This window comes from Rahnella woolbedingensis (genome assembly GCF_003602095.1).
Lineage (GTDB): Bacteria > Pseudomonadota > Gammaproteobacteria > Enterobacterales > Enterobacteriaceae > Rahnella > Rahnella woolbedingensis.
The window spans coordinates 1-48,950 of sequence record NZ_RAHH01000034.1 but is presented as its reverse complement, the minus strand read 5'-3'; the positions used below and the strand labels follow the sequence as shown (position 1 = coordinate 48,950).

The 48,950-nt window shown below is 49.9% G+C and carries 49 protein-coding genes and 2 pseudogenes; 25 read left to right on the top strand and 26 right to left on the bottom strand.

Annotation, left to right across the window (positions count from 1 at the left end; translation table 11 throughout):
* The coding region (locus tag D6C13_RS22090) for a terminase large subunit domain-containing protein (protein WP_482822412.1) at window positions 1–732 on the top strand (732 nt) is incomplete at its 5' end.
* 2 nt (window positions 733–734) lie between these two features.
* Complete coding sequence (locus tag D6C13_RS22085; RefSeq protein ID WP_120134831.1) at window positions 735–1,766, top strand: phage portal protein; 1,032 nt, start codon at window positions 735–737, stop codon at window positions 1,764–1,766.
* Between the two features lie 368 nt (window positions 1,767–2,134).
* Here the strand turns inward: D6C13_RS22085 and D6C13_RS22080 are convergent, their stop codons facing one another.
* A complete protein-coding gene (locus tag D6C13_RS22080) occupies window positions 2,135–2,323 on the bottom strand; it encodes a hypothetical protein (protein WP_120134830.1) in 189 nt (62 codons plus the stop codon).
* A 215-nt stretch (window positions 2,324–2,538) separates the two neighbouring features.
* On the opposite strand from D6C13_RS22080, the gene D6C13_RS22075 reads away from it, so the two are divergent.
* Window positions 2,539–3,021: an Hcp family type VI secretion system effector gene (locus D6C13_RS22075; protein ID WP_120134829.1), complete on the top strand. Its 483-nt coding sequence runs from the start codon at window positions 2,539–2,541 to the stop codon at window positions 3,019–3,021.
* A 24-nt stretch (window positions 3,022–3,045) separates the two neighbouring features.
* On the opposite strand, the gene D6C13_RS22070 is transcribed toward D6C13_RS22075, so the two are convergent.
* From D6C13_RS22070 to D6C13_RS22030, 9 genes are all read right to left on the bottom strand, one after another.
* Complete coding sequence (locus D6C13_RS22070) at window positions 3,046–3,360, bottom strand: DUF1493 family protein (RefSeq protein ID WP_120134828.1); 315 nt, start codon at window positions 3,358–3,360, stop codon at window positions 3,046–3,048.
* Window positions 3,360–3,809, bottom strand: coding sequence for an STM2901 family protein (locus tag D6C13_RS22065; RefSeq protein WP_120134827.1), 450 nt, complete (start codon window positions 3,807–3,809; stop codon window positions 3,360–3,362). The genes D6C13_RS22070 and D6C13_RS22065 overlap by 1 nt, the downstream gene beginning before the upstream one ends.
* Window positions 3,810–3,937: 128 nt before the next feature.
* On the bottom strand, window positions 3,938–6,181 hold the full coding sequence (locus D6C13_RS22060) for a replication endonuclease (protein ID WP_120134826.1): 2,244 nt from the start codon (window positions 6,179–6,181) through the stop codon (window positions 3,938–3,940).
* A gap of 79 nt (window positions 6,182–6,260) precedes the next feature.
* Complete coding sequence (locus D6C13_RS26235; protein ID WP_425272744.1) at window positions 6,261–6,389, bottom strand: TraR/DksA C4-type zinc finger protein; 129 nt, start codon at window positions 6,387–6,389, stop codon at window positions 6,261–6,263.
* 95 nt (window positions 6,390–6,484) lie between these two features.
* Entirely contained in the window at window positions 6,485–6,739 is a 255-nt protein-coding gene (locus tag D6C13_RS22050; RefSeq protein ID WP_120134824.1) for a DUF2732 family protein, read from the bottom strand.
* A gap of 65 nt (window positions 6,740–6,804) precedes the next feature.
* Entirely contained in the window at window positions 6,805–7,107 is a 303-nt protein-coding gene (locus D6C13_RS22045) for a hypothetical protein (protein WP_120134823.1), read from the bottom strand.
* A 7-nt stretch (window positions 7,108–7,114) separates the two neighbouring features.
* Window positions 7,115–7,285 carry a phage filamentation protein Fil family protein gene (locus D6C13_RS22040; protein WP_120134822.1) on the bottom strand — a complete coding sequence of 57 codons (171 nt, stop codon included), beginning with the start codon at window positions 7,283–7,285 and terminating at the stop codon, window positions 7,115–7,117.
* 2 nt (window positions 7,286–7,287) lie between these two features.
* Window positions 7,288–7,794 (bottom strand): phage regulatory CII family protein, encoded by a 507-nt coding sequence (locus D6C13_RS22035; protein WP_120134821.1) that lies wholly within the window; start codon window positions 7,792–7,794, stop codon window positions 7,288–7,290.
* A gap of 30 nt (window positions 7,795–7,824) precedes the next feature.
* A complete protein-coding gene (locus D6C13_RS22030) occupies window positions 7,825–8,088 on the bottom strand; it encodes a hypothetical protein (RefSeq protein WP_425272743.1) in 264 nt (87 codons plus the stop codon).
* A gap of 131 nt (window positions 8,089–8,219) precedes the next feature.
* Here D6C13_RS22030 and D6C13_RS22025 point away from each other — a divergent pair, with 131 nt between their 5' ends.
* Window positions 8,220–8,807, top strand: a complete 588-nt coding sequence (locus tag D6C13_RS22025; RefSeq protein ID WP_120134819.1) for a phage repressor protein CI — start codon at window positions 8,220–8,222, stop codon at window positions 8,805–8,807.
* Window positions 8,807–9,799 carry a phage integrase gene (locus D6C13_RS22020; protein WP_120134818.1) on the top strand — a complete coding sequence of 331 codons (993 nt, stop codon included), beginning with the start codon at window positions 8,807–8,809 and terminating at the stop codon, window positions 9,797–9,799. Before D6C13_RS22025 ends, D6C13_RS22020 begins: the two co-directional genes overlap by 1 nt.
* Before the next feature lie 379 nt (window positions 9,800–10,178).
* Here the strand turns inward: D6C13_RS22020 and D6C13_RS22015 are convergent, their stop codons facing one another.
* From D6C13_RS22015 to pdxR, 4 genes are all read right to left on the bottom strand, one after another.
* Window positions 10,179–11,165 (bottom strand): replication initiation protein, encoded by a 987-nt coding sequence (locus D6C13_RS22015; protein ID WP_120134817.1) that lies wholly within the window; start codon window positions 11,163–11,165, stop codon window positions 10,179–10,181.
* A gap of 1,373 nt (window positions 11,166–12,538) precedes the next feature.
* Window positions 12,539–12,748 (bottom strand): plasmid partition protein ParG, encoded by a 210-nt coding sequence (locus tag D6C13_RS22010; protein ID WP_112289538.1) that lies wholly within the window; start codon window positions 12,746–12,748, stop codon window positions 12,539–12,541.
* Window positions 12,745–13,371: a ParA family partition ATPase gene (parA, locus tag D6C13_RS22005; protein ID WP_014341720.1), complete on the bottom strand. Its 627-nt coding sequence runs from the start codon at window positions 13,369–13,371 to the stop codon at window positions 12,745–12,747. The genes D6C13_RS22010 and parA overlap by 4 nt, the downstream gene beginning before the upstream one ends.
* Window positions 13,372–14,744: 1,373 nt before the next feature.
* A complete protein-coding gene (pdxR, locus tag D6C13_RS22000) occupies window positions 14,745–16,253 on the bottom strand; it encodes a MocR-like pyridoxine biosynthesis transcription factor PdxR (RefSeq protein WP_120134816.1) in 1,509 nt (502 codons plus the stop codon).
* A 147-nt stretch (window positions 16,254–16,400) separates the two neighbouring features.
* On the opposite strand from pdxR, the gene D6C13_RS21995 reads away from it, so the two are divergent.
* Window positions 16,401–17,669, top strand: a complete 1,269-nt coding sequence (locus tag D6C13_RS21995; RefSeq protein ID WP_120134815.1) for a 4-aminobutyrate--2-oxoglutarate transaminase — start codon at window positions 16,401–16,403, stop codon at window positions 17,667–17,669.
* A gap of 7 nt (window positions 17,670–17,676) precedes the next feature.
* A complete protein-coding gene (locus D6C13_RS21990) occupies window positions 17,677–19,131 on the top strand; it encodes an NAD-dependent succinate-semialdehyde dehydrogenase (protein WP_120134814.1) in 1,455 nt (484 codons plus the stop codon).
* Window positions 19,132–19,159: 28 nt separating this feature from the next.
* On the opposite strand, the gene D6C13_RS21985 is transcribed toward D6C13_RS21990, so the two are convergent.
* The 4 genes from D6C13_RS21985 to D6C13_RS21970 all read right to left on the bottom strand — a co-directional run bounded on the left by D6C13_RS21985 (window position 19,160) and on the right by D6C13_RS21970 (window position 22,446).
* Entirely contained in the window at window positions 19,160–20,188 is a 1,029-nt protein-coding gene (locus D6C13_RS21985) for a type II toxin-antitoxin system HipA family toxin (protein ID WP_120134813.1), read from the bottom strand.
* The gene (locus tag D6C13_RS21980) at window positions 20,188–20,496 is read right to left on the bottom strand and encodes a HipA N-terminal domain-containing protein (RefSeq protein ID WP_120134812.1); all 309 of its coding nucleotides are present in this window, start codon (window positions 20,494–20,496) and stop codon (window positions 20,188–20,190) included. Before D6C13_RS21980 ends, D6C13_RS21985 begins: the two co-directional genes overlap by 1 nt.
* Window positions 20,481–20,774, bottom strand: a complete 294-nt coding sequence (locus D6C13_RS25945; RefSeq protein ID WP_244212740.1) for a helix-turn-helix domain-containing protein — start codon at window positions 20,772–20,774, stop codon at window positions 20,481–20,483. Before D6C13_RS25945 ends, D6C13_RS21980 begins: the two co-directional genes overlap by 16 nt.
* A 226-nt stretch (window positions 20,775–21,000) precedes the next feature.
* A complete protein-coding gene (locus D6C13_RS21970) occupies window positions 21,001–22,446 on the bottom strand; it encodes a sugar porter family MFS transporter (protein WP_120134811.1) in 1,446 nt (481 codons plus the stop codon).
* Between the two features lie 348 nt (window positions 22,447–22,794).
* Between D6C13_RS21970 and D6C13_RS21965 the strand changes: the two genes are divergently transcribed.
* The 5 genes from D6C13_RS21965 (at window position 22,795) to fabV (ending at window position 28,907) form a co-directional block, all read left to right on the top strand.
* Complete coding sequence (locus tag D6C13_RS21965; RefSeq protein ID WP_120134810.1) at window positions 22,795–25,176, top strand: DMSO/selenate family reductase complex A subunit; 2,382 nt, start codon at window positions 22,795–22,797, stop codon at window positions 25,174–25,176.
* Window positions 25,173–25,793 carry a DMSO/selenate family reductase complex B subunit gene (locus tag D6C13_RS21960; RefSeq protein WP_120134809.1) on the top strand — a complete coding sequence of 207 codons (621 nt, stop codon included), beginning with the start codon at window positions 25,173–25,175 and terminating at the stop codon, window positions 25,791–25,793. The genes D6C13_RS21965 and D6C13_RS21960 overlap by 4 nt, the downstream gene beginning before the upstream one ends.
* Window positions 25,794–25,795: 2 nt before the next feature.
* Window positions 25,796–26,641 carry a dimethyl sulfoxide reductase anchor subunit family protein gene (locus tag D6C13_RS21955; protein WP_120134808.1) on the top strand — a complete coding sequence of 282 codons (846 nt, stop codon included), beginning with the start codon at window positions 25,796–25,798 and terminating at the stop codon, window positions 26,639–26,641.
* Window positions 26,641–27,516, top strand: a complete 876-nt coding sequence (locus tag D6C13_RS21950) for a 4Fe-4S binding protein (protein ID WP_120134807.1) — start codon at window positions 26,641–26,643, stop codon at window positions 27,514–27,516. The genes D6C13_RS21955 and D6C13_RS21950 overlap by 1 nt, the downstream gene beginning before the upstream one ends.
* Before the next feature lie 194 nt (window positions 27,517–27,710).
* Window positions 27,711–28,907: an enoyl-ACP reductase FabV gene (gene fabV / locus D6C13_RS21945; protein ID WP_120134806.1), complete on the top strand. Its 1,197-nt coding sequence runs from the start codon at window positions 27,711–27,713 to the stop codon at window positions 28,905–28,907.
* A 229-nt stretch (window positions 28,908–29,136) separates the two neighbouring features.
* Here fabV and D6C13_RS21940 read toward each other — a convergent pair whose 3' ends face one another.
* Window positions 29,137–29,442, bottom strand: coding sequence for a YdgH/BhsA/McbA family protein (locus tag D6C13_RS21940; protein ID WP_120134805.1), 306 nt, complete (start codon window positions 29,440–29,442; stop codon window positions 29,137–29,139).
* A gap of 302 nt (window positions 29,443–29,744) precedes the next feature.
* On the opposite strand from D6C13_RS21940, the gene D6C13_RS21935 reads away from it, so the two are divergent.
* The 6 genes from D6C13_RS21935 to D6C13_RS21910 all read left to right on the top strand — a co-directional run bounded on the left by D6C13_RS21935 (window position 29,745) and on the right by D6C13_RS21910 (window position 35,550).
* Window positions 29,745–30,416: a helix-turn-helix domain-containing protein gene (locus tag D6C13_RS21935; RefSeq protein WP_120134804.1), complete on the top strand. Its 672-nt coding sequence runs from the start codon at window positions 29,745–29,747 to the stop codon at window positions 30,414–30,416.
* A 451-nt stretch (window positions 30,417–30,867) separates the two neighbouring features.
* The gene (locus D6C13_RS21930; RefSeq protein WP_120134803.1) at window positions 30,868–33,111 is read left to right on the top strand and encodes an inverse autotransporter beta domain-containing protein; all 2,244 of its coding nucleotides are present in this window, start codon (window positions 30,868–30,870) and stop codon (window positions 33,109–33,111) included.
* Between the two features lie 57 nt (window positions 33,112–33,168).
* Window positions 33,169–34,062, top strand: coding sequence for a SinI family autotransporter-associated protein (locus D6C13_RS21925; RefSeq protein WP_147408192.1), 894 nt, complete (start codon window positions 33,169–33,171; stop codon window positions 34,060–34,062).
* Window positions 34,063–34,133: 71 nt separating this feature from the next.
* Window positions 34,134–34,532, top strand: a complete 399-nt coding sequence (locus D6C13_RS21920) for a hypothetical protein (RefSeq protein ID WP_147408191.1) — start codon at window positions 34,134–34,136, stop codon at window positions 34,530–34,532.
* 39 nt (window positions 34,533–34,571) lie between these two features.
* A complete protein-coding gene (locus D6C13_RS21915; protein WP_167458062.1) occupies window positions 34,572–35,240 on the top strand; it encodes an Ig-like domain-containing protein in 669 nt (222 codons plus the stop codon).
* Between the two features lie 58 nt (window positions 35,241–35,298).
* Window positions 35,299–35,550 carry a hypothetical protein gene (locus D6C13_RS21910; RefSeq protein WP_120134798.1) on the top strand — a complete coding sequence of 84 codons (252 nt, stop codon included), beginning with the start codon at window positions 35,299–35,301 and terminating at the stop codon, window positions 35,548–35,550.
* 24 nt (window positions 35,551–35,574) lie between these two features.
* Here the strand turns inward: D6C13_RS21910 and D6C13_RS26230 are convergent.
* Window positions 35,575–35,643 (bottom strand): annotated as a pseudogene (locus tag D6C13_RS26230) (hypothetical protein); the annotation flags it as partial.
* The gene (locus D6C13_RS21905) at window positions 35,636–37,027 is read right to left on the bottom strand and encodes an aldehyde dehydrogenase family protein (RefSeq protein ID WP_120134797.1); all 1,392 of its coding nucleotides are present in this window, start codon (window positions 37,025–37,027) and stop codon (window positions 35,636–35,638) included. The pseudogene D6C13_RS26230 and the gene D6C13_RS21905, both read right to left, overlap by 8 nt.
* Before the next feature lie 100 nt (window positions 37,028–37,127).
* On the opposite strand from D6C13_RS21905, the gene ptrR reads away from it, so the two are divergent.
* From ptrR to D6C13_RS21890, 3 genes are all read left to right on the top strand, one after another.
* The gene (gene ptrR, locus D6C13_RS21900; protein ID WP_120134795.1) at window positions 37,128–38,012 is read left to right on the top strand and encodes a putrescine utilization regulator PtrR; all 885 of its coding nucleotides are present in this window, start codon (window positions 37,128–37,130) and stop codon (window positions 38,010–38,012) included.
* Window positions 38,013–38,548: 536 nt separating this feature from the next.
* Window positions 38,549–38,956, top strand: a complete 408-nt coding sequence (locus D6C13_RS21895) for an H-NS family histone-like protein (RefSeq protein ID WP_120134793.1) — start codon at window positions 38,549–38,551, stop codon at window positions 38,954–38,956.
* Window positions 38,957–39,165: 209 nt separating this feature from the next.
* Window positions 39,166–39,699 (top strand): cytochrome b, encoded by a 534-nt coding sequence (locus D6C13_RS21890; RefSeq protein ID WP_120134791.1) that lies wholly within the window; start codon window positions 39,166–39,168, stop codon window positions 39,697–39,699.
* A gap of 43 nt (window positions 39,700–39,742) precedes the next feature.
* Here the strand turns inward: D6C13_RS21890 and panE are convergent, their stop codons facing one another.
* Window positions 39,743–40,666 (bottom strand): 2-dehydropantoate 2-reductase, encoded by a 924-nt coding sequence (panE, locus tag D6C13_RS21885; protein ID WP_120134790.1) that lies wholly within the window; start codon window positions 40,664–40,666, stop codon window positions 39,743–39,745.
* A 175-nt stretch (window positions 40,667–40,841) separates the two neighbouring features.
* On the opposite strand from panE, the gene D6C13_RS21880 reads away from it, so the two are divergent.
* Window positions 40,842–41,147 (top strand): Fic family protein, encoded by a 306-nt coding sequence (locus D6C13_RS21880; RefSeq protein ID WP_279630076.1) that lies wholly within the window; start codon window positions 40,842–40,844, stop codon window positions 41,145–41,147.
* 29 nt (window positions 41,148–41,176) lie between these two features.
* Here the strand turns inward: D6C13_RS21880 and D6C13_RS21875 are convergent, their stop codons facing one another.
* From D6C13_RS21875 to rhaS (D6C13_RS21860), 4 genes are all read right to left on the bottom strand, one after another.
* Window positions 41,177–42,199 carry an ABC transporter permease gene (locus D6C13_RS21875; protein ID WP_425272742.1) on the bottom strand — a complete coding sequence of 341 codons (1,023 nt, stop codon included), beginning with the start codon at window positions 42,197–42,199 and terminating at the stop codon, window positions 41,177–41,179.
* A complete protein-coding gene (locus tag D6C13_RS21870; protein WP_120134788.1) occupies window positions 42,196–43,209 on the bottom strand; it encodes an ABC transporter permease in 1,014 nt (337 codons plus the stop codon). Before D6C13_RS21870 ends, D6C13_RS21875 begins: the two co-directional genes overlap by 4 nt.
* The gene (locus tag D6C13_RS21865; RefSeq protein WP_120134786.1) at window positions 43,206–44,720 is read right to left on the bottom strand and encodes a sugar ABC transporter ATP-binding protein; all 1,515 of its coding nucleotides are present in this window, start codon (window positions 44,718–44,720) and stop codon (window positions 43,206–43,208) included. Before D6C13_RS21865 ends, D6C13_RS21870 begins: the two co-directional genes overlap by 4 nt.
* 67 nt (window positions 44,721–44,787) lie before the next feature.
* Complete coding sequence (gene rhaS / locus D6C13_RS21860) at window positions 44,788–45,780, bottom strand: rhamnose ABC transporter substrate-binding protein (RefSeq protein ID WP_120134785.1); 993 nt, start codon at window positions 45,778–45,780, stop codon at window positions 44,788–44,790.
* Window positions 45,781–46,192: 412 nt separating this feature from the next.
* Here rhaS (D6C13_RS21860) and rhaS (D6C13_RS21855) point away from each other — a divergent pair, with 412 nt between their 5' ends.
* The 3 genes and pseudogenes from rhaS (D6C13_RS21855) to D6C13_RS21845 all read left to right on the top strand — a co-directional run.
* The gene (gene rhaS / locus D6C13_RS21855; RefSeq protein ID WP_120134783.1) at window positions 46,193–47,011 is read left to right on the top strand and encodes an HTH-type transcriptional activator RhaS; all 819 of its coding nucleotides are present in this window, start codon (window positions 46,193–46,195) and stop codon (window positions 47,009–47,011) included.
* A gap of 191 nt (window positions 47,012–47,202) precedes the next feature.
* On the top strand, window positions 47,203–48,642 hold the full coding sequence (aldA, locus tag D6C13_RS21850; protein WP_120134781.1) for an aldehyde dehydrogenase: 1,440 nt from the start codon (window positions 47,203–47,205) through the stop codon (window positions 48,640–48,642).
* An 86-nt stretch (window positions 48,643–48,728) separates the two neighbouring features.
* Window positions 48,729–48,845 (top strand): annotated as a pseudogene (locus tag D6C13_RS21845) (IS5/IS1182 family transposase); the annotation flags it as partial.
* Window positions 48,846–48,950: the final 105 nt, after the last annotated feature.

Sequence of the window (48,950 nt, the reverse complement as noted above, 5' to 3'; positions counted from 1 at the left end):
AACCTGTTCAACATCGACACGCTGAAGCAGGAAAACAGCGCCGAGGATTTCCGCAACCTGTTCATGTGTGAGTTTGTTGACGATCAGGCGTCGGTGTTCCCGTTTGCCGAGCTGCAACGCTGCATGGTGGAAAGCGGAGAGGAATGGGAAGATTTCAGCCCGTTTGCCGTGCGTCCGTTTGGCTATCGCGCCGTCTGGATTGGTTACGACCCGTCGCACACCGGCGACAGCGCAGGCTGTGCCGTGGTGGCTCCGCCGCTGGTGGACGGCGGCAAGTTCCGCGTATTGGAACGTCACCAGTGGAAAGGCATGGACTTCGCCGCCCAGGCGAAAAGCATTGAGGAGTTAACGAAACGGTACTGCGTGGAATACATCGGCGTGGACGCCACCGGCATCGGCCAGGGCGTGTTTCAGCTTGTCCGGCAGTTCTTCCCCGCCGCGATGGAAATCCGCTACAGCCCCGAAACGAAAACGAAAATGGTGTTGAAAGCAAAAGACACCATCACTTCCGGACGTCTGGAGTACGACACCAACCACAAAGACATCACGTCGTCATTCATGGCAATCCGCAAAACCATGACCGCCAGCGGCAGCCGTTCCACCTACGAGGCAAGCCGCAGCGAGGAAGCCAGCCACGCGGATGTCGCCTGGGCAATCATGCATGCACTGCTTAACGAACCGCTGACCGCCGCGAACGGCGGCCAAAGCCCTAACATCCTGGAGTTTTATTAATTATGAGTAAGCGCAAATTCCGCAAGGCGGCATCAACTACCGTCACCGCAACGGCGCAGCAGACCAGCGGCGCTGAAGCGTTCAGCTTTGGCGATCCGACGCCGGTGTTAGACCGCCGCGAAATCCTGGACTACATCGAATGCACGGGAAACGGTCAGTGGTACGAGCCGCCGGTCAGCTTTGACGGACTGGCTCGCACGCTGCGCGCTGCGGTGCATCACAGCTCCTCGCTGTATGTGAAACGTAATATTCTGGCCTCGACCTTTGTCCCGCACCCGTTACTATCGCAGCAGGAGTTCAGCCGGTTTGCCCTGGATTACCTGGTATTCGGGAATGCGTTTTTAGAAGTGATCCGCAACCAGCTCGGCGACGCCGTGGTGATGAAGACCGTGCCCGCCAAATATGCGCGGCGCGGGGTTGAGTCTGATACTTACTGGTTTGTGCAGCAATGGAAGGACGCGCACCAGTTCGAAGCCGGTAGCGTGTTTCATCTGATTGAACCGGACATTAATCAGGAGCTGTACGGCCTGCCGGAATACCTCAGCGCCCTGAATTCTGCCTGGCTTAATGAGGCAGCCACGCTGTTCCGCCGCAAGTACTACCAGAACGGCGCACACGCTGGTTACATTCTGTACATGACGGACGCAGCGCAAAGCAGCAGTGATATTGATTCCATGCGCAAAGCGATGCGTGACACGAAAGGCCTGGGCAACTTCCGTAACCTGTTCATGTACGCACCGAACGGCAAGCCGGACGGGATCAAGATTTTGCCGCTCAGTGAAGTCGCAACCAAAGATGATTTCTTTAATATCAAGAAAGCCAGCCAGAACGATTTGCTGTGCGCGCACCGTGTGCCGCCGCAGATGATGGGGATTATTCCGGAGAACAGCGGCGGGTTTGGTGATTCGGTTAAGGCTTCGCAGGTATTTGTGCGCAATGAGCTGACGCCGTTGCAGGAACGGTTTAAGGAGTTGAATGCGTGGTTTGGGGAGGAGGTGATCAGGTTTACTACTTATGAACTTATGCCAGAGTAAGGCGGCAAAGCTCCGTGATACAGGGCTTAAGCACTACCACAAAGTTCCCGCCTACTTCATCCCACATCACACAAACGCCTCAGAGCCACGCTGCGCTGACCGGCGCGAAATAACAGCGTAGTCCGTTTTAAATGAAAAAATGACTCAGCGTGTCACACGCGGAGTCATTTTTTGCTGCTCTGAACCTCGGCGCGCGCAATGTTACCCGCCTGCCCCCTTCTGACTTGGCTGACTGTTTTTAATGCATCAGGGAGAATGCCATAGAGCGCCGCCAGTGGAGCGCTCAGGCATATTTTGATCCTATTGGGATCATGCAAAACAACGCACTCTATGCATGCATAGACCCCCCATAGAGACATGTTCAGCGATCAGTGGATTTTTCCAGGCGCATTGGAGTTAAAAATTGCTTTGAGCAATTCCTCATTGGCCGCCGATGCCATTTCTGAAATCCATGCAGCAACCACCTCGCGTTCCTCAGCATCGCAATCAACGCGAGTGGAAAGTTTTGCAATCAACCCTATCCGCTCCAGTAATACCGCCATATGTAAATCGTCCATTCGCCGCTCCATTCTGTACTGGTTATATATACAGTATGTTAAGTTTTTTTTTAAATGATTTCCATATATTTCTAAGCCTTATCCTAATCCTTGATGCTCCTTTTCGTGAGGCTTGGTTACTAAATGTACGTTTGCTTATCCTTCATGAATACCACATTGTTTTAGTGGTTTTTTGGGTGTATGTTTTTCCAACATAACATAAGGAGTTGTTAACGATGGCTATACCAGCATACCTATGGCTTAAAGATGACGGCGGTGCGCTCATCAAGGGCGGTTCAGATGTCAAAGACAGGGAATACAGCATCGAGGTTAAAGGTTTCCATCACAACCTGATGATTCCTACTGACAACGCTACGGGCAAAGTCACCGGTACACGGATGCATTCACCGCTGCTAATCGTGAAAGATTTCGACTGCTCAAGCCCATATATCTATAAAGCTGTGGCAACGGGTCAGAATCTGGAATCGGCTGAAATCAAATGGTATCGGATTAATGACGCTGGCCAGGAAGTTGAGTATTTCAACATGCTGTTAGAAAAGGTTCGGATAGTGTCCATCTCTCCGGCTATGGCAACTGGCGACAACACGCAAGATAACCATCTGGAAACCGTAGAGCTACGCTACGAAAAAATCACGTGGAAGCATAACGACGGCAACATTATTTTTGCTGATTCGTGGAATGACCGCCAGACAGCATAATGTGAAAAAGGGGCATAGCGCCCCTTAATCGTATAACCACTTACCAGCTTTGGCAGACTCAATAATCATCTCGACAGTAAGAGGCTTGTACACCTTGTCTTTGAACTGCCGTCGAAGCCGGAACCACCACCACGGCAATTCAGGTTGAAAATAATCATCAATATTAAAGTTGTCGTATTTGATGTTATACCGTATGAATAAATCTAAAAGCATTTCTTCCAGCTCTTCCGGTACAAAGTAAAAATGTTCTCTAAAAGTCCAGTCTTTGCTGACTGGTTTCTTCCGGTCACTGTAATGTTCAGTGATGTATTGAAGAATCTCATTTTCATCAATTTCCATCAGAAGTACGTCCATGCTATACGGTGCTCAGGTCTGGCAATAAGATTGTATTTATTGCGGGTGTCCTTAGACACCTGAATAATCAGTATTACCGCCTGAGCATACCCAAGATAGGGGAAAGCCCGACCTACGGCGGCTCCGATTTTGTTCGTATGGCGAACCTCACCAAGTACCAGTGTTTCAAGACGTATTCCATTAGGAAATCTTGCATTATTGAAAATACGTCTTGCCATCTTGGAGGCTATGCTTGTTCGCTTCCCCTTCGACCCCAACACCTGACGCTTAGGTATAATGGGTTGGCCTGCGATGATGGTTGCGGCAGTTTCAACTGCCATGCCCGTATGGTCTGCTAATGACTCGATGAAGATTAGCCATAGCAATTCGTCTTTAGTTACGTTGTCGTGCCCGTGGTAGAAGTACGTCCCGCCAAGAGTTTCAGTTGTATCCATCTGATTAGCGTCCCTTATTGGTGTGCGGTTTCGAAATACTACCATCAAGAATGGGGGAACGGAGCTTATAAAGAGTTTTTCAGATTATGTGCAGAGGCAGTGAATTGATAGGGCGAAGACGATACGTATCATTCAAATTCAGCCCAGTCCGGCAACGGCTCAAAGCTCATAACCAGATCACCAAAGCTGACTTTTGCACCTCGGCTTAATGCTTCCAACTCCCAACGCTCCGCAGTGATATTGTTTTTCATCAATTCACGCTCAATTTTAGGCAATCGCGCCCGTTCTTCTGTCGTCATTCTTGCCGACGGGGCAACATCGCGCCCCTTTGTTGGGTCAAAACTTCGCTGCGCCTTGCTGACTCTCGGCGTTTCCTCCCTGATGCGCGCCACAATCGCCCTCACGGCGGCTGTGTCTGTCCAGTCAATAACTCGCAGGTTGTCAGAAGTGGACGCCGTAGCGGTGCTCCCAGCCTGCCTATCATGCCAATTTGTAGCCTGTTTCTTTCCACCTAACCCACAGTTATTGACAGGACTCCGAGGCGCGCCGGAGGCGCTTTTTGAGGTCAAAAACTCAACGTCAACGGCAGAAGAAACGATCCGCCATTGTGTTGTACGGGTTTCATAAACATGGGAGTCGCCGAGGTGAGGCGCGAAAATACCGACAACCTTTTTCACTTCCTCATCGTATGCGTTCAACTCATCAGCAACGCGGCGGGCTACACGCACAGTCTGATCGTCGCGTGGGACATTTGCGCCACCCTGGGCTGACATGTATGCCATAAAATCACCGGCATCAGCCGCAGCGCGTACAGCTTCAACTTCTTCGTCAAAGGTTTCAGTCAGACTAATGGAACGGATGCGGCGGCACTCGCGGTATGAACCCATGGCAGGCAGGCCAATAGGATGAAATTGAGGGATCCGCCAGGTAGCAGCCCAGGCCGTAACAGCGGCAGCGGAATCTGTCAGCAGCTCGCCGGTTTCGTGGTCGCGTTCGCCTTCCAGTGCATAGCCGTCGATGTTCTTTGCAATGTATTTAGCAATATAGCCAGCCGCGCCACCACGGTTCATGTGCTTACAGTCAAAGCGGTTCTTTGCTGCACCGCGCTCGTCACCGTCTTCTTTCATGGCGTATTTGCGCATGATATCGATCACCCGCTGACGCATGGCGGGTTTAGTGAATAGCATCATGTGCCAGTGCGGCGTCGCGTCGTGGTGTGGTTCCACTACTCGCATACCGTATACAGACAAATCGTTATCCTTAAACGCGGTGCGCATTTTGCTCCAGATCCCGCACAGATAACGCTGTGCATCTTTCGGGGTAAAGGCTTCTTTGTCCCAAGCGTGATTTCGCTGAACGCGCTTTTTATCGCCCTTACCCACCATACGGGTCGGGTGATATTTGGACGGGGTGGTGATAGTGAGGAACATTCCGACGTCGCCATTTGCAGCGGCATATTTTTCGGTGCCGGCGATCGTGCTCATTAGCTCCATACGGCGGATTTCAGGGTTTGAAATACTCGCCATCACTTTGTCGATCAGACTGAAACGCTCGCCGGTTTCGATGTTCTCCAGGTCGCAGCTTTTCAGATAGTCGAGATTCGACAGGCGGCGCGCACGTACCTCACGGATAGCCTGCTTACTGGCATACGGGGAAGCGTCACGGTTCACTTTGCCGATAGCGATTAACAAAGATTCACGCCATCGGGTGCGCTGGCCTTTCAACTGACTTAACCACCAATCCGGATTAACCAGGCGTGACATGGAGGCGATAGCAGAAACGGCATCCAGCTTGCCTTTGCAAAACCTTGTCCAGTACATCGGCGTGACATTGAAAGCCTGAGCCATACCTGCGATCTCGCTGTACAGCTCGCACTGGGTATCAGTCTTAAAAAGAATCGAATTATCCCCGTTGTATTGAGCAAGAAGCTGATCACAACGGTCTTCATAGATTTCTTTCAGTTGTCCGGCGATGTCCTGGGCGAACCGGCGCAAGGGTTTATCGCTCATGCTCGGCAGCCGGTGATAGGTGTCAGCCTCAGACATAAACATCATGGAGGCATTAAGATTCATTTCATGAGCAGAATTGACTGCATCCACACGCGGCAGAATGCTGCGCCCCAACGTGTAAATCAGATATTTATGTGCAGCGTGAACGCCCTGCTCTTTCAGCAAATATTTAAAGCGGCCTGTAAATATTTCCCGGAGATCGGTGGAAAGGTTTTTTACTTTGATTAAAACAGCTTGCCCCTGATCGTATTCATCACGGGTAAGCGGTCTTTCCATGCCAGAAACAGCCTGGCGTGGTTTGTTCCAGGAAAACGCCCAGACCTCGGGCGTTTTAATCTGAGGAGTAAAGCGGCTGGTCTGCATTACATGCCGTCTTTGAGATCAATGACCAGATAGCTCGCATTGATAGCGGCCAATACGAGCAACACCACCGCAAATATGATCACTGGTTGCCTCGGTAGTGTTTGGCATTGAGTTCACGAAGTTCTTTGCAATACACACAAAGCTCAACCCCTGGCAGAGCTGCACGGCGTTCTTCGGGAATTGGTCGCTCACAGTCAAGACAGAACATTGCAGAAACACCCGTCACTACCTGTCGTACTGCGTTAATCTGGGACTCAAGTATTTCTGCCTGACGCTCTGTGATTGAATCGAGTAAATCCGGCATCAGATAATCTCCCACGCTTCGTTTTGAATGCGCTCAGCCTCTTGGCGCAGTATTTCAACAGCACCACGCCCTCCAACATCCTTTTGAAGAATGAAAGCCGCAATCGCATCAAGGCGGGCAGAGAACACGGCAGCCAGATTTCGCCTTTCGTCTAAACGTGCATCAGATAATGAAGCTAAATAAGCAATATATTCGGCCTGCACTGCCCCCTGATTTGATGAAAATTTGATTGGGTGAGTCTCAATATTTCGCATAATGAATTCCTGTTTTTAGGCAAAAGAATGCCCGGCGGGTTTACGCCAATTAATTTCAATTCGGGTTAGTGTCTGATATTTATCTTGCAGTCATCTTCACTGATAAATTTCGGAAGTGACTCAGTTAAACCAAGTAAGGAATTCAGCGCCGCAACCACTTGATGTCTCTCAGTCGGCGTCAATTCTGCAAACTTCATTTCTACGTGACGATTTTTCAGGCCAGCATGAAAGCAGATCGTTTTACGCATATGCAGCGGCTGACTATCAAATGTTTCCTGCGCTACATTCTTTTTGTGTTCCAACATCTCTTTAATTTTTGTCAGATGCTTTTTACCGATCTGGATATGTTCTTCGTTCCCTAAAAACATAGTCACCTCAACTAAACAGTCGCTTAAGAAGCGGCTTTGAATTTCTTACGGCCTGCGGGGCAGTGGATTTTAACAGTGAAGGACTCCAACGCTTTCCGCCAGGCAGCTCGATGCAACCATGACCAAAGTGACGTAAAGGACTTTGCTGTTTCAGAAGTGGTGCAATTGAGATAGGCATAATCACATCATCCCATTCGTAGCAACGCTGGCGACGGCGCCGACGGCAGAGGCCAGCACTGGTGATCCTTCGACCCGCCCCTGAATAGCCAAACCGATCAGCGACAAGTGGCGGATCCCTGCGTTCACACTTTCAATAATTGCGTTTTTAGCCTGCCGTGTTTGCCGTTCCGGTGATGCCGCACCCGCAGCAACCGATCCCAGCGCCGCCGTGGCGTGAAGCGTGTAGGTAGCAATATTCCCCTCGGCCAACTCATTTACTGGAACCGCAGGCATACATTTCATCTGTGCCAGCAATCCATCGATCAGAGTTGCGTCTTCGGTAGCATCAGTGATCACTGCAATTTCAATGGCAGTAAGCTGATGAACCTGATCAGGATTCAGCTTGTTACGTAGGGTCTGTTCTTTCATTCCAATAGTGCGAGCAAGTTTTGACAGGTTGTGACGAACGGCAAAAGCACGACACGCGTTATCGAAATGCGGCTGGTTGGAAACCTGAAAATCAAACATGTTTACCTCTCTAAATTCACTTAATGTGAATTAAGCACCAATAACAATTTGAAATCGTGAATGACCAAGATTCTTTTTGGCTTCCATTTCTTTATAACGAGCGTAAAGAATTTTGATAGGACCGAACGCACGCTTCCGACCTTTTTTGATGGTGCGCGGTTCGATAGGAATACGTGGATTTTCGCCGGTTGTCTGGCGGTAAACAGTACGAACAGAAACGCCTTCCAGGGCTGCAAATTCCTCTGGATGCACTGTTGCTCGGGGGATCTTGATTGTAATGAGGACGGTCATAATGCATCATTTCCTTTTTAGTGATTTTTTGCTCATTGATTGCCACCGTTTGCCAACTATTGCCATCAATGAATCAGGTTTAGCCGCACTTTAATGCGTAAGCGCGCATTATTCAATACGTAGGTACGTAATTCATGGAAAAAGATGCTGGTATAAGTAACGAAGATGTTCTTAATCGAATTTGCCAAGCTTATGGATTTAGCCAGAAAATCCAGCTAGCCAGACACTTCAACATTGCTGCAAGTTCGCTGCAAAATCGCTACACACGCGGCTCCATCTCCTATGACTTTATAGTTCATTGCTCCCTGGAAACCGGAACGGAGACACGCTGGTTGCTAACAGGAGAAGGAGAAAACTCAAGGAGTGGACTAGATAACTTAAATGCTCAAAACGCCTCTTCTACATTCAAATTATTCACTTTAAGTGAAGGAAAACTTAGTGAAGGCGATTCTATGAATATCGATCATAAGTTTTTTGGTAAAGCCCTTACTCAACCGATCTGCGTTAAATCTGATGGGAAAACTCATATGGTTGAAAAAGATGCATCTCTTTCTGACGGTACATGGTTGGTCGATATTGAAGGATCTATCAGCATCCGCGACCTGACGTTATTACCGGCTAGGAAACTTCACGTTGCTGGCGGCAAAGTCCCTTTTGAATGCGGCATTGATGACATAAAAACGCTTGGTCGTGTGATAGGGATTTATGCAGAGGTAAACTGATGGCAATCAGAAAACAGGCCGATGGATGGTGGCTGTGCGAGCTTTATCCGAACGGTGCAAAGGGTAAACGTATACGCAAAAAATTCGCCACCAAAGGTGAAGCTTTGGCATTCGAACAACACACTATTACCAAACCCTGGCTGGATGAAAAGGCTGATAACCGCACTCTGATAGAAGTGTTGAAAATCTGGTACTACGCCCATGGCCTTACGCTTAAAGATGCAGACAGACGTCTTGCCGTGATGACACATGCTTCTGTCTGCATGGGGGAACCACTTGCCAGGGAATTCGATGCAAAGATGTTTTCTCGTTATCGGGAAAAGAGACTTTTGGGGGATTTTTCACGCGGCAACAGAGTGAAGAAGATCACCCCACAAACGATCAATCTTGAGCAGGCATATTTTAGAGCTGTTTTTAACGAGCTTATTCGCCTTGAAGAATGGAAAGGTGAAAACCCGATCAAGAATGTTCGACCGTTCCGGACAGATGAGAGCGAAATGGCTTTTCTAACAAAAGAGCAGATTGAGCAGCTATTGGCGGAATGCAGGAGTGGCGGTAACAATGACTTGGAATGTATTGTAAAACTATGCCTCTCAACGGGCGCACGCTGGTCAGAGGCTCAGGAACTCAGCAAAAGCCAGGTTTCAGAATACAAGGTCACATACACCAAAACCAAAGGTCGAAAAAATCGAACCATTCCGATCAGCAAAGATCTTTACGACTCGCTACCAGCAGTAAAGAGCGGGAGGCTTTTTAATGACTCCTATCGCGAGTTTCGCTCCGCCTTGCAACGCACCGATATACAGTTACCTGCCGGTCAGTCTTCGCATGTCCTCCGCCACACATTCGCTTCTCACTTTATGATGAAGGGGGGCAACATTCTCGTTTTGCAGCGTGTTCTAGGCCACACCGATATCAAAATGACTATGCGCTATGCACATTTTGCGCCTGAACATCTTGAGGAAGCGGTGAGGTTAAACCCGCTGGCTTGAATGGCGATAAAATGGCGGTGCAAATGGAGTAAGTTGGCAATGAAAGGGCAAGCATGGCATAAGGTGTCAGTACTCACTTACTTAGAAAACCTGTTAATACGCTGATAACGGGCTTCCACACTGGGTTTCAAGCTTAATGTGCTTTCGTTAAATAACGTATGGCTTATAGCTTTTGATACAGTCCGCTGAAAAAGCAGTCAAAACGGCTAATGTGGAAAGATTTCCTGATCACACCCAGTAAGCGCTCACCAACCACGCAAGCCCTATAAAATAAGGGAACTTAGTGTGAAAATGCTCATCCCTTCCGGATCCCGTGCAAAGAAAAACGGCGTATCTTTTAAAGATACGCCGTTCTGTTTCAGGCTTAATGCGTTGGCTTTCAGGCAGCGACTTTCTTGCTGCGGGAACTGACTTCGGAGAGGATCTCTTTTTGTTTGTTCTTCTCACCAATCATCTTATACCAGCCTGAAAGCTTGCGAAGATCCGGCAGCGTGGCCTTTTCCTCGACATCGTAAGCACTTAATTTATCACGATACTCTTCAAAAATAGCGATACAACGCCGTGCCCACTCCCCTTCGAGGGCGGATCCTGCGACAGCACGCGGACGTCGTGGTAAACGCGGACGCAGTGGCTTGCTGGCTTCCGGAGCCGATTCATCGACGTAGGCAAACTTGATGGATACTACGGTTCTGCCCTGCTTCACCGGCTCCCAGACCACAGAAATGTCGGTATTGGCATTGATCCGGTTGATCGTCGGCTCAAGCAGCTTCTGGCGGAAGTCGCGATAGTCCTCGTATTTGCCCGCCAAACCGGCCTTCTCGCGCATCCAGTTAAGATCCAGCGTCACTTCTATCGCTTTACCGCTGCGTCGCCCGTAGAGGTTCTTGGCTTTGATTAGCCAGCCATACAGGCGCACGGAAAAGGGAGTATCCAGTTTCGCGATATTGGCGAAATTGAGTTTGGTAAAAGACTCTTTAAGTTCATAGAGATACGGTGCGACGTCCTGTCCGAATCTCAGCACTACTGCGCTGTGATCGTCACTGCTGACGTATTCCAGACGCGAAAACCAGGAAAGCTGCACGGTACGCACCTTGCCGGTTTTCACATCAGGTTTGTAGATGGTCACCGGCTTTTTCATCAGGCTTTCAGCTGCTTCGCGCAACTGGCGGTGGCTGCTTGTCGGGTTTACCCCGTAGATCCGCTGATAATCCTGAGGGAAAAGTCGATAAAGCGTATCCGGTTGCGGTTTCCTGCTATCAATTTGAGCAAGCGCCAGGTTAAGCAAGCGCATTTCATCCAGAGTAACGCTATAGGCACCTTCAAGAAGGTCGTTCCCCTGAACTACTGTGAGTTTATTCAGTTCCATGTAGCAGGATCCATAAGTGGAAAGTAGGTAAATTATTCCACATAAAAAATGCTGACGTAAAGTAAAAACAAAGGTTATTTATTCATTTAAAATCATAAAGTTAAATATAGATCAAAAAAATACGATCAGGAAAAATCTCCACATAAGCATTTCTGACCCGTCAGGGATCCTTTTTTTAACATGCTGGATCGACAGCACTTTTACAGGAAATTACTCCACATAACCCCTCAGAGATCTTTCAAGCCCATGATACCCAAATAAGCCTCCCTCAGAGACTGATGATCAGATAATTCCTCCACATTAGAGGTGTGGGTGTGTGTTTAATCATCAAACACAGCAGTGTGATCCCCTTCTCAATTTGTTTTCTGGTCTGGTTCTTGGGTCGGAATGGATCATCAGGAAAACTTTCCACATATGTCAGGCAATGGGATCAGAAAATATCTCCACATTAGCGGCACAGCCCGTATTAGATCAGGAAATCATTCCACATAGCGGCAGCGATCACTTTGCAGAAAATCTTTCCACATATGCATGAATGCGGGATCAGGAAATTCTTCCACTTATCGGAGCTGCTTTGTTTTAGTCGCTTGTCTGACCCATAACAAATGGCTAATCGGATCAGGAAAAACCTCCACATATCACTATGTGACAACGTCACTATAAAACTAACTCATTGATTTATAGCAATACAAAAGAGATCCCGTTATAAATATCTCTTCTCGCGATCAGATAATGTTTCCACATAAACCCTTTTCGGGATCAGGAAAAATCTCCACATAACTGTTTTATGACCCAGGGTCAGCCCTTTCTGCTGCCTGATTTCTGGCTTTTGGACATCTCTTTTTATCTTTGCGACGTCACGTGACGCTGTCACAGGAAATTCTTCCACATATCCCCTACCGTAATGGGATCAGGAAAAGTATCCACGTATAAGAAAAGGGAGTTATGGCAGTATGTTAGCCGGTAAACGGACGGTTACGGCGTAATGAGCGTTAGAAGGGGTAAAGTATCCACAGAAAATCCTTCCACGTAGATAATGACTTGATCCCTAAAGGTATTATCCACAGAAAAAGACTCTACATTCACCATGAAAAGGATCCACATCGAACATGAAGGATCTCCACCTGGGGCAGGAAATGTCTCCACGATATGGGTTCTAACTCGCTGATAATACAGCGTAAAAACCCTCCCTAAAGAGAAAGATCTAAACTTATAAAATAAACAAAACATTATTTGATCTTGGGATCTCAGGACAACGGAGAGAGGACTTCAGAAAGGTACGGATTGGCATTGAAGGCAGACAGAGCAAGGGATACAGGACTTATACCGCCAGAAACGGGTCTGAGAGACCCGATCCAGCAGCGATAATACTATCAGGCGCGTTCGTTATGGATGAGCCAGGCTTCGATCAGTTCTGTCAGAACATCTTTCATTTCACGATCCTGCAGGAAGCAGCTGGTTTTGAAACGGCGATGCAGTTCCTCATCGATATTTGTCTGTAACTTTTTCACCGATGCTGGCGGTTTAGCTACCGCGTCCAGGGCGGTAGTCAGTTGTCTGTGCTGGCCAAGTTTCATTTTCATTTCAGCAACTCCGTGATTTCTTTGGTCATAATTTCAATTTCACCCTTCGCATTCCCGTCTGTTGTATCGAAAACGGTGCCGCCATCCATCATGGTGCGGATATAAACCTGGCGTTGGGTTGTGCCGGTGCGCAGTGCAGGAACACCCGTGTCGGCAATGGATTCTTTTAATACTTCAAGCATTTTAGCTGATGCCACTTTTTTAGTGATCAGAAAGCGAGCGATCACTGGTTGCAGGTTTTCGCGTGCTTCGACCACGGCCAGAATAGCGCCACAGGCGGCAAAGTCTAAAGGTGACGGTGTCACGGGGATCAGAACTAAATCACTGACCATTACGGCCGCTGATGAGATAGCTGAAATTGCCGCCGCCCCATCAATCACTACGTAATCATATTCTTTCAGTTGCTTGCGTACGGTATAGACTTCTTTTTCAGAAGCTGCTTCCGCGAGGTCGAACTGGCATTTGCTTTCGTCATACCAATTGCTGATGCTCCCCTGTGGATCGGTATCAACCATCACGACTTTGTGCCCTTGTCTTGCCAGACAGGTTGCGATGTTTATTGATGTCGTGGTTTTCCCTACTCCGCCCTTCCCGTTAAGAAAGGAAATAATTTTCGCTGCCATGACAACCTCTTAATGAAGCGTTCAGTGAAGATATCAGCATCCGAAAATCCTAAGATTTTCGGATGCATAAATTTTGTAATCTTAGGATTCTGAGATTTGTTAATCCATGAATCACAGGATTGAAGCATTACTATAAAGTTTGTATCCGGGGATTTCAACATCTAAGGATTATCGAATTATTATATCCCATAATCACAGGATTCTATGATGCGGTTTCTATGCTACTCCTGTAATCTGAGCTATCTTGGTTGATATTAATTTCAGGATTATATGAGGTCAGGATTGCAAGATTTCAGGATGACGGAATCTTCAACATCGGGGTATTGCCTTTTAGTGTATCCGGGGATTATCAAATCACTGAATCTTGTGAATGCAGGATTCAATACTTACCGTCTCATAAGATGACTGGATGAAGATTTTTAAACATATGACTGGACATGAATAAGCCCAACTTTAAAATCTCACCATCTCACCATCTCACCATCTCACCATCTCACCATCTCACCATCTCAACATCTCAACATCTCAACATCTCAACATCTCAACATCTCAACATCTCAACATCTCAACATCTCAACATCTCCGGCTCCCATGATGACATTACGGGATTTCAGGATTCTTGCAGTAGCAGGATTCAGTGATTATTGATGTGAATCCTAGGGCCAAAACTGTCAGAGCATCACAGGATTCTAGAATCATTGAATTATACGGTGTGTAATAGCTGCAGTATAAGATGATGGGATTCTGTAATCTTGAAATCCCACGAGCATGTTTTGATATTGACGAGGTAATAGCATTCAGGGATCCTGAGATTATATGAAGTGCTAATGATTTCAGGATTATGGGATTAACAATAACGGGAATAATCCCAGGATTCTATAATTATTGTTTAATATCAATTTTTTAGTGCAATATCTTAAGGGGGTTTGAAGGATTATAAAATCCCAGGATTATATGATATTTCGTAAGGATTACAGGATTGTATGATTCTAAAAAAGAGAGGGTAAACCATGTAAGCCTTAGACTAGACGTAGGATTCTGGGATGACAGGATGTGTATCCTGTGATTCTGAGTGGTCAGGATTAGGATTCAGGGATTACAGAATTGGTTAGAGCATTTGAGTGAAGCTCAGGATTTAAGGATTGTGTGATTCTGTAATCTTAGTCTGCATCCCAGGATTCAAAGATGATGAAATTCCAGGATTCTTTTCAGATTATAGGGTGTTGAGATTACGGAATTGATTGATTCTGAAATCTCATGATTCAATAATCACGCAATCACGCAATCACGCAATCACGCAATCACGCAATCACGCAATCACGCAATCACGCAATCACGCAATCATAAGATTACTGCGTTCCCGTGTCCACTGCTTAACCCACGGATTGCAACCTGCGTCGCAGGGAGTCGACGATATGCCCGAATGCGGGTTTTATTTCTTCCTCAGGTACACAAGCATATCCGAGCAATAATCCACGGCGCGGGGCAGGGCGAAGATAGTACGCTGAGAGCGGACGCGTAAGTATATTCAACTGTTCAAGTTCAGCACTCAGCGCCACATCGTCAACAAAATCCGGCAGCGAAAGGATGAGATGCAGCCCTGCGTTACTGTCTTCATTCAGATATTCGGGTCCGAGTTCCTGTTCAATAAGCCTGATCAGCACACTTCTACGTTTGCCATAAATTAACCGCATCCGGCGGATATGCGCGGCGTAATGCCCTTCACGAATAAATTCGGCAAGCGTCAGTTGCGTCAGCCCGTTCCCCCCGCGGTATAACTCCGAGTGAGCTATTTTTAAGCGTGATGCCAGAGGACGGGGAAGAACCACGTAACTGATGCGCATTGCAGGGTATAACGTCTTGCTGAATGTACCGATGTAAATCACCGGCGCATCACGACTCAGCCCCTGCAATGCCGGTATAGGACTGCCCGAGTAGCGGAACTCACTGTCGTAATCATCTTCAACAACCCAACTGCCTTGCTCACTGGCTAAAGCCAGAATGTTTTGGCGCCGTGCCAGGCTCATCACCGACCCTAGCGGATAGTGATGTGACGGTGTCACGCAAATCAGTTTCGGCGCGCGGCTATCTTGTGAGATCTCAGACAGATTGTCAGGCGGATCCATGCCGTTTTCATCCACCGGCACCGGCTGAATATCCACCCCATTGATGGTCAGTACATTGCGGATGCCCCAGTAGCTGGGTTCCTCAATCCAGGCGGTATCGCCGGGGTCGCACAGCATTTTAGCCAGCAAATCCAGCGCCTGATGTGTGCCCGAAGTGATCAGAATCTGATCTGCCGTGCAATCAACAGAACGCGCGATACGCAGATAATCCGCCAGCGCATGTTGCAGTTCGGGGCAACCGCCGTGGCGGGAATAAGTCAGGAACTCGGGATGAAGGTGTCGGCTCAGGCGGTTCTGTAGTTTACGCCAGATATCATGCGGAAACTTTGTGACATCGGGTACACCCGGCATGAATGCGCCCCATTGTTGCGCGGCAACGCCAGTACGCGTCAGTAACCGGATGCCGCGATCAGAAAGCACCGCATGACTGCGAACCGGTGCACTGTGCCGGGCCGTTTTATCAGCAATCACGCCGTCTTTAGGTAAATCCGATGTGACGAAGGTCCCACTTCCACAACGAGTCTGAATATATCCCTCAGCCTGTAATTGATCATAGGCGGCCAGCACCGTATTACGCGAAATATCCAGTTCCTTCGCCAGATCACGTGAGGCGGGTAAACGGCTGCCAGGCGTGATGCTGCCGTCAAAGATAGCCTGTTGTAAAGCCAGATAAACCCGCTTATTCAGCGTGCCGGCAGAACTGCCTGAAAGGCCTGTCAGACGTTGCGAAATGAGGTCGGAAAGCAATGAACGCAAAAGTGGTACCTCAAAATAATCGAAACTGGTTCTGGATTATAGAGCCGCTGACGGGATAAAAAACAAGGACAGATTGCGTTTTCGACAAATTATTCACCATGCAACCGGCAATCTCAAAAAACATCAACCTTCAGGCAGGAGCGAAAGATGAGTCACAGTGAACTGGAAAAACGTCGTAAAGAAGCGACACCACGAGGAGTTGGCGTCATGTGTGATTTCTACGCAGCGAAGGCAGAAAATGCCACGCTGTGGGATGAGCAGGGACATGAATACATCGACTTCACTGCCGGGATTGCCGTACTAAACACGGGGCATCGTCACCCAAAAATTGTCGAAGCGATCCGCAAACAGCTCGACCTTTTCACGCACACCGCATACCAGATAGTCCCGTACGCCAGCTTTATAGAACTGGCTGAACGCATCAACGCCATTTCTCCGGTTAATGGCAAAGCCAAAACGACGTTCTTCAGTACCGGTGCGGAAGCGGTCGAAAACGCGGTGAAAATTGCCCGCGCAGCGACAGGTCGCCCTGGCATTCTGACCTTCTCGGGCGCATTCCATGGGCGCACATTGCTGACCATGGCGCTGACCGGCAAAGTAGTGCCTTATAAAGTGGGTTTCGGGCCTTTCCCTGCCTCAGTTTTCCATGCGCAATATCCTAATGCCGTGCACGGCGTCACCACGGAAATGGCGCTCGAGAGCATCGAACGTATTTTCCGCAGTGATATCAGCCCACAGCAGGTTGCGGCAATTTTATATGAGCCGGTGCAAGGGGAGGGCGGTTTCAACATCGCGCCAGAAGATTTCGTGAAGGGTTTACGTGACATTTGTGACCGTCACGGCATCGTTATGATTGCTGACGAAGTGCAGACCGGCTTTGCCCGCACCGGTAAAATGTTTGCCTCCGATTATTACCCTGATGCCAAACCGGACATCGTAACGATGGCGAAAAGTCTTGGCGGCGGGATCCCAATATCAGGCGTGACAGGTCGCGCTGAACTGATGGATGCGCCTGAGCCGGGTGGTCTGGGCGGCACATATGCCGGTAATCCGCTGGCGGTGGCCTCGGCTCTTGCTGTGCTCGACATCATCGAAGAGGAAGAATTATGTGACCGCGCCAGCCGTTTAGGGGCGGAACTGGTGGAAGTGCTGGAAAAAGCCAAAGCGACATGTCCGGCGCTGGTCGATGTTCGCGCCCGCGGTTCAATGGTGGCTGCTGAATTTAACGATCCGGCGACAGGCAAACCCTCCGCTGAGCTGACCAAACAGTATATGCGCAAAGCACTGGATGCCGGTTTGCTGATGCTCAGCTGTGGCGTGCATGGAAACGTGATCCGTTTCCTGTATCCGCTGACCATTCCTGATGCCCAGTTCAAAGACGCACTGGCAATTTTATCCCGCGTTCTGGCTGACTGAGGCAATTATGCGACTAAAACATCAATGTCTTCTGCGCCAGCAATGTCTGATCAATGGCGAATGGTATGACAGTGAAAATGGTGAATACGAGGATGTGACCAATCCGGCTACGGGTGAGGTGATAGCTCGGGTTCCGCAAATCACCACCGCGCAAACGGCGCAGGCCATCGTATATGCAGAACAGGCGCAGCGGGGCTGGAGGGAAAAAACGGCCAAACAGCGTGCGGCGATGATGCAGAAATGGGCACAGCTGATGCTGGAACACGCCGACGATCTGGCGGCATTGCTGACGGCGGAACAGGGCAAGCCGCTGGCAGAGGCACGGGGCGAAATTGTCTACGCCGCTTCCTTTATAGAATGGTTTGCCGAAGAAGCAAAACGCGTCGAAGGCAGCGTACTGGCTCCGGTTCAGGCGTCGCAACGTATGCTGGTTTTGAAACAACCCGTTGGTGTGTGCGCGGCCATCACGCCGTGGAATTTCCCGGCAGCGATGATCACCCGAAAAGCGGCACCTGCGCTGGCTGCGGGCTGCACGATGATCGTCAAACCGGCGGAACAAACGCCGCTCAGCGCGTTAGCGCTCGGGCAACTGGCGATGGAAGCTGGCATTCCGGCAGGCGTATTGCAGGTAATCACCGGTTCAGCGCAGGCCACGGGTAAAGTGCTGTGCGACAGCCCGGTGGTGCGTAAGCTGAGCTTTACCGGTTCGACAGAAGTGGGGCGCATCCTGATGGCGCAAAGTGCGCCGACGGTGAAGAAACTCTCGCTGGAACTGGGCGGCAACGCGCCGTTTATCGTGTTCGATGACGCCAATCTGGAGCGCGCAGTAGCCGGGATCATGGCCTCTAAGTTTCGCAACAGCGGACAAACCTGCGTTTGCGCTAACCGGATTTATGTCCAGCAGGGTATTTATCCGGCGCTTATCGCCAGACTGGTCGAAGAAGTGGAAAAGCTCAACGTGGGCGACGGTACAAAAACGGGGGTGACGCAGGGGCCGCTTATCGACCAGGCTGCGGTCAGTAAAGTGCAGGAGCATATAGAAGAGGCGTTATCGCAGGGCGCAATGTTACTGACCGGCGGCCAGCCGCATGAGCTTGGCGGAACTTTCTTCCAGCCGACGGTTATCGGCAATGTCACGTCATCCATGAAATTTGCCCGCGAAGAAACCTTCGGGCCGGTAGCGCCAGTATTTAGCTTTACGGATGAGGCACAGGTTGTGGCGATGGCAAATGACACAGAGTTTGGCCTCGCGGCATATATTTTCACGCGCGACGCAACACGTCAGTGGCGAGTACCGGAAGCCCTGGAATACGGCATGGTGGGCATTAATACTGGCCTGATTTCTAACGAAGTCGCACCGTTCGGCGGGATCAAACAGTCTGGTCTGGGGCGTGAAGGGTCGCGTCACGGTATGGACGATTATCTGGAAATGAAATACCTGTGCATCGAGTTGGGTGAGTAACGGAGTCGGAATGTGTTTTCCTGGTGGGTCAGGGTAAATCCATAACTTCCAGCAGATGCATTCTGCGGGAAACATATTCAAGAACTTTGTCACGGGGCTCTGCAGGCATATGACTTTCATTGTAAGTATCAATAATCAGCCGGTGGTTCCTGATGACATTGGCTAACCATTTTCGTGCAAGCTGGTTTTGGATCCCGATCCCTTCTCCCAGGGAGACAAAATCAGCGCCAGTGTACTCACCGTAAGATGAGTCAAGACCCGGAGCGATATCCTCACCGTTTTCTTCCCTTTCGAGAAGGGGCAAAGCGAGATATTCACCAAAGGCTGCAGGATAAGGAACAACGCTGATAAAGTCATAGACAGGCGCAAGTGACGGCGGGGCATTCCGGGGGAGCAAAATGCCAAAATTACGCAGATGAAAATCATTATTGCCAAGCACATAGGCGTAAACGATACGTAGAAAAATATCGCGTTTATTCGTCAGATTGTTGCCCAGATTATCCAGCAAAAAGCGGGCAGCTCTTTGGTAACTTACCGCTTTTTTATCGTCGATAGCCCCGTATTTATCGTGGATCCCTATTGCACCATCGAGCTGTTCCTGATGCATTCGCTCTTCACCCATCTGCCCGCGGTCATATCTTCTTATCACGAAGGCCAGCTCCCCCTGTTGGTCTTTTTGCTCTTTTCTGAACCTGACGAGGCCAAAAGCGGGAACTACGAATTTAAGGCGAGCCATTACTGTCATTGTCGCGTGTTCATTTTCGGCGAGATGCGGATACTCTTCCGGAGAGGGTTTCAGAATGTACGTCCCGCCGTTGCTCTCTACCCGAAATTCATTATCCTCAATAGCTAATGATAATTTAGGTTGATAGCCCGATATGCTCATGCCTTTCTGACGCTCAGGTTGTTCCTGAATAAATTGTCTGCGTGTAAAAGGTAAATCCGGCATTACCCTGGGATTTTGTAGTAACAACTTGATGCCTTTCCTGGAGTATCCGGTCTCAATTTCGGCACCCTTCAGCCGACTTAAATTGATCAGGCAGTGTTCTGAATTCATTATTTCATCTCTTTAATCACGACGGCGCCGAGCAAATCATCACCGTTATGCATCAGCAATCCGAATAAGTCCCGGGAGTCGATTTTCTGGATTTCAGAATAGCGCTTGCGTAACCATCCTTCAGGAGCCAGTCCTTTGAAGAAGGGATGTAAGTCCTGACTTAGGTAAGGCTCAATTCTGACCGGCATGCTTAGTGAGAGGGCTGGCCCCATGTATGCGGCGTAATAAGAAAACGCATACTTGCTCTCACGCTCACTTAATACCCCTGCTGCTTCGCCGTACAGCCACACTTCTATTTTTCGAGCCATATTTTTATCCCAAGCTCTTTGAGTAATGCATTGAGATTGAGGGTTTTCGAGCCCGCAGGGTCTGCAATCATTCTTTTAAAAGTGGATAAAGATATGCCAATTTGCAGGGCCAGTTCTTCATAGGTAATGTTTTGTTGTTTCATCTTTTGAATGATGAGAGGCGTCAGTTCGGAAGGTTCAAAGGGGATGCGCTGAACTGCGCTTAACCGTTCAGTGAATAACCGCCTTTCATTTTCAGAAAGCTGAGAGAGGAAAACTTCTACGCTGCTCGGGGTCATATATGACACTTTGTGGCTCGATAGGTGAGAAATTAAACAAGATTTCTCATTATAAGCTGTAAAGTGTCATATTTGAACCTTTTGTGTGTTAAATAAGCAGTTGCGCCATAATCACGTTGAAATCAGGAATTAAAAGGTCAAATATGACACTTGATCCTCAGTCCTTCTATCAGCCAGACAAAAGCCTGGCCGGTAAGATTATGACGTCACTGACTTAACTCCCCGCTTACTGCGGCGCTGGTTCATCCTGTAAACGTTTTTTGAAGTGTTTTTCAATCTGTTCTAACGTTTTCCCCTGTGTTTCGGGCGCAAAGATAATCGCGAATATCCCCCCGGCGACACCGATAGCGGCGAAGGTGAAGAACGACATCGTCAGGCCGAACGTCTCAAGCATAATCGGGAACATAAAGGCGATGGAGAAGTTGGTCATCTGCATGGCAAAAACTGATACTCCGTTGGCCATACCACGGATACGCATCGGGAACATTTCCGACAGCAGCAGCCAGGTCACCGGTGACAGCGCACCTTGCTGGAAACACAGGAAAATCAGCATACCGCCTAAAACCAGATAGCTGCGCACCGCATCGGGATGACCATTGACGGTTTCCGGCATCAGCCAGGTCACCAGCCCGATGGCGAGAAGCGTCAGCGTACAGCCAATCTGACCGGTCAGCAGCAGCGGACGACGGCCAAAACGGCTGAGTAACATAATGCCGACAAAGGTCATGATCACCGAGATGACGCCATTGGCGATGGTGGCAAGCAGCGAAGCGTTGGTGCTCAGCCCGGTGGCCTGCAACATGGTCGGCGCGTAGAACATGATGGTGTTCACGCCGGAAAGTTGCTGCAGCATGGCGATACCAATCCCCAGAAACACCAGGCGTTTCATCCAGACGGAAATCGTCTTCTGGCGGCGGGAATGTTTCTCACTTTTAGAGCTCATGGAACTGCGTATTTCGCTCAGTTCTTTCTCTACCCGGCTGGCTTTACGTGTACGTTCCAAAACGTCACGCGCTTCACGATAGCGACCCTGCATGGCATACCAGCGCGGTGTGTCAGGCAGGAACAGCATCCCGACCCACAAAATCACCGCCGGTACACAGGCGACGCCCAGCATCCAGCGCCAGGTAGTTTCGCCGCCCCAGACTTCATTGATCGCCGCATTACTGGTGTAGGCAATCAGCTGACCGGAGACGATCATCAGTTCCTGTAGTGTGACGAACTGCCAGCGGCGATGAGAGGGCACGATTTCCGCGATATAAATCGGCACAATCGCTGCCGCTCCGCCAACCGCCAGACCGAGGATAAAGCGGAAGAAAATCATCATCTCCACATTGGGCGCGGTCGCGCAGCCGAGTGAACCGGCCATAAATATTACCGCCATCACCAGAATTATTTTCTTACGCCCGAACCTGTCAGCCACACGACCTGCGCAGATAGCACCAACAGCCGAACCCAGGATCAGAAAACTGGTGACCATCCCCGTGGTTAACGATGTCAGATGCAAATCGTGCTTCATAAACAGCAGAGCACCGGCAATCACCCCGGTATCGTAGCCAAACAGTAAACCACCCAAGGTGGCAATAAAGGCGATTACTTTTACCAGCGGTTCGGTCGGCTGTGAGGCTTTTGCTTTCACATCCTGATCCCCGCTTCTTAATTTATCAGTCACAGACGCTCCCTAATCATTGCTTTTATTATGGTTATTGTGTGATTTAGATCACACTCTATAAATCTAATGCAAAATGAGGATTTTGAAAGGAAAGAGGCGAAATGAATGAAAACGGAGAACCATCGACGGGAATTCGCCGGGAAAAATGTCGCCTGTTTGTGACGAAATATTCACGGTTACGATTGTTAAGATTTAAAGAATTATCTTCAAAAATGTGTACCGGCAGAAAAAGGTGACGTGACGAATGTTATTACCCAAAAGTGGGTAGCGCCGTGAGCTGGCTTGATATCCCACAAGGAAGAATTTGAGTTAAGTATGGGATGATCGTTTTCTTTTTGAGCCAATGTTATGAAAAGTAATGATAAATGTGACAATGCTCCGAAGATTACCCGGCGTGATTTCGTCAAGGTCAGCAGCATGGTGGCTGCGCTTCCCCTGGTCGGATTCAAATTCAGTCACGCTGCCGGTAAATCATCCGTTACCCCTTCGCCATTAGCTACGCCTGTGGTCAGCGTGGTACCGACGTGCAGCACGTTCGACTGTGGCGGAAAATGTGATATTCGGGCGCATGTGCAGGATGGCGCGGTGATTCAGATTACGACTCTGCCGGATGCAGAACTTGATCCTGCAATGCCAGTGATGCGTGCCTGTGTCCGTGGCCGGAGTTACCGTAAATTCGTCTACCACCCAGATCGCCTTAAGTATCCGATGAAACGCGTAGGCAAACGTGGTGAAGGCAAATTTGTCCGGATCAGCTGGGATGAGGCGACGACGCTCATTGCTGACAATCTGCAACGCATCACTGATAAATACGGTCCGGCATCGCGTTATGTGCACGTAGGAACCGCCGTCAGCGGCGGCACTTTCTCCGGCGATACCATGGCGCGCCGGTTACTGAATCTGACCGGCGGTCATCTCAGTTACTACCATTCCGTCAGTATGGGCAACACTGCAGCGGCAACGCCATACACCTACGGCGTGGCGGCGAGCGGCAACTCGCTGGATACGCTGACCGATACGCCGCTGGTTATCTTGTGGGGACATAATCCGACTGAGACGATTTTTGGTCACACCAACCACTATTTCCAGCAGATGAAACAAAACGGAACGCGTTTCATCGTAGTGGATCCGCGTTATTCAGACACCGCGTCCTCGCTGGCAGATGAGTGGATCCCATTGCGCCCTTCCACGGATAACGCGCTGATGGATGCGATGATGTACGTCATCATCACAGAAAATCTGCATGATAAAACCTTCATTGAACGGTACACGCTGGGTTTTGATGAAAGCTCAATGCCTGAAGGCGTTCCGGCGAACGAGTCGCTGGTGGCGTATCTGACCGGGGCTAAAGACGGCGTGAAGAAAACACCGGAATGGGCCGAAGTTATTACGCATGTTCCGGCTCAGACCATCCGTCAACTGGCAAGAGATTACGCCATGACCAAACCTGCGGCGCTGATCCAGGGTTGGGGCCCGCAGCGGCATAACTGTGGCGAACGCACTGCGCGCGGCTCGACGTTGCTGGCAACCATCACCGGTAATGTGGGGATCAAAGGCGGTTGGGCGGGCGGTTACGGCGGTATCGGCAATCGTAAATTCACGACTGGCCCGGAAATGCCGGACAATCCGGTGAAGCAAAAAATCTCGGTGATGAACTGGGTGCAGGCAGCTGATGACGCGAGTCAGGTCAGGCCGCAGGACGGGCTGACCGGCGGTGAAAAGCTCGACAGCAATATCCGTATGCTTTTTTCTCTGGCGGGCAATTATCTGGCTAACCAGAACCCGGATATTCATCAGGCCGTCAAAGTCCTGGAAGATGAATCGAAAATCGAATTTATCGTAGCCAGCGATCTTTACCTCACGCCAAGCGCCAGATATGTGGATCTTCTGCTGCCGGAAACCAGCTTTATGGAACGCTGGAATATCGGGGAAACCTGGGGGACAGGCAATTACCTGATGTTGTCCGAAAAACTGATTGAACCGCCATTTGAAAGCCGGTCGGATTACGACTGGTTGCGCGAGGTGGCCGCGAAACTGGGAATCGAACAGGAATTCAGTCAGGGACGCACAGAAAAAGAGTGGATTGCTCACATCTGGGAAAATACCCGTCGCGCGATGCCGGATGAAAAACTGCCCACATTTGAAGAATTGCAGGTCACGCGCCGCCATCTTTTCAAAAGCGCGCCGTTTGTGGCATTTGAAGACAATATCCGCGATCCGAAAAACCATCCTTTCCAGACACCTTCCGGAAAAATTGAGATTTTCTCCCGCAGGCTTTATGACATGCATCATCCTGAAATTCCGGCGCTTTCGCACTATGTGCCTGCCCACGAAGGGCCAGAAGATCCGCTGGCGAAAGAATATCCGTTGCAGCTGATTACCTGGAAAGGCAAAAACCGTGCGAGCTCCACGCAGTATACCAACCCCTGGTTGCAGGAAGTTCAGACGCAAAAACTCTGGATTAATCCGGCGGATGCCGAACGTCGCGGTATTGTGCAGGGCGACAGCGTGCGCATTCACAACAACCGTGGTGTGACGCAAATTCCGGCGGAAGTGACCCAGCGGATTATGCCCGGCGTGGTAGCAATGCAGGCCGGTGCCTGGTGGCAGCCCGATGCCAGCGGCGTGGATTACGGCGGTTGCGCCAACGTACTCAGTTCGGCGCGCATTACCGCGCTGGCGAAAGGGAATTCCCATCAAACTATGCTTGTGGAGGTTGTTAAGGCATGAGCCAGTTTATTGATTATCCACCGGTCAGCGATCGTCAGCTCGGCTTCTTTATCGATTCCTCCCGCTGCTCTGGCTGTAAAGCCTGTCAGGTGGCCTGCAAAGATAAAAACAATCTTGAAGTGGGAAGACGTTTTCGCCGCATTTATGAAGTCAAAGGTGGCGGTTTCATCCCCACAGGGCAGGGAGGAATGGCTAACAACGTGTATGCCTACACGCTGTCGATTTCCTGTAACCACTGCAAAGATCCGGTGTGCACCAAAAACTGCCCGACGACGGCCATGCATAAACGTCCTGGTGATGGCATCGTGCGGGTGAACACCGATAAATGTGTCGGCTGCGGATATTGTGCGTGGTCATGCCCCTACGGCGCGCCTCAGCTGAATGCACAAACCGGACAGATGTCGAAATGCGATTTCTGTATTGATTTACAAGCCGTCGGGGAGCAGCCCGTTTGTGTCGCGACCTGTCCTCTGGGAGCCATTAAGTTTGGTCCGGTTGATGAACTACGGGCGAAGTACGGCAGTCTTTGCGATGTTCAGGGGCTGCCAGATTCTGCGCTGACTCACCCTAATCTGGTCATCAAACCGCACCAGGGTGCAGAAAAAGGGAGTCAATAATCATGCAGGAATGGCCACTGATCATCTTTACGCTGCTGATCCAGCTTTCCGTGGGCAGCACACTCTTCACCACGTTTACGCTGATGTATGCAGCTGACAGTCTGAATATGCAGGAAAAATGGCGCGTCGCCACACCGGCGATGTTGCTGGCTTTTGTCGCCGGAGCGCTGGGACTGATGGTGTCGACTGCGCATCTGGGGTATCCGCTGAATGCGTTCTATGCGCTGAGCCATATCAGCAGCTCATGGCTTAGCAGGGAAATTGTCTTCGCCAGTCTCTATCTGGGTATTCTGGGGCTGACAACGCTGATTGCGCTGGTATCAAAACGCATCGTAACTTCGCTTCTGCTGCTCGCTTCGTTTTTAGGTCTGGTTGATCTCTTCTGCATGAGCGCGATTTATGTTCATGCTTCGGTTGTGACCTGGATGCACATCAATACTTACGTGATGTTTTATGGTACTGCGCTGAGTCTGGGCGCAATTGCCGGGTTGTGGCGCATTTCGCGCTGCCCGTGGCTGCCATGGCGACTGGCCAGAAATCTGGCCGTCATCAGCGGTGGCATACTGATTGCTGTCACCCTGGTACGCCTGCTGGAACAGCCGGTATATATTGAGTATCTGAACGGTGTGAACCCTTATGTCATGACCTTCCCACATCAGCCAATGGTTGCTTTTGTGCAGTCAGATACGTTGCGGCTTATCGCGTGGGTGATCCTGACCCTCGGTGCGGGTATCACGGCGTGCAGCCTGCAAACCCATCGCATCGGGCGGCGATTATTGCTCACTGGCGGTGCTCTGGTGTTGCTTGCCGAAATCCTGCTGCGTTTTAGCTTCTTCAGTATCTACTGATGGAGGTATTTTCACCTGATGCCTGTCCGCGCTTTACCGGTGCCGGACAGGCATGTGTACGTAATACGGTGAAAAACAGCCGCTGCACGGCCTGTGTGGATGCCTGTCCTACGGGGGCGGTGACGCTGAGCGCAACCGGCATGATTGCGATTAACCCGCAGGCCTGTATTGGCTGCGGGTATTGTTTTTTCAACTGCCCGACCGGTGCCGTGGAGGGCATTGCCACGGTACAAAGGCCTTATCGCGGTGACCGGCTGGTGATGCCGCTCAGTGCCATTGTGCCCTGCACAGAAGAGTTGCTGATGTGGCACAGCGAATATGGTATCCGCTATGTGGAAATGGAGCCGGACAGCGCATCAGCCTGGTTTCAGGCCATCGCGGTCCTCAACATCCGCTTAAAAGAGATGTGCGAGCCGCTTTGGAGTGTTCTCCCACCTTGCCCGGATGCGCTGAACGGTTCACGCCGCCGGTGGCTACAGCTCAAAAAAGCAGGGTGCGCTTCGGGCAGTGTGGCCGCGGGAGGCCGGGCCAGACGCGCTCTTTTCACTCAGATCAGCGAATATCGTCCTGATCTCGACAAAGACCGTTGCTCGCTTTGCGGCGCCTGTGTCCGCGTTTGTCCCGAAAAGGCCATCCGGCTCGAAAATTCGGAACTTATGCTGAACCCGATAAAATGCACCGGCTGCGGGAATTGTGAGGCCGTATGCTTTGAGAAGGCGATTGTGGCGCACGAAGCCGGAAGCACTGCCCCGACAGTTTATGGTGTGGAACAGGTGCGATGCCGGATATGTCACCGCGATTTTCACGCCTGGTCATTACGGGAAGATAAGTGTCCGGTCTGCCGTCGTCATACTTTTGGAATGCGTGAAGCCTGAATGAACCCTTGCGCCGGAACTGCATTACACTTCACGGGGCAGCGGCCTATTTTTTATCCTTTCTGCTGAAAAAGAGTCTGTTTTGTCATCAGAGAAGTCTGTTTACCGGGCGACAGAGCGTCAGGTTTTGCCTGAAACGGCGCAAACCTATATTCTATCGGCCTAATTACTGAGACAGTTGCAATGAGGTCTATATGATTATCAAACCACGCATCCGTGGCTTTATCTGTGTTACTGCCCATCCGGAAGGTTGCAAGGCGAACGTAAAAGAACAAATCGACTACGTTACCGCACAAGGCAAAATCGACGGCGGTCCGAAAAAAGTTCTGGTGATCGGCGCTTCAACCGGTTACGGCCTCGCTGCCCGCATCTCTGCTGCTTTTGGTTCTGACGCCGCAACCCTGGGCATTTTCTTCGAACGTGCAGGCGATGAATCCAAAACCGCGACTGCGGGCTGGTATAACTCCGCTGCATTCGAAGAATTTGCAGAAGCAAAAGGCCTGTACGCAAAAAGCATCAACGGCGACGCGTTCTCTGATGAAGTGAAGCAAAAGACCATTGAGCTTATCAAACAAGATTTGGGTCAGGTTGATCTGGTGGTATACAGCCTGGCAGCACCGCGCCGTACCCATCCGAAAACCGGTGAAGTGTTCAACTCCACCCTGAAACCAATCGGTAAGCAAGTCACAATCCGTGGCATCAATACCGATAAAGAAATCATCAATGAAACTACGCTGGAACCGGCTTCTCCTGAAGAAATCGCCGGTACTGTGGCAGTGATGGGTGGCGAAGACTGGCAGATGTGGATTGATGACCTGAAAGCCGCCGGTGTGCTGGCTGAAGGCGCGAAAACCACTGCTTTCACCTACCTGGGTGAAGAAGTGACGCAGGACATCTACTGGAACGGTTCAATCGGTGAAGCGAAGAAGGATCTGGACAAGCGTGTTCTGGATATCCGCAGCTCACTGGCCACTCAGGGCGGTGACGCACGTGTTTCCGTACTGAAAGCCGTGGTGACTCAGGCGAGTTCTGCAATTCCAGTAATGCCACTGTACTTGTCACTGCTGTTCAAAGTGATGAAAGAGAAAGGCACTCATGAGGGTTGTATCGAGCAGGTCTACGGTCTGTACAAAGACAGCCTGTACGGCGCTGAGCCGCTGGTGGATAACGAAGGCCGTCTGCGCGCTGACCTGAAAGAGATCGCGCCAGAAGTGCAGGAAGAAGTCGGTAAACTGTGGGATGAAGTCACCAACGATAATATCGCTGAACTGACGGATTTCGCCGGTTACAAAAGTGAATTCATGCGTCTGTTTGGCTTCGGCCTGAACGGCGTGGATTACGCTGCTGATACCAATCCAGACGTGAAAATCAAAAATCTGATCCAGATGTAATTTGGTTTTACGTTAAGCGATTGCTGAAAACCCCATATCTACCGAAAGGTGAATGTGGGGTTTTTTATTGGGGATCGGGAGAATGAGTCGTCCGATGTATGCACAGACTATGGGAGTTCAACGATGAGTTGTCGGCAGCTGGCGCATAAATAAAGGCGAATTCAATAAAAAAGCCGCAGACCATAGAGGTGTGCGGCTTTTCGCATTCCATCAATACTGTCAGAAAACATCAGTCATAGGCCACTTTATGATTGATATGATAAAACGTGGCGGTGGCCGCCATGACATGTTGTTCTTCCTTACCCGGCTTGTGTGATTCCACGTTGGTAATATGGTAGCCAACGGCACCGGCATCTAACGCTTTTTTCACAATCGCAGTGTTGAGTTCTTCCATGGACGTCGCCCAGGAAACCGTCGTCACCCCAACGGCTTGCAGGGAGGCTATTTCACGATGTGATAATCCACTGCGGATCAGAACAGGTTTCACAGACTTCGGATAAAAAATGGATAAAACATCATTTACTAAGCCTTTCATGGAGTTGTTCCTCATGATTGAATCGGGTTGTTCGTTGTACCGTGAATTAATGGGAAAGAGTTCGCCTGACAAATTTAGCGGCACAAGGTTAATAAACACCTTTTTATGTGAGTGTCTTTAGCTTTAATTGCTAATTCTTTGTTAAGAAAGCTTTCGCCACAATTAACGTAATTTTAAAAGAAGATATTCTCACTTCGTTACAGGATCGCTAATTTTGAAATAGGAGAAAGATTAAATCCCTGACTTCCGGCCGTTCAGTTATACTCAACGTCCAAAGCTGAAGGGCAGAGCAGAGCACTGATATGAATGATGAAGCTGAAAATTGCAGGGTCCCAAATTCAGAAAATATTCCGATGGCGAAACCACTAAAATCCATTGAAACATTGATTCAGTATTTCAGGAATGAATCTACCCCTTTGCTGCTCCGTGATAGCGAAAGCGAATTTAAACTTCACAATTCGCAGGGGGAATTGCAGGTCATCCTCGTTCTGGAAGGCCTTGTGGACGTATACCGCAATTCCGATCAACTGCTGTTTGCAACGGCCTCTGCGCCGACGATTTTTGGTATGCAAGGTTCCCCCTACCGGTACAACATGTACAAGTTTGTGTGCCATCCGGGCTGTATTTTAGAAAGCCTGTCTTTATCCGCTGTGGTGAAGATCATCATGGAACACCAGCTCCTCGAAGAATTGCTGACCTGTCAGACCTACTTCAACGATTATCACGCCTACAGAACCAATATGCTGATCAATAAATCAGCGTATGAAATTGTGCGTGCCTTTTTACTTGAGCTGGAAAGGGAGCCTGCTGAAATTCGTGCGAATATTAATGTTCCGGCTTTTATTCTGGCACGCAGCAATCTGGCGAGAAGCGGCGTGATGAAAATCCTGGCTGAATTACGACAGGGGGAATATATAAAAATCGAAAACGGTAAGTTGATCTCCATTCTTCGCGTGTTACCTAAAGCATTCTGATGCAGAGCCCGTCAATTCTTAGAACCCGTGTCAGCCTCTGAGGCTAATGACGTCGTTATTCCTCCTGATATCTCCTTTCAATATTGTTCCTTGTCTATTTATGGACAGACATCTCCTGTTCACTCCCCCGACATTAAATAATGATGATTGAAACTTTTACTCCATTTAAGGTGTTGATTTATTGTGTTTTGTTTGCTAAAAATTAATTTGTAAATGATTAATTTACTCCCGTCATGTCTAAAAGAGGACGTTGCAGTAGTCTGCGTTCGTCGTTATTCTTTGCCACATCAAACAAGGTGTGTCTAATTATTCGTCAGGTGTTTTTAAAATAATCCTCGCGCTAACTAAACGTATGTAGTGGTTTTTAATATTCCAGGCGACTCGGTCATCATCAGGACTATGTAATTTGCTTCTTACTTACGGTATTTGAACGCTCATTGGTCAAACGCAAATGAAACAATTAATTTTAATTTCATTAATAATGTCATTGCTTTTGCAGATGACAACAAAAAACGCTTATGCCGCTGAAAAATTAAATTTGCCTGAATTAGGGAGCAATACCAGTACTGTAAAGAATGATGAACAGGGACTAAAAGATGAGAAGAGTCCTCTGTTACAGAAAACCGCTCAGGTGGTGAGCAGTGAAGCCCAGCAGGATTTTAATAATCTGACACCAGAAGGCATGCAGTCTCAGCTTTTTCAATATGGGAAGGGGATCGCAACGAGTGCCTTGCAGAATCAGGCAGAAAAATTACTCTCGCCCTATGGCCACATCAGCACGCAGATTAGCGTCGATGACCAGGGGAGCCTGGAAGGTTCATCCATGGATTATTTGATCCCATGGTATACCGGCAGCAGCAACTTATTTTTTACTCAGTTCTCTGCTCACAATACTGATAGCAGGACGATTGCTAATTTTGGTGCGGGTATTCGCCATAACATCAACAAAGACTGGCTGATCGGGCTCAACACTTTTTACGATTATGATATTACCCGTAATCACCGTCGCGCCGGTTTCGGTGCTGAAGCCTGGACTAACTATTTAAAACTGAGCAGCAACTATTACCTGCCTTTGTCTTCCTGGAAAGACTCTCCTGACATTGAAGATTATGAAGAGCGTCCGGCACGGGGCTGGGACACACGCGTTCAGGCTTATTTACCTTCATATCCGCAACTCGGGGCTTCGCTGGTCTACGAAAAGTATTACGGTGAGCAGGTTGCATTGTTTGGCACTGATAATCTTCAAAAGAACCCTTCCGCTGTCACGCTGGGGGTAGATTACACCCCTGTGCCAATGGTGACGGTGGGCATGGGTTATAAAAAGGGGAATTCTGATAACAGTGAATTCACAACTGATGTTGCCCTAAATTATCGGATTGGAGTCCCGCTTGCTGATCAGATGGACACATCGGCGGTTGCGCAAATGCGTACGCTGGCGGGCAGTCGTATGGACTTTGTGGATCGTAACAATCACATCGTCCTCGAATATCGCGAGAAAAAAGATCTGGATATCGGCCTGTACCTCAAACCAACAGGTACCGCGCCAGAGTGCATCATCGCTGACGATCCCTCGCAGGCACAGGCTTACGAAGGATGTCACTGGACGATAAATGCGTCCATCACCTCACATCTGGATATTAAGAGCGCGCAGTGGGTTCCTGCGGGAGGCTTTAACCCGGAAAGTAAGCTGAATTTGCCTGCTTTATCGCCAGAAAAGAATATCAGTACAGGGCAGAATAACCACTGGACGCTGACGTTCCCGGCCTGGGAAGATTCAACGGATCCGAACGCCAATAAATACACACTTTCTGTGTTGCTGGCAGACAGTAAAGGCCATACCAAACAATCGAACGCTGTAGATATTCTTGTTACCGAAGCGCCGGTTAACTATCAGTTGGTGATTAATGACGCGGGCGAGCAGAAAAAAGCCATCCGTATTATTTCGAAAGGAAATAATGCCGTTTATCTGGAAGCTAGCGGAAGTAAAATCTCCGGGCTCGCCGGTGAAACTACACCGCTGGCGGCGGAAAATCTGAATATGAAATTCCACGCTTACCGGATGGACGATAAAAACCATTCTCATGAAGTGCAAATATATTCAGCGCGGAGTGAATGCGATACCAAAGAAGAATGCCTTTATTACGTGAGTGTTCCCGATAAAGGTAAAGCAGTGGTTGGAAGCACGAAAAGTGGAGTTTATTCCGTCGTTGCCTCGCCGCAAGATAAAACTTCCGTGAATACCAATCCTGTGATGATCGATTTTTCGCAAGCCCAGCAGGTTATTTATACAGCGATTGTCGACAAAGAAAATCCAACGGTGAATCTGACGGCAACCAAAGGAACTACCCTGCAATTAGGGCACGAATATGAATTTAAAGTGGCGTATGACACTAATAATAATGGTCAGTGGGATGCCAGTGACCGTGAGACAGTTTCAGACACTGACCTGACACCGATAATTTCCCTCATCAATTACCGGTGGCAGTTTTCAGGAAATAGTGCAACCGGAACGCCGGGAGGTTATGCATTACCTGTAACGGATAATCACAATATAATTCTTCCAAATACTAACGCTCAGGCCAGTGAGGTATTTAATGGCGCAGGCGCAGATGGGATTCAGGGATATCAGCTTAAAGTTGATTACCAGTTAACGCAGGCCGGTATTGAAACAGTCGACAGACTTCGGGCGAAATAATCTCGTAGTCAGGCTAATTCAAATTCGATAAATTTATATTTAATGAGTGACTTTACTATGAAAACTTTTAATAAAACACTGCTCGCAACGCTGTTGCTGGCGGGCTGTTCCCATTTTGCCTTCGCTGACGTCACTGGCAGTGCCGGGCAAATTATAGGTACCAAGCCTGTCCTGCGCGGAACCGGTGCGGGTGCGACAGATCATACAATTTCGTTCGCTAACGGGCATGAAAGCGGGTCAGTAACGGGAATGGCAGTCGGTGATAAAATCACGTTAAGCTATAAGCTCATTGATTCCGAGGGCGATACGGATAACAGTACTTCAACTATTCAGTGGTTTACGAGTTCAGACGGCAAAGGGAAAGATAAAAAAATCATTTCTGATGCTGCAGGGAAAAGTTCCTACACGCTGGTGGAAGCGGATGCCGGTTTGTATATCGGTGCGGAGATTGTCGAAAAAACGTCTACCGGTTTACCGACGGATGGCTTGTCTATTCTGGTCGATGATATCAGCCAGAACGACCCTTCCGATAATATTCCCGATGGTCCGGTCGTAGGCGGTAAAGTGGCGACGATGATTGTTGATACCACGGATCCAGATACTAACCTGATCGGCAAATCTAATAGCAGCCTGATCCTCGGCCATACTTATCAGTTCAAAATCTGGTATGACACCAATAATAACAATGTCTGGGATGCTGGCGAAGTGGATGCGTCAACTAATTATAGCTATTCCTGGAACTTTGACGGCACGTCAGCGACTACCGGCACTGCGGGTGGTAAAGCTGTAAGTTCTACTGATAACAAAGACCTGACATTACCAACCACCAATACGGATGCGAAAAATATCTTTGCTACCGCAGGCGCAGACGGTATTCAGGGTTATCAGTTACAGGTTGATTATACTGCCAAAGTGAAAGGTGTACTGAAATCAGGTAGCCGCAAAAAATAAGCATCAATGGTAATAGTGGCATTGGCACATGAGTGTTCAATGCCACAAATGTATATCGGAATTTAATGCTGATGAATTCATTGAATAACACATTGATAAAACCGAAAACCAATAAAAATGCCAGAGCAGCGATATTATTAATAGGGTTGCTCAGTACGTCTTTATGGGCTAATGGCACAGAGACGACCTACAGTACAGGCAGAATTACTGGAACCCCGCCGGTTTTTTATAATAAAGACAGACTGCCCGGGCATATTAATATTGTCCGTCAGAATGTCGTGGTTGATGACAACGACGGGTTAGATATCAATGACGACCTTCAGTTATCGTGGGATTTCTCAGATCAGGAAGGGGATCTGCAAGACCCGGTGTCTGAAATAGAATGGGTGTGCAAAACGCCGTCAAATGAGGAACGCGTTATTGCTACCGATACTAAAAATTACGTTGTAAGTTCTGCTGATAAAGCCTGAACTATCGGAGTGAAAATTACTCCCAGAACCCTTACCGGATTGCCGCAGGAAAATACCCGCATAGAGATTGAAGATATCAGCAGCTATGCAGACGGCGATAATATCCCTGACGGACCCGTCAATCCACACAGTATTAATGTTCTCTCTTATACCCTTGCGCCTAATGATCCTAATTCGCTGTTAGATGTGGATGTCAGTAAAAAACTTACGACGGCTTTTTCCGGTGCTCAGTTGCGGGTTGTCACGGATAACCCGGCGGAGGAACTCGAATGGAGCAGTAGCAATGATGCTATTGCGACAGTTTCGGATACCGGGCTTGTGACGTTTAAAGCTAAAGGCGGAGTTAAAATCACTGGCCGCCATAATGAGGTGAGAGCCTCGATTATTTTCAATCCGCAATTATTCTTCCACTTCAGTCAGAAATCGATGAACTGGCATGACGCAAATGACTGGTGTGAAAACCAGGGGTATCGCTTACCTACTGCGGATGAACTTTCGGTGCAGAAAAATAAACGCGAGGCGTCCAGCGGCTCCCTATGGCAGGAATGGGGGAAAAGCATTGATGATGTGCCTCATGCCGGTGTGGTGTTCTGGTCTTCTGATTTGATCATTGCCGCTGAGGATGCCTATGACTACATGTATACCAAAGACGGCAGCGTTACCTCCAATACTTCTGACAGAAGCGAAGGTTTCGCCTGTGTTGAGTAACCCGGATGAAACCCGCAAATAGCGTAAACGCCGACAATCTGCTTTGAAAGGAAATGGTATGAAACTACTGAAAGATGAAGAAGCATTCAGAACCTGGATGACGGAAGACTATTTTAATTGTCAAAGCGACCTCCCTCCGACTTTCGAAGCCGGTGAACTTGAAGGTGAAGTTATCCGCCAGATGCCGGATAACTATCCTTGTCTGGTGTTTGTACTGGAGGAAGCTGTAAATACAGAGCCTCAGGCCCTGCGTTTTGTGACCTGTGAACAGGTCAGGGAGTGGGCGAAAATCATGGGGATCATTGCTTAATGTTCCGTGGAACTCTCCATAATTCTAATCATAATCACAGGATTGTAAAATCCTGTGATTATGATGACTACCGGTACGGCAGTGCTTATTTTCTGTCGCTCCACACCGTCTGCACGTTACAGAACTCGCGTAATCCGAAGTGTGAAAGCTCCCGACCATAGCCGCTTTTCTTCACCCCACCGAACGCCACCCGGGGATCGGAGGCGCTGTATCCGTTGATAAACACACCGCCAGTTTCCAGTTCAGCGGTCATTTTGTTCGCCAGTTCAGTATCCGCCGTATAAATCGTGGCGCTCAGACCGAAATCGCTGTCATTCGCCAGTTCGACGGCATGGTCAGCATCGCGGGCGACTGTGATGGCCGCCACCGGACCGAACAGTTCCTGACGAAATGCGGTCATATCCGGTGTCACGTGGCTTAAAATGGTTGGCGCATAGAAATTACCGTTTCCGGCAATCTTCCCGCCACCAAGCAGTAAAGTCGCGCCTTCGTCCAGACTGTCCTTCACCTGTTTATCCAGCTCATCGCGCAGATCGAAACGCGCCATCGGACCAATGTATGTCGCTTCATCCAGCGGATCGCCCATCACCAGCGCCTGTGTGGCGGCAACAAATTTTGCGGTAAAAGCTTCCAGCACACCTTCTTCAACGATGAAGCGTTTGGCCGCGGCACACACTTGTCCGGTGTTCTGATAACGACTGGCAACTGCCGCTATTACGGCTTCATCCAGATTTGCGTCATTGAGCACGATGAACGGATCAGAACCGCCAAGTTCCAGTACACATTTTTTCAGTGATTTACCGGCCAGCTCTGCAATGGCTGCACCGGCACGAACGCTGCCGGTGACAGTCACGGCGACGACACGCGGGTCCGCAATCAGTTCTGCCACTGCCGGAGTTCCGACATTAATTACGCCAAACGCACCTGCCGGAAAACCCGCCTTCAGCGCGGCTTGCTTCACCAGATAAGTGGTACCCATGACATTCGGTGCCGGTTTTAACAAAAAAGTGTTGCCCGCCAGCAGCGCAGGCACGGCACCGCGTAAAATCTGCCACACCGGGAAATTCCACGGCATAATCGCCAGGATCATACCTGATGGCCGGTAATGAATGTGCGCTTCGCCGTTATCGACCATGGTCGGTTCCGGTGCCAGCATCGTCGAACCGTTTTTAGCGTACCACTCACATAAACCCGCGGACTTTTCTACTTCGGCGCGAGCCTGTTTCACCGGCTTACCCATTTCAAGGGCGATCATACGGGCGATATCGTTGCCGGCGTTGCGCAGTTCAGTCGCCAGATTGACCAGCAGTATGGCCCGCTGTGCGATATCAGTTTTGCGCCACTGCTTAAATGCCGCGCTGCCCTGCGAAACTGCTGCTTCAAGTGCCAGCGTAGTGTCAAAAGGGTATTCACCGAAACGCTCGCCGGTGAACGGATTCTGTGAAATGGCATGTGTTTGCGAATTAGTTGTCGTCATAATTTATTCCTCGTTAAACCAGTGCGTTCAGAATAGAGGCTTGCAGGTTTTAATAAAAATGAATAAAAATAAGTAAACCGTTCACTTTTTGAGAAAGACTATGACTTTGTCACAACTCGAGATGTTCCGTGCTGTTGCCGAAACCGGCAGTATCAGCGCCGCAGCGCAGCGGGTGCATCGTGTTCCGTCGAACCTGACCACGCGCATTAAGCAGCTTGAGGCGGAACTGGGCGTCGAATTATTTATTCGCGAGAATCAGCGGTTACGTCTTTCGCCTGCCGGACGTAACTTTCTCGATTACAACAACCGGATTTTGGATTTAGTAGAAGAGGCGCGGATGTCGGTGACCGGAACAGAACCGCAGGGGATTTTCGCGCTTGGCGCGCTAGAAAGTACCGCCGCCGTGCGTATCCCGGCGTTGCTGGCGCGCTACCATCAGCAATTCACCAAAGTTGAACTGGCGCTGAGCACCGGCCCTTCGGGTGAGTTGCTGGATAAATTGCTCGACGGGGAACTGGAAGCGACGTTTGTCGACGGGCCGGTTCTGCATCCTGTGCTGGATGGTGTACCGGTATTTCCGGAGGAGATGGTGATTGTCGCGCCGTTGCACCATTCGCCCGTCACGCGTGGGCAGGACGTGAACGGGGAGATCGTGTATGCTTTTCGCTCCAACTGTTCTTACCGGCGTCATTTTGAAAGCTGGTTCGCCGATGATGGCGCTGCGGCGGGAAAAATTTACGAGATGGAGTCCTATCACGGCATGCTGGCATGTGTCATTGCCGGCGGCGGGCTGGCGCTGATGCCACGCAGTATGCTGGAAAGTATGCCCGGCAGCAGTACGGTAAGCATCTGGCCGCTGGCCGACAATTACCGTTATCTGACGACATGGCTGGTATGGCGGCGTGGGATCCTGACCAGAAATTTAACTGAGTTTGCGAGCATGGCCAGAGAACTGACCATCAGCCTTCAGCAACCTGCAAAATAATCTGCCAGTCCAGCGCCAGTTTCAGCGCAACACAGCCAGCACAAACGACAAAAATGGTTTTGAACATAATATTCAGGGGACACGTTTTGTGATTTAGATCTCATTTTACAGTCTGATCTGTTTAATCGCTTCTAAAAAATGGTGCAGAAGATGCCTTTTCTAACCGAATTTTTTCGAAATGGATATTCGGAATATGGAAATTATGCGCACATAAAGACGAGGTTTCGACAAGTTTGTACATAATAGCAACACTGTTTATTCACGCGCTGATACTATTAACAAAGTGCAGAAATTGCGATTAATAATATTTTTCGGGTAATTTTTAAGACTTTGAAGTGATTTATTCGTGAAAGTTTTAATTATCCAGCGGCAACAAGTTGTTATGAAATGGGGTATTAACAATTAATGTCATAGAGCGGCGGTTACCGGCGGTGTGTTACCGGCAATAATATTACGCTGGCGCAATTGATATCATTATTTCTTTGTGTAGAATCAGTGTCACTAATTTAATGATATCCCTCTAAAGTGAGCACATCATGGACAACGCGTTAAACGTTTTGAATAATATCCGTACACTTCGGGCACAGGCTCGTGAAATGCCGCTGAGCACTCTGGAAGAAATTCTTGAGAAAATGACTGCTATTGTTGAAGAATCACGCGAAAATGTGAAAGCGCGCAGTGCGCAACAGCAGGAACGTGACGAGAAATTACTGAAATACCGTGAAATGCTGGCAAACGACGGCATCGCTATCGACGACCTGCTGGGCCACCAGCCGACGAAAGAATCCGGTAAAGCTAAGCGTAAACCACGCCCGGCAATTTATGAGTATACCGACACCGACGGTTCTAAAAAGACCTGGACCGGCCAGGGTCGCACGCCTTCTGCCATTAAAGCCGCACTTGATGGTGGCGCCACATTAGAGAGTTTCCTGATCGCGCGTTAATCAGGCTATCGGTGTGTTCAGTGTTTTCTGCCTTGCAAACCGCAGGGCAGATAACACATTTTTTGATTTTTCATTTTCACTCTGCGATTCCCTTTTTGAGACCTTAATACCCCCGCATACTGTCATTCCGCACCGTCGTATAATTCCTCTTAATGTAAGCTTAAGTCTCAGTAAGTAAGGTTAACGTATCTTCGTTTACCGGAACTGCTATGCGTACCCGATATTCTTCAGCGCAAATTGTGCTCCACTGGCTGGTGTTTGTTTTAGTGGTGCTTACCTATGCCACAATGGATTTAAAAGGAGACTTTGCAAAAGGTACGCCAGAGCGTGAATTATTAGCACTTACCCATTACAGCCTGGGTTTTTGCGTATTATTCCTGATGTGTGTGCGCCTGTTTGTTCGCGGGATGTATGTCACTCCGCCGGTAAAACCTGCGTTACCGCGCATACAGCATTATTTGTCCGGTGCCACGCAGGGTCTTATATATCTGATGTTTCTTGGCTTACCGGTGCTGGGCATTTTGTCCCAATATTATGACGGGCATGACTGGACGATGTTTAACATTCTCATGCCGAAAAGCGTTTTTCCTGATATCCCTTTACACAAACTTTTAAAAAACCTGCATGAATGGCTCGCCACTGCGGGTTATTATCTCATCGGATTACATGCGCTGGCGGCGCTCTGGCATCATTATCGCCGGCGCGATAACACTCTGATCAGAATGTTATTTGCCCGAAAATAGCCCGCAAAAGTGCGGGCTGCTGAGCCGCTGGCGAGAGTGCCCGTCAGGCGATTTCGCGGCTATTCTGGTACACGCATAAATGCGTATAAGCAGCCTGAAGATGTGGAATGCTGATGCCCACCCGCGTTGCCCGCTCGACTAAATCACCCACAATCTGTTCCGCTTCAATTGGATTTCCCTGCATCATATCGCGATACATGGAGGAGGTTTGCGGAGAGTTTTTATCGGTCACCGATCCCCTGACTTTTGCCACCGCCGCCGCGCGTTCCGCGTAGCCAAAGGCTTTCATGGTGGTCAGTGCTTCGGTAACGATGGCCTGTGCGAACTCTGTTCCGCCAGGTGCACAAGCCACCTGACCGATGTTTCCACGCATGGTGCAGGTGATGGCACCGAGGCTCGACAGCAGCAGCCATTTCTCCCACAGATCAGTCATAATCGTTTCCGAAAGGGTGGCTTCGACACCAGCACTCTGAAACGCCTGATCGACTTTCAGAATACGTTCGGTTTTTTCGCCGGACAGTTCGCCATAAACAATCTGGTGCAACGGCGTCATCTGGTGAATATGCCCGTCGGCATCCAGCGTCGCGTTGATTTTACACAATCCACCTATCAGGGCGTGTTCACCGAAACGCAGGCTCAACGTCTCCATGTGTTTCATCCCGTTCAGAACCGGCATCACCATCGTGTTTTCACCGACAACCGGCGCGATATCTTTCATCGCGGCTTCCAGCCCGAAGCTTTTAACGGTCAGCAAAATCAGATCATAAGGGCCAGCCAGCTGAGATGCCTGCAAGACATTGGGCTGAAAATGGAAATCCCCGTGGGGACTGTGTACGGTCAGCCCGTCCTGCTGCACGGCGAGCGCGCGTTTTTCTCGTAAAAGAAACGTCACATCCTGCCCGGCCTGCGCCAGCCGCGCACCAAAATATCCGCCGGTCGCGCCCGCGCCTACAACTAAAATCCGCATATGTTTTCCTCTGCTCAAAGACATTTAGAAATAAACCCATGGGTTTAAACTACGGGAGACAGTACCTTTTAATCAAGAGCAGGAATAACGGATTAAGTGACGAAGAGAAAAGAAGAATTTTTGATGATTTTGTCGCGTGATACTATTAAGTTTCATTTTCTATAAGGAGTACCGAATGGCAGATTATCAGCCATCGTTGATTGCCAGTTGCATTTTCCATTACGAATTTGAATTCATCCACCCGTTTGCTGATGGCAACGGAAGAATGGGGTGTTTATGGCAGACGCTCATCCTGAGTCAGTGGCGACCTGAACTCGCCTGGCTGCCGGTAGAAACGCTGATCCATAATCAGCAACAGAATTATTACCGCGTGTTGGGTGAATGCGGCCGCGCCAGTGACTGCACGGCATTTGTCGCATTTATGCTGGAGAAACTGGTCGAGGCATTACGCGAAGGGATTGAAACTCAACTCTCGAACTAGACTCCCCGCCGGCAGGCGGGAGTCCGTAATTATATTCTCCGCGCCATCACTTTGCGGTAGAGCACCGGCAGCGAAATCACCACGATCAACATCGCACCGACAATCACCGACATCACAATCCCCGGCACATTCAGCAGGCTGAGGCCGAAGGTCAGCAATCCCATCAGGAACGCGGCGATAATCACGCCGGTCATGCTGCCGGAACCGCCGAGCACGCTGACACCGCCAAGCACCGCCATGGTGATCACGCTCAGTTCCCAGCCGAGTGCGAGCGTCGGACGCGTGCTGCCAAGCCGTGACGTCAGCAGCACTGCCGCCAGCCCGGACATCACACCGACCAGCACAAACAGCGTCAGGTTATGGCGTTTCACGTTAATCCCGGAATACCACGCGGCGACCGGATTGTTGCCGATGGCGTAAGTGCGGCGGCCAAAATTGGTTTTGTGCAGCAGGAAATAAAACACTGCACCGAGCACAAGGAACAGCGCGAATTCAAACGACAGCGGCCCCCAGACATAACCCTGACCAAACCACGCAAAACTGGCGGGATATTTATTCAGCGACTGATCACCGAGCAGTACATAGGTAATGCCGCGGAAAAGACTCATGGTGCCGATGGTGATCACGATAGATGAAAGATTCAGCCGTGTGACCAGCAACCCGTTAATCAGCCCGCACAGCAAGCCTACGCTCAGCCCGACACCGACCAGCGCGGGCGTCGGCAAACCGGCCTGTGCGCAGAATCCCATAATGGTGGAACTCAGCGCCATAGTGGAGGCGACCGATAAATCGATTTCGCGGGCGATAATCAGCATCGCCATCGGCAGCACAATGATGGCTTTTTCGGTGAAGTTAAACGTTGCGTCCGACAGATTCCATATATTAAGAAAATACGGCGAGGCGAACGCATTCACCACAAACACCAGCAGCGTCACCAGCAGCAAGAATCCTTCCCAGCACATCAGCCGACGGAAAAACGGCGTGACGGCCATGGTGGATTTTTCTCCGGCGGCGGAATGCGGCGTGTTGCGCGAAGTTAAGGTCTTACTCATGAGCTTGCTCCGGTTTCAGGACGCACAGGCTGGACGGCGAGGGAGTGACGCAAAATCAGCCGTCCTTTACGTTTGTTGGCGCGTTCGTTGAGGATCACTGCAATCACAATCACGCCCCCGGAAATCGCCATCTGCCAGAACGGTGACACTTCAATCACCGGCAGGGCATTGTTAATGACGCCCAGGAACAGCGCGCCGAGCAGGCAACCGACCACTGAGCCGATGCCACCCATGGTGCTGATCCCGCCGATAACGCACGCCGCGACAATCTGCAATTCAAAGCCGTTGGCAACATCCACGTAGGCGACAGCAAAACGTGAAATCCACAGATAGCCGCAGAATCCGGCCAGCGCACCGGAAAGGCAAAAGCTGACGAATTGCATTTTGCCCGCGTTGATGCCGGTGTAATACGCTGCCGTGGCGTTGCCGCCCGCGGTATATAAAGCGCGTCCGGTACGGCTGTAACGCAGAAAATAGGCCACCAGAATCAGTGCGGCAATTGCGCACCAGCCAAGCAGTGGCAGACCGATAAAGGTCGCACGCGGCAGACTGAGAAATTGCGGACTCATCTGATGGGCGTTGATCCAGCCACCGTTGGAAAGCAGAAAAATAATGCCGCGATAAATGCTCATTGTGCCAAGCGTGACCACAATCGGCGGAATACCGACTTTCCACACCAGCAGGCCATTAATCGCGCCCAACACCAGCCCGAGAATCGTCGCCAGTAACACCAGCGACCACACCGGAATGTCCGGGTGATGGAAGTTAATCAGCGCGACAATCATGCCGGTCAGCGCCAGATTGGCGGCCATTGATAAATCGATTCCTTTGGTCAGCAACACCATCATCTGCCCGAGTGCCAGGATGATCAGAATCGACGTGTCATTAAACATTTCCAGCAGGTTTCCGGCACCCACAAATTCCGGTGAGCGCGCACCAACGCCAAGTACCATCAGCACTATCACCACAGCCAGCAACAGCTCGCGATTTTTCAGCAGGTTTTTGATCATGCTGCCTCCTTGCCTGCGCCGCTGGCGGCACTGACAATCATTTCTGCGCTGGCTTCACCGGCCTTAAATTCCGCCACCATCAGCCCTTCATGCATCACGATGATGCGGTCGCTCATACCCATCACTTCCGGTAATTCGGAAGACACCATAATCACCGCCAGCCCGCGCCCGACCAGCTCAGACATAAACTGATGCACCGCCGCTTTCGAACCGATATCAATGCCTTTGGTCGGCTCATCGAGAATGATGATGTCCGGTCTGGTCGCCAGCCATTTGGCAATCACCACTTTTTGCTGATTGCCGCCTGAAAGCGTACCGACTGCTTGTTTCCAGCTCGATGCTTTCACCTGCAACCGTTTGGCGTAATCGTCGGCCAGCGCCCACTCTTTTTTGTCATTGAGCACACCGCGCGGATTCAATTGGCTGAGTTGCGGCAGGCTGATGTTCTGGCTGATAGGCAAATCAATAATCGTCCCTTGTTTCTGGCGCTCTTCCGGCACATACACAATCCCCGCGCGGATGGCCTGAGAAGGGCGGGAGAAATGCTGCTCTTTACCGTGGATAAGGATCTTTCCGCCGCCAGGCTGCGTGACGCCAAACAGCGCCTGCATCAGTTCGGTTCTTCCCGCGCCAACCAGCCCGTAAAAGCCCAGAATCTCTCCTTTGCGTAGTGAAAAATTAATGCCCGCAAATTCGGTCGGATGGCTGAAGTTTTGCACCTCAAGCACCGTTTCGCCTGGCTCGCAGTTCACTTTCGGGTAAGCCTGACTGACTTCGCGGCCGACCATCATGGTCACCATCTGCTGCTCGCTGATGTCGCTGATTTTGCCGGAACCGACATAACTGCCATCGCGCAAAACCGTGTAGTAATCAGAAATGGAGAAGATTTCGTCGAACTTATGCGAGATAAACAGGATGGCTTTGCCTTCACGTTTCAGGCGTTCAACAATCTGATAGAACTCAACGATTTCATGCTGCGAAAGGGCGGCGGTCGGTTCATCGAGAATAACGACCTGCGCATCAAACGACAACGCACGGGCAATTGCCACCATATGACGCTGGGCAATACTCAGGTCTTTCAGGGTGGCATGCGGATCAATATTGACTTCAAGGCGCGTCAGAATATCGCGCGCCTGCTGATGCATGACCGGCCAGTTCAGGCGTTTAAACAGCCCGCGGTAAACATAGTGGCCGACGAAAATGTTCTCGGTGACGGAAAGCTCGTCGAACAGCACGGTTTCCTGATGAATGGCGGTAATACCGACTTTGTGCGCGGATTCCGGATTCGGCAGTTTGATCGGAATGGCTTTATAACGCAGTTCGCCTTCTTCCGGCTGATAAATACCGGTCATGACTTTGACCAGTGTCGATTTCCCCGCGCCGTTTTCGCCAATCAGGGCGGTTACTTTTCCCGGATACAAATCCACGTGAACGTTATTTAACGCCCTGACACCCGGAAAGACTTTGCTGATGCCTTTTAATGATAAAAGTGGCGTCGTTGAGTCTGTCATTTCAGTTCCCCTGTCTGGCAAAGCACAACAAAACGGCTCACCGCATCACGATGAGCCGCATTCAGGATCAGAAGATTTTAGAGAATTTGTCGATGTTGCTGGCGTCGTAGATAAACGGTTCGGCCATTGCGCCGCTGCCGTCTGCATCCAGTTTCACTTTGCCTAAACGACCCATGCTGGCTTCAGTTTTGGTGGCGGTGCCTTTGACCAGGTCGTCTGCCAGATAGGTGGCGGCGTAGCCCAGATCAATCGGGTTCCAGATGGCGAAGCTTTTGGTCGCACCGGATTTCACGGCACCGGCCATTTCAGATGGCAGACCCAGACCGGTCACGTAAACCTTGCCGATTTTGCCCTGATCTTTCACCGCCTGCGCGGCGGCCACGATCCCGACCGAAGAAGGGGAAATAATCACTTTCAGGTCAGGATAGGATTTCAGTAAGCCGATGGTTTCACGGTAGCTTTTATCTGACAAATCGTCACCATATGCGACAGTCACCAGATTCACCGAAGGATATTTCGGCAGCACCTTTTTCATCTCAGCAATCCAAAGATTCTGGTTGGTGGAGGTTGGCGTGGCGCTCAGGATTGCCACATCGCCTTTCTGTACGTTCAGAGCTTTCAGCGCATCAGCGGCCAGTTTGACGTTGGTTTCGCCGATCAGCGCGTTGTTGGAAGGATTGAGGTGGATCTGGCGACCCTCTTTGGCAACGCCGGAATCCCACGACACCACTTTAATGCCGCGCTGCATGGCTTTTTTCAATACCGGCACCAGTGCATCCGGGTCATTGGCGGAAACGGCAATCGCATCGACGCCCTGTGCGATCAGCCCGTTCAGCACTTCAATCTGTGCTTCGGCGGTGGTGGTGGTCGGACCGGTATAAATCACTTTCACATCGCCGAGTTCTTTCGCTGCCTGCTGCGCACCGACGTTTGCCGCTTCAAAAAAACCATTGCCCAGTGATTTTGCCACCAGCGCAATTTTCACTTCTGCCGATGCCGCGCCTGCCAGCAAGATGCTGCTCGCGATCAGGGTAAGGCTCAGTACGTGTTTTAATTTCATTGTTTGTACTCCGCATGCGGTTCGCATAAATCTGCAAAAAAGTTTAACGACGAAAAGTTGCCGACGCGCCAGGCGCATGATCACGACTCTAGGAGTTTGCAGACAGACTGACCTTTCCGCGAGTGCCAGTTCAGTGTCAACTATGGCAAAGACACAAAGGTTTGAGCGAACAACCTCACAAATTGATAACAATCTTGTATCGGTCACGCCAAACGGTCAGAAAAACACACATTACCGGTCGTGAAAACCCGCACTGAAATAAGGCATAAAGCGGCGCCACACGCCGGATAACGCAGGATTTTGTCAGGAAGGAAAAGTTTTAATCAAAAGCGGCTGGCGGATCACAGTTTCAGCCTTATGGCCGCCCCGCCGACGACTAAGATATTACGATAATGTTAATAAGGAGCCGGAAATGACCGTGTTGCGCAGTAGTGAGTATTTCCCCTCAGAAGATTTCCCGGTCGCTGTTGAACCCCGTTATCCGCAGGAGACATTTCCTGAGCATCATCATCAGGATTTCGATGAAATTGTGCTGGTCGAGCAGGGCACAGGCACGCACGTTTTTAACGATCAGCCGCTGATCCTCAGTGCAGGCAGCGTCTGTTTTGTCCGCCACAACGACCATCATCTTTATGAAGATACCGATAATTTACATCTGACCAACGTGCTGTATCGCAGCCCGAACGCCTTTCGTTTCCTCAATGGCGTCAGCGATTTGTTGCCGCAGGAGGTGGGCGGGATTTATCCGGCGCACTGGCGCATCAGTCCGAATCAGATAATTCAGGCCAAAACCCTGATTGACCTGCTGGCGCGCAAGCCGTTCAGCCCATCACCGGAAAATCAGGCACAGCAGGAACTGTACTTTATGCAACTCTTATTGTTGCTGCGCAAAGGCAGCCGCGACGTGGGGTATCGCGGGCAGGGCGGTGAGCTGAATAATCTGCTGGACTGGATGAACGAGCATTACGACGAGGACATCGACTGGCCGGAACTGGCCGCGCAGTTCTCAATGTCGCTGCGTACCTTGCACCGTCAGATGAAACAGCAAACCGGCTGCACGCCGCTCAATTACCTCAACCGCCTGCGTCTGCTCAACGCGCGCAATATGCTGCGGTTCAGCGACAGTCCGATCACTGAAATTGCCCACAATTGTGGTTTTTGCGACAGCAATTACTTCTCCACATTGTTCAAACGTGAATTCGGCTACGCCCCGCGCAGTATCAGACAGTGAACTCCCTTATTTGCAGAAATGTTATGTCGGGCAGTCCGATCATGACATTTTTGCCATTCTTGAAAATTAAATGGCAATCACGGAAAGGTAAAAACCAGTCGGATAGAACAGGCTGTTAAAACTTCACAAAAAAGAACTTTTTTATTAACAACTCGTTCATCACCTCTATCCGTACTTTGGAGACTCTTTACATGAGCACAGTTCAGAAACGTATGTATATCAACGGCGAATTCGTTGAAAACACCGGCGGAAAGTGGATTGACGTTGTGAATCCGGCGACAGAACAGGTGATTTCGCAGATCCCTGAAGGCTCGGCAGAAGATGCCAGAAGAGCCATAGATGCAGCTGAAGCAGCGCAACCAGGCTGGGAGGCATTACCTGCGGTGGAACGCGGCGTATGGCTGCATAAAATCGCGGCCGGTATCCGCGAGCGCGAAGCCGAACTGACTGAAACCATTATTGCCGAAGGCGGCAAAACCTACGGCCTGGCGCAGACTGAAGTGCTGTTCACCGCAGATTATCTCGATTACATGGCTGAATGGGCACGCCGTTACGAAGGCGAAATCATTCAGAGCGACCGGCCAAACGAAAACATCTTTGTGTTCCGCAAAGCCATAGGTGTGACTACCGGTATTCTGCCGTGGAACTTCCCGTTCTTCCTGATCGCCCGTAAAGCCGCACCGGCACTGATCACCGGTAACACCATCGTCATCAAACCTAGCGAAATTACGCCAAACAATGCGGTGATTTTCGCAGAAATCATTCACAAAATTGGTCTGCCAAAAGGCGTGCTGAATATTGTGACCGGTTACGGTCCGACCGTTGGTCAGGAACTGGCGGCGAACCCGAAAGTCGGCATGGTCAGTCTGACCGGCAGCGTGGCGGCGGGTATCGCCACCATGACCGCCGCAGCACAAAACGTCACCAAAGTTTCGCTGGAACTGGGCGGTAAAGCGCCAGCCATCGTGATGAATGACGCGGATTTGGATCTGGCAGTCAAAGCGATTGTCAGCTCACGCGTCATTAATACCGGGCAAGTCTGTAACTGCGCCGAACGTGTGTACGTGCAGGAAGGCGTGTACGACGAATTCATTTCGCGCATCGGCGAAGCAATGAAGAAAGTCACGTTCGGTAATACGGCTGAACAAAAAGAGCTGGATATGGGGCCGCTGATCAGCGGTGCGGCGTTGCAGCGCGTGGAAGAGAAAGTGGCAAAAGCCGTGTCGCAGGGCGCGAAAGTGCTGCTGGGCGGCAAGCGTCACGGCGACAAAGGTTTCTTCTATCAGCCAACGGTGCTGGTCGATGTGACACAGGATATGCCGATCATGCACGAAGAAGTCTTTGGTCCGGTGCTGCCGGTTGCGACATTCAAAACGCTGGATGAGGCGATTGCGATGGCCAATGACAGTGAATATGGCCTGACGTCGTCGATTTACACCAGCAATATCAACACCGCAATGCAAGCGCTGAAACAGCTGAAATTTGGCGAGACTTACATCAACCGCGAAAACTTTGAAGCGATGCAGGGCTTCCATGCAGGCTGGCGCAAATCGGGTGTCGGCGGTGCGGACGGCAAACACGGCTTGCAGGAATATCTGCAAACGCACGTGGCCTACCTTCAGTTCCACTAAGCGTTGTGTGATGTGAGTTAATGATAAAAAACCAGCCGGATCGGGAAAATTCCGATCCGGTTAAGAATTTGCCCGCGCACTGACCCCTGGCTACTTCCACCGTACTGATGCTTAAACGTGTCTTTCGTCTCACGCAACGTGCCACTCAGCGTTTCATTGATTCCATTTTTATGTTAATGAAGCTTCCGCTTCGTTGCCCTGATTTATTCAAAAAAGCGCTTTAAAAGGGCGTTGTTGAATAAATCGGATTTAGATAAAAGCTCCCCTCGTCGCTGACTCCCTCAGGCAATCCGTACACTTTCTGGCAT

Bases quoted from the DNA above. Each gene is read 5' to 3' on its own strand.
- D6C13_RS21960 (WP_120134809.1), top strand. From the start codon at position 25,173: ATGAGCCAGTTTATTGATTATCCACCGGTCAGCGATCGTCAGCTCGGC.
- D6C13_RS21940 (WP_120134805.1), bottom strand. From the start codon at position 29,442: ATGAAAGGCTTAGTAAATGATGTTTTATCCATTTTTTATCCGAAGTCT.
- D6C13_RS21985 (WP_120134813.1), bottom strand. From the start codon at position 20,188: ATGAATTCAGAACACTGCCTGATCAATTTAAGTCGGCTGAAGGGTGCC.
- D6C13_RS22075 (WP_120134829.1), top strand. From the start codon at position 2,539: ATGGCTATACCAGCATACCTATGGCTTAAAGATGACGGCGGTGCGCTC.
- D6C13_RS21905 (WP_120134797.1), bottom strand. From the start codon at position 37,027: ATGACGACAACTAATTCGCAAACACATGCCATTTCACAGAATCCGTTC.
- D6C13_RS21890 (WP_120134791.1), top strand. From the start codon at position 39,166: ATGCGTACCCGATATTCTTCAGCGCAAATTGTGCTCCACTGGCTGGTG.
- D6C13_RS21965 (WP_120134810.1), top strand. From the start codon at position 22,795: ATGAAAAGTAATGATAAATGTGACAATGCTCCGAAGATTACCCGGCGT.
- fabV (WP_120134806.1), top strand. From the start codon at position 27,711: ATGATTATCAAACCACGCATCCGTGGCTTTATCTGTGTTACTGCCCAT.
- D6C13_RS21880 (WP_279630076.1), top strand. From the start codon at position 40,842: ATGGCAGATTATCAGCCATCGTTGATTGCCAGTTGCATTTTCCATTAC.
- panE (WP_120134790.1), bottom strand. From the start codon at position 40,666: ATGCGGATTTTAGTTGTAGGCGCGGGCGCGACCGGCGGATATTTTGGT.
- D6C13_RS22050 (WP_120134824.1), bottom strand. From the start codon at position 6,739: ATGCGAAATATTGAGACTCACCCAATCAAATTTTCATCAAATCAGGGG.
- parA (WP_014341720.1), bottom strand. From the start codon at position 13,371: ATGGCAGCGAAAATTATTTCCTTTCTTAACGGGAAGGGCGGAGTAGGG.
- D6C13_RS22025 (WP_120134819.1), top strand. From the start codon at position 8,220: ATGGAAAAAGATGCTGGTATAAGTAACGAAGATGTTCTTAATCGAATT.
- D6C13_RS21930 (WP_120134803.1), top strand. From the start codon at position 30,868: ATGAAACAATTAATTTTAATTTCATTAATAATGTCATTGCTTTTGCAG.
- ptrR (WP_120134795.1), top strand. From the start codon at position 37,128: ATGACTTTGTCACAACTCGAGATGTTCCGTGCTGTTGCCGAAACCGGC.
- aldA (WP_120134781.1), top strand. From the start codon at position 47,203: ATGAGCACAGTTCAGAAACGTATGTATATCAACGGCGAATTCGTTGAA.
- D6C13_RS22065 (WP_120134827.1), bottom strand. From the start codon at position 3,809: ATGGATACAACTGAAACTCTTGGCGGGACGTACTTCTACCACGGGCAC.
- D6C13_RS21990 (WP_120134814.1), top strand. From the start codon at position 17,677: ATGCGACTAAAACATCAATGTCTTCTGCGCCAGCAATGTCTGATCAAT.
- D6C13_RS22035 (WP_120134821.1), bottom strand. From the start codon at position 7,794: ATGTTTGATTTTCAGGTTTCCAACCAGCCGCATTTCGATAACGCGTGT.
- D6C13_RS21995 (WP_120134815.1), top strand. From the start codon at position 16,401: ATGAGTCACAGTGAACTGGAAAAACGTCGTAAAGAAGCGACACCACGA.
- D6C13_RS22070 (WP_120134828.1), bottom strand. From the start codon at position 3,360: ATGGAAATTGATGAAAATGAGATTCTTCAATACATCACTGAACATTAC.
- D6C13_RS21895 (WP_120134793.1), top strand. From the start codon at position 38,549: ATGGACAACGCGTTAAACGTTTTGAATAATATCCGTACACTTCGGGCA.
- D6C13_RS21980 (WP_120134812.1), bottom strand. From the start codon at position 20,496: ATGGCTCGAAAAATAGAAGTGTGGCTGTACGGCGAAGCAGCAGGGGTA.
- D6C13_RS21875 (WP_425272742.1), bottom strand. From the start codon at position 42,199: ATGAGTAAGACCTTAACTTCGCGCAACACGCCGCATTCCGCCGCCGGA.
- D6C13_RS21910 (WP_120134798.1), top strand. From the start codon at position 35,299: ATGAAACTACTGAAAGATGAAGAAGCATTCAGAACCTGGATGACGGAA.
- D6C13_RS21870 (WP_120134788.1), bottom strand. From the start codon at position 43,209: ATGATCAAAAACCTGCTGAAAAATCGCGAGCTGTTGCTGGCTGTGGTG.
- rhaS (WP_120134785.1), bottom strand. From the start codon at position 45,780: ATGAAATTAAAACACGTACTGAGCCTTACCCTGATCGCGAGCAGCATC.
- D6C13_RS21955 (WP_120134808.1), top strand. From the start codon at position 25,796: ATGCAGGAATGGCCACTGATCATCTTTACGCTGCTGATCCAGCTTTCC.
- D6C13_RS21865 (WP_120134786.1), bottom strand. From the start codon at position 44,720: ATGACAGACTCAACGACGCCACTTTTATCATTAAAAGGCATCAGCAAA.
- D6C13_RS22010 (WP_112289538.1), bottom strand. From the start codon at position 12,748: ATGAAAATGAAACTTGGCCAGCACAGACAACTGACTACCGCCCTGGAC.
- D6C13_RS22020 (WP_120134818.1), top strand. From the start codon at position 8,807: ATGGCAATCAGAAAACAGGCCGATGGATGGTGGCTGTGCGAGCTTTAT.
- D6C13_RS22015 (WP_120134817.1), bottom strand. From the start codon at position 11,165: ATGGAACTGAATAAACTCACAGTAGTTCAGGGGAACGACCTTCTTGAA.
- D6C13_RS21935 (WP_120134804.1), top strand. From the start codon at position 29,745: ATGAATGATGAAGCTGAAAATTGCAGGGTCCCAAATTCAGAAAATATT.
- D6C13_RS21925 (WP_147408192.1), top strand. From the start codon at position 33,169: ATGAAAACTTTTAATAAAACACTGCTCGCAACGCTGTTGCTGGCGGGC.
- D6C13_RS26235 (WP_425272744.1), bottom strand. From the start codon at position 6,389: ATGTTCTGTCTTGACTGTGAGCGACCAATTCCCGAAGAACGCCGTGCA.
- D6C13_RS22085 (WP_120134831.1), top strand. From the start codon at position 735: ATGAGTAAGCGCAAATTCCGCAAGGCGGCATCAACTACCGTCACCGCA.
- D6C13_RS22080 (WP_120134830.1), bottom strand. From the start codon at position 2,323: ATGGACGATTTACATATGGCGGTATTACTGGAGCGGATAGGGTTGATT.
- D6C13_RS21950 (WP_120134807.1), top strand. From the start codon at position 26,641: ATGGAGGTATTTTCACCTGATGCCTGTCCGCGCTTTACCGGTGCCGGA.
- D6C13_RS22040 (WP_120134822.1), bottom strand. From the start codon at position 7,285: ATGCCTATCTCAATTGCACCACTTCTGAAACAGCAAAGTCCTTTACGT.
- D6C13_RS21920 (WP_147408191.1), top strand. From the start codon at position 34,134: ATGAATTCATTGAATAACACATTGATAAAACCGAAAACCAATAAAAAT.
- D6C13_RS22060 (WP_120134826.1), bottom strand. From the start codon at position 6,181: ATGCAGACCAGCCGCTTTACTCCTCAGATTAAAACGCCCGAGGTCTGG.
- D6C13_RS22045 (WP_120134823.1), bottom strand. From the start codon at position 7,107: ATGTTTTTAGGGAACGAAGAACATATCCAGATCGGTAAAAAGCATCTG.
- rhaS (WP_120134783.1), top strand. From the start codon at position 46,193: ATGACCGTGTTGCGCAGTAGTGAGTATTTCCCCTCAGAAGATTTCCCG.
- D6C13_RS25945 (WP_244212740.1), bottom strand. From the start codon at position 20,774: ATGACCCCGAGCAGCGTAGAAGTTTTCCTCTCTCAGCTTTCTGAAAAT.